Here is a 43,985-nt window from a genome sequence, read left to right as displayed (position 1 = left end):
CCGCCACCATGCTGGGCCGGCGCCGTTACCTGCCCGACCTGCTCAGCGACAACCGGCAGCGCCGCGAGGGCGCCGAGCGGATGGCGCTGAACGCGCCCATCCAGGGCTCGGCCGCCGACATCATCAAGCTCGCCATGAAGGGGGTCGACGCCGCACTGCGCGCCGAGGGCGCCCGCAGCCGGATGCTGCTCCAGGTGCACGACGAGCTCGTGCTCGAGGTCGCCGAGGGCGAGCGGGCCGACGTCGAGGCGCTGGTCCGCCGCGAGATGGGCGCCGCCATCGCCCTCGACGTGCCGCTCGACGTCAGCGTCGGTGTCGGCCGCTCCTGGCACGACGCCGCGCACTGAGCCCGGCGGCTCGGCTCACGGGCGCTCGCACACGAGGATGGCGGTACCGGGCAGGAGGCGGCCGCGCAGCGGTGACCAGCCGCCCCAGGACTGCCGGTTGCGCGCGGGCCACTCCGGCTCGACGAGGTCGACGAGGGTCAAGCCGGCCGCCACGACCTGGCGCACCAGGTCGCCCAGCGTGCGGTGGTGCTCGACGTAGGTCGGGACCCCGGCGGCGCTCTCGACGTAGGGGGTGCGGTCGAAGTAGGACGTGGTGGCCGTGAGCCCCTCGGGGCCCGGGACGTCGGGGAAGGCCCACCGCACCGGGTGCGAGGTCGAGAACACGAAGCGACCGCCCGGGCGCAGCACCCGGGCCGCCTCGCGCAGCACCGCCTCGCTGTCGGCCACGAAGGGGACGACGCCGTAGGCCGTGAAGACGCGGTCGACCGAGGCGTCGGCCAGCGGCAGACGCGTCCCGTCGCACTGGAGCAGGGGGACCGGCGCCGTGCCGTCGGCCCGGCCGGCGTCGATGCGACGGGAGGTGGCGAGCATCCCGCCCGAGAGGTCGCTGGCGACGACCCGCGCGCCCCGGTGGCGTGCGAGCCAGCGCGAGCACTGGGCCGCACCGGCGCCGATCTCGACGACGGTTGTGGCCGGGCGTGACACCCAGGAGGTCCAGCTCGTCCTCGGTCCAGCCCTCGGGGCCCCACACGAAGCCCGCGTCGTCGAGGAACGAGCCGTGCTCGGCGTGGTAGTCCTCGGCCTCGGCGTCCCACCAGGCCCGGTTGGCGGCCACCGTCTCGCCGGCGCCCACCGGGCGGCGGCCGGCCTCCTGGGTCACCGTCGACCCCCGCTCGGCCGGCGGGCCTGGACCGTTTTGCCGGTGGTGTGCGGGCACGAGTAGGCTGTGCGAGCACCCGTGTGCCGTTCGCGACACCGGTGTGCGCCCGCTTCATCCACTCGAGTCCACCTGTCCACATCGGAGTTCCTACTACATGACTGCCAGCACGGTCGCCACGACCGCCCCTCAGATTGCCATCAACGACATCGGCTCTGAGGAAGACCTCCTCGCCGCGATCGACGCGACGATCAAGCACTTCAACGACGGCGACATCGTCGAGGGTCGCATCGTCAAGGTGGACCGCGACGAGGTCCTCCTCGACATCGGCTACAAGACCGAGGGTGTCATCCCCTCCCGCGAGCTGTCCATCAAGCACGACGTCGACCCCAACGACGTCGTCAAGGTCGGCGACGAGGTCGAGGCCCTGGTCCTCCAGAAGGAGGACAAGGAGGGTCGTCTGATCCTGTCCAAGAAGCGCGCCCAGTACGAGCGCGCCTGGGGCACGATCGAGAAGATCAAGGAGGAGGACGGCGTCGTCACCGGCACCGTCATCGAGGTCGTCAAGGGCGGCCTCATCCTCGACATCGGCCTGCGCGGGTTCCTCCCCGCCTCGCTCGTCGAGATGCGCCGGGTGCGCGACCTCCAGCCGTACGTCGGCAAGGAGATCGAGGCCAAGATCATCGAGCTCGACAAGAACCGCAACAACGTGGTCCTGTCGCGCCGTGCCTGGCTCGAGCAGACCCAGTCCGAGGTCCGCACGACGTTCCTCAAGGAGCTCGGCAAGGGCCAGGTCCGCACGGGTGTCGTGTCCTCCATCGTCAACTTCGGTGCGTTCGTCGACCTCGGCGGCGTCGACGGTCTCGTGCACGTCTCCGAGCTGTCCTGGAAGCACATCGACCACCCGTCCGAGGTCGTCGAGGTCGGCGACGAGGTCACCGTCGAGGTGCTCGACGTCGACATGGACCGCGAGCGCGTCTCGCTGTCGCTCAAGGCGACGCAGGAGGACCCCTGGCAGCACTTCGCCCGGACCCACGCGATCGGCCAGGTCGTCCCGGGCAAGGTCACCAAGCTCGTCCCGTTCGGTGCGTTCGTGCGCGTCGACGACGGCATCGAGGGCCTGGTGCACATCTCCGAGCTCGCCGAGCGTCACGTCGAGCTGCCCGAGCAGGTCGTCACCGTCGGCCAGGAGATCTTCGTCAAGGTCATCGACATCGACCTCGAGCGTCGCCGCATCTCGCTCAGCCTGAAGCAGGCCAACGAGGACGGCGCCGGCCAGGTCGAGTTCGACCCGACCCTGTACGGCATGGCCGCCGAGTACGACGAGAAGGGTGACTACAAGTACCCCGAGGGCTTCGACCCGGAGACCAACGAGTGGCTCGAGGGCTACGAGACCCAGCGCGAGGCCTGGGAGAAGCAGTACGCCGAGGCCCACGCCCGCTGGGAGGCCCACCGGGCCCAGGTCGAGGCGGCCGTCAAGGCCGACGCCGAGGCCGCCGGCGAGGCCGCGACCTCGTACTCGTCCGAGAGCACCGACGAGGCGCCCGCCGTGCGCCCGGCCGCTCCCGTCAACGAGGGCACCCTCGCCTCCGACGAGGCGCTCGCCGCGCTGCGCGAGAAGCTCACCGGCAACTGACGCCCGCGTCACCGCAGGGCCCCGGACCGTCACGGTCCGGGGCCCTGCGCGTTCCCGGAGCCGCGCAGGGGGCGTCCGGAGCCCGGGCCGAGCGTTGGCCCCCTCGACGAAAGTCGTTCACGCCGTGCACGCCGCCACGTAACTCTGCGGGCTAGGTTGTCGACGTGCAGTCGACGACCTCGGACCGAGACGTCGCGCCGGGGGAACGCTCAGGGCCACCTGAGCCGGTCGGGCCCCCGCCGCGGCGCTCCAGCGGGCGCGCCTGGGAGTGGAGCCTCGCCGGGCTCCTCCTGGCCCCCAACCTGGTCCTCCTCATCGTGTTCACCTACCGGCCGCTGCTCGACAACATCCGCCTCTCGTTCACCGACTGGAACATCTCGGCGCCGGTGGCCAACCCGGTGGGCTTCGCCAACTACGTCGAGTGGTTCGGGCGCGACGACACCCGCACGGTGCTGTCGAACACGCTGATCTTCACCGTCGCGACCGTCGGCATCTCGATGGGGCTGGGCCTGGCCCTGGCCATGCTGCTCGACCAGCGCCTGCGCGGCCGCAACGTCGTGCGCTCGGTGGTGTTCGCGCCGTTCGTCATCTCCGGCGCCGCGGTGGGCGTGGCCTTCCAGTTCGTCTTCGACCCCAGCTTCGGCCTGGTGCGCGACCTGCTGACCCGCGTCGGGGTCGCCGTGCCCGACTTCTACCAGCGCCCGGGATGGGCGCTGTTCATGGTGACCTTCACCTACATCTGGAAGACCCTCGGCTACAGCTTCGTCATCTACCTGGCGGCGCTGCAGGGCCGGCGGGCCGACCTCGACGAGGCGGCCGAGATCGACGGCGCCTCGCCCTGGACGCACTTCCGCAGGGTGCTGCTGCCCCAGCTGCGGCCGACGACGTTCTTCCTGTCCATCACGGTGCTGCTGAGCTCGGTGCAGGTGTTCGACATCATCAACGTGATGACCCGCGGCGGGCCGGTGGGCGACGGCACCATGACGCTCGTCTACCAGGTGTACCGCGAGACCTTCGTCAACCTGCGGGCCGGCTACGGCGCGACGGTGGCCACCGTCATGTTCCTCATCCTCCTGGTCGTCACGATCGTCCAGGTCCGCGTCATGGATCGGCCGCAGACATGAGCGCCACCACCACGCCCGTCGGCCGCGTCGACGAGGCACCCGAGCAGCCGTCGCGCCGTCGCCGGGGGCGCGGGGTCGCCCACGGCGCCGAGGCCGCCTCGCACCGCTCGCCCGCGATGACCGCCGCGGGCTACGTCGCGATGCTCCTCGTGGTCCTCGTCGTGGCCGTCCCGCTGTTCTGGATCGTGGTCACCTCGCTCAAGGAGCGCCAGGACATCTACGTCCAGCCCGCGCAGTGGCTGCCCGACCCGGGGACCACGAACAACTACCACGACGTCACCACGCGCATCCCGTTCCTGCGGTACATGCGCAACTCGGTGATCATCACGGTGGTGCTCTCGGTCTCGAAGATCGTGCTGGGCGTGCTGAGCGCCTACGCACTCTCGCTGCTGCGCTTCCCCGGCCGCGGCCTGGTGTTCCTCGTCGTCATCGCGGCCCTGATGGTGCCCAACCAGATCACGGTCATCAGCAACTACGCGCTGGTGGCCCAGCTCGGCTGGCGCAACACCTTCCAGGGGATCATCATCCCGCTGGCCGGCGTCGCCTTCGGCACCTTCCTGATGCGCAACCAGTTCCTCAGCCTGCCGAGCGAGATCATCGAGGCCGCGCGCCTCGACGGCGCCGGGCCGCTGAAGCTCCTCTGGCGCGTGGTGCTGCCGATGTCGTGGCCGACCCTGGTGGCGTTCTCGCTCATCACCGTGGTCAACGAGTGGAACGAGTACCTCTGGCCGTTCCTGATGTCCGACGACGAGCGCACCGCCCCGCTGCCGGTCGGGCTGACCCTGCTGCAGAACAACGACGGCGTCACGAACTGGGGGCCGGTGATGGCCGGCACGGTGCTGGCCATGCTGCCGGTCCTGGTGCTCTTCCTGGTCCTGCAGCGGCAGATGATCAAGGGCCTCACCGCCGGCGCCGTGAAGAGCTGACCGACCGAAGACCACCGACCACCGACCACCGACCGAGCACACCCCCTCACGAACCCCCACCCGGGCGACACCCGCCCGGCGAACGGAAGCACGACATGAACCAGCTCACCCGTCGCGGACTCCTCGGACTGGCCGGCACGGCCGGCATCGCAGGCTCTCGCCTGCGCCGGAACGGTAGCAGCGCCAGCCCCGACAAGGCCAGTGGCGCCAGCAACACCATCGAGTTCTGGAGCAACCACCCCGCAGCAGGCACAGCCGGTCGATGCATGCATGATCATCGCCGGCCTTCCAGAAGGAGAACCCTGGCGTGGCCTGCGGGGGTGGTTGCTCCAGAACTCGATGGTGTTGCTGGCGCCACTGGCCTTGTCGGGGCTGGCGCTGCTACCGGTTCCGGCGCAGGCCGAGAGCCCTGCGATGCCGGCCGTGCCGGCCAGTCCGAGGAGTCCGCGACGGGTGAGCTGGTTCATGTCGTGCCTTCCGTGTCGCCCGGGCGGGTGTCGCCCGGGTGGGGGTTCGTGAGGGGGTGTGCTCGGTCGGTGGTCGGTGGTCGGTGGTCTTCGGTCGGTCAGCTCTTCACGGCGCCGGCGGTGAGGCCCTTGATCATCTGCCGCTGCAGGACCAGGAAGAGCACCAGGACCGGCAGCATGGCCAGCACCGTGCCGGCCATCACCGGCCCCCAGTTCGTGACGCCGTCGTTGTTCTGCAGCAGGGTCAGCCCGACCGGCAGCGGGGCGGTGCGCTCGTCGTCGGACATCAGGAACGGCCAGAGGTACTCGTTCCACTCGTTGACCACGGTGATGAGCGAGAACGCCACCAGGGTCGGCCACGACATCGGCAGCACCACGCGCCAGAGGAGCTTCAGCGGCCCGGCGCCGTCGAGGCGCGCGGCCTCGATGATCTCGCTCGGCAGGCTGAGGAACTGGTTGCGCATCAGGAAGGTGCCGAAGGCGACGCCGGCCAGCGGGATGATGATCCCCTGGAAGGTGTTGCGCCAGCCGAGCTGGGCCACCAGCGCGTAGTTGCTGATGACCGTGATCTGGTTGGGCACCATCAGGGCCGCGATGACGACGAGGAACACCAGGCCGCGGCCGGGGAAGCGCAGCAGCGAGAGTGCGTAGGCGCTCAGCACGCCCAGCACGATCTTCGAGACCGAGAGCACCACCGTGATGATCACCGAGTTGCGCATGTACCGCAGGAACGGGATGCGCGTGGTGACGTCGTGGTAGTTGTTCGTGGTCCCCGGGTCGGGCAGCCACTGCGCGGGCTGGACGTAGATGTCCTGGCGCTCCTTGAGCGAGGTGACCACGATCCAGAACAGCGGGACGGCCACGACGAGGACCACGAGGAGCATCGCGACGTAGCCCGCGGCGGTCATCGCGGGCGAGCGGTGCGAGGCGGCCTCGGCGCCGTGGGCGACCCCGCGCCCCCGGCGACGGCGCGACGGCTGCTCGGGTGCCTCGTCGACGCGGCCGACGGGCGTGGTGGTGGCGCTCATGTCTGCGGCCGATCCATGACGCGGACCTGGACGATCGTGACGACCAGGAGGATGAGGAACATGACGGTGGCCACCGTCGCGCCGTAGCCGGCCCGCAGGTTGACGAAGGTCTCGCGGTACACCTGGTAGACGAGCGTCATGGTGCCGTCGCCCACCGGCCCGCCGCGGGTCATCACGTTGATGATGTCGAACACCTGCACCGAGCTCAGCAGCACCGTGATGGACAGGAAGAACGTCGTCGGCCGCAGCTGGGGCAGCAGCACCCTGCGGAAGTGCGTCCAGGGCGAGGCGCCGTCGATCTCGGCCGCCTCGTCGAGGTCGGCCCGCCGGCCCTGCAGCGCCGCCAGGTAGATGACGAAGCTGTAGCCGAGGGTCTTCCAGATGTAGGTGAAGGTCACCATGAACAGCGCCCATCCCGGGCGCTGGTAGAAGTCGGGCACGGCGACCCCGACGCGGGTCAGCAGGTCGCGCACCAGGCCGAAGCTGGGGTCGAAGACGAACTGGAAGGCCACGCCCACCGCGGCGCCGGAGATGACGAACGGCGCGAACACCACCGAGCGCACGACGTTGCGGCCGCGCAGGCGCTGGTCGAGCAGCATGGCCAGGGCCAGGCCCAGCCCCATCGAGATGCCGACGGTCGCGACGGTGAAGATCAGCGTGTTCGACAGCACCGTGCGGGTGTCGTCGCGCCCGAACCACTCGACGTAGTTGGCGAAGCCCACCGGGTTGGCCACCGGCGCCGAGATGTTCCAGTCGGTGAACGAGAGGCGGATGTTGTCGAGCAGCGGCCGGTAGGTGAACACGATGAGGAGGACCAGGTTGGGGGCCAGGAGGAGCCCGGCGAGGCTCCACTCCCAGGCGCGCCCGCTGGAGCGCCGCGGCGGGGGCCCGACCGGCTCAGGTGGCCCTGAGCGTTCCCCCGGCGCGACGTCTCGGTCCGAGGTCGTCGACTGCACGTCGACAACCTAGCCCGCAGAGTTACGTGGCGGCGTGCACGGCGTGAACGACTTTCGTCGAGGGGGCCAACGCTCGGCCCGGGCTCCGGACGCCCCCTGCGCGGCTCCGGGAACGCGCAGGGCCCCGGACCGTGACGGTCCGGGGCCCTGCGGTGACGCGGGCGTCAGTTGCCGGTGAGCTTCTCGCGCAGCGCGGCGAGCGCCTCGTCGGAGGCGAGGGTGCCCTCGTTGACGGGAGCGGCCGGGCGCACGGCGGGCGCCTCGTCGGTGCTCTCGGACGAGTACGAGGTCGCGGCCTCGCCGGCGGCCTCGGCGTCGGCCTTGACGGCCGCCTCGACCTGGGCCCGGTGGGCCTCCCAGCGGGCGTGGGCCTCGGCGTACTGCTTCTCCCAGGCCTCGCGCTGGGTCTCGTAGCCCTCGAGCCACTCGTTGGTCTCCGGGTCGAAGCCCTCGGGGTACTTGTAGTCACCCTTCTCGTCGTACTCGGCGGCCATGCCGTACAGGGTCGGGTCGAACTCGACCTGGCCGGCGCCGTCCTCGTTGGCCTGCTTCAGGCTGAGCGAGATGCGGCGACGCTCGAGGTCGATGTCGATGACCTTGACGAAGATCTCCTGGCCGACGGTGACGACCTGCTCGGGCAGCTCGACGTGACGCTCGGCGAGCTCGGAGATGTGCACCAGGCCCTCGATGCCGTCGTCGACGCGCACGAACGCACCGAACGGGACGAGCTTGGTGACCTTGCCCGGGACGACCTGGCCGATCGCGTGGGTCCGGGCGAAGTGCTGCCAGGGGTCCTCCTGCGTCGCCTTGAGCGACAGCGAGACGCGCTCGCGGTCCATGTCGACGTCGAGCACCTCGACGGTGACCTCGTCGCCGACCTCGACGACCTCGGACGGGTGGTCGATGTGCTTCCAGGACAGCTCGGAGACGTGCACGAGACCGTCGACGCCGCCGAGGTCGACGAACGCACCGAAGTTGACGATGGAGGACACGACACCCGTGCGGACCTGGCCCTTGCCGAGCTCCTTGAGGAACGTCGTGCGGACCTCGGACTGGGTCTGCTCGAGCCAGGCACGGCGCGACAGGACCACGTTGTTGCGGTTCTTGTCGAGCTCGATGATCTTGGCCTCGATCTCCTTGCCGACGTACGGCTGGAGGTCGCGCACCCGGCGCATCTCGACGAGCGAGGCGGGGAGGAACCCGCGCAGGCCGATGTCGAGGATGAGGCCGCCCTTGACGACCTCGATGACGGTGCCGGTGACGACGCCGTCCTCCTCCTTGATCTTCTCGATCGTGCCCCAGGCGCGCTCGTACTGGGCGCGCTTCTTGGACAGGATCAGACGACCCTCCTTGTCCTCCTTCTGGAGGACCAGGGCCTCGACCTCGTCGCCGACCTTGACGACGTCGTTGGGGTCGACGTCGTGCTTGATGGACAGCTCGCGGGAGGGGATGACACCCTCGGTCTTGTAGCCGATGTCGAGGAGGACCTCGTCGCGGTCCACCTTGACGATGCGACCCTCGACGATGTCGCCGTCGTTGAAGTGCTTGATCGTCGCGTCGATCGCGGCGAGGAGGTCTTCCTCAGAGCCGATGTCGTTGATGGCAATCTGAGGGGCGGTCGTGGCGACCGTGCTGGCAGTCATGTAGTAGGAACTCCGATGTGGACAGGTGGACTCGAGTGGATGAAGCGGGCGCACACCGGTGTCGCGAACGGCACACGGGTGCTCGCACAGCCTACTCGTGCCCGCACACCACCGGCAAAACGGTCCAGGCCCGCCGGCCGAGCGGGGGTCGACGGTGACCCAGGAGGCCGGCCGCCGCCCGGTGGGCGCCGGCGAGACGGTGGCCGCCAACCGGGCCTGGTGGGACGCCGAGGCCGAGGACTACCACGCCGAGCACGGCTCGTTCCTCGACGACGCGGGCTTCGTGTGGGGCCCCGAGGGCTGGACCGAGGACGAGCTGGACCTCCTGGGTGTCACGCCCGGCCACACCGTCGTCGAGATCGGCGCCGGTGCGGCCCAGTGCTCGCGCTGGCTCGCACGCCACCGGGGCGCGCGGGTCGTCGCCAGCGACCTCTCGGGCGGGATGCTCGCCACCTCCCGTCGCATCGACGCCGGCCGGGCCGACGGCACGGCGCCGGTCCCCCTGCTCCAGTGCGACGGGACGCGTCTGCCGCTGGCCGACGCCTCGGTCGACCGCGTCTTCACGGCCTACGGCGTCGTCCCCTTCGTGGCCGACAGCGAGGCGGTGCTGCGCGAGGCGGCCCGGGTGCTGCGCCCGGGCGGTCGCTTCGTGTTCTCGACCTCGCACCCGGTGCGGTGGGCCTTCCCCGACGTCCCGGGCCCCGAGGGGCTCACGGCCACCACGTCCTACTTCGACCGCACCCCCTACGTCGAGAGCGCCGCCGGGGTCCCGACCTACGTCGAGCACCACCGCACGCTGGGCGACCTGGTGCGCCAGGTCGTGGCGGCCGGCTTGACCCTCGTCGACCTCGTCGAGCCGGAGTGGCCCGCGCGCAACCGGCAGTCCTGGGGCGGCTGGTCACCGCTGCGCGGCCGCCTCCTGCCCGGTACCGCCATCCTCGTGTGCGAGCGCCCGTGAGCCGAGCCGCCGGGCTCAGTGCGCGGCGTCGTGCCAGGAGCGGCCGACACCGACGCTGACGTCGAGCGGCACGTCGAGGGCGATGGCGGCGCCCATCTCGCGGCGGACCAGCGCCTCGACGTCGGCCCGCTCGCCCTCGGCGACCTCGAGCACGAGCTCGTCGTGCACCTGGAGCAGCATCCGGCTGCGGGCGCCCTCGGCGCGCAGTGCGGCGTCGACCCCCTTCATGGCGAGCTTGATGATGTCGGCGGCCGAGCCCTGGATGGGCGCGTTCAGCGCCATCCGCTCGGCGCCCTCGCGGCGCTGCCGGTTGTCGCTGAGCAGGTCGGGCAGGTAACGGCGCCGGCCCAGCATGGTGGCGGTGTAGCCGGTGGCCCGGGCTTCGACGACGATCTCGCGGAGGTAGTCGCGCACCCCGCCGAAGCGGGCGAAGTACTCGTCCATCAGGCCCTGGGCCTCGCCGGTACCGATGGTCAGCTGCTTGGACAGGCCGAAGGCCGACAGCCCGTAGGCCAGGCCGTAGCTCATCGCCTTGACCTTGCTGCGCATCTCGGGGGTGACGTCCTCGGGCGCGACGCCGAAGACCCGGGCACCGACGAACCGGTGCAGGTCCTCGCCGGTGCGGAAGGCCTCGATGAGCCCCTCGTCGCCGGAGAGGTGGGCCATGATCCGCATCTCGATCTGGCTGTAGTCGGCCGACATCAGCGACTCGTAGCCCTCGCCGACGACGAAGACCTCACGGATGCGGCGCCCCTCCTCGGTGCGGATGGGCACGTTCTGCAGGTTGGGGTCGGTGGACGACAGCCGCCCGGTGGCCGCGATGGTCTGCAGGTACGTGGTGTGGATGCGCCCGTCGTCGGCCACCGACTTGATCAGCCCCTCGACGGTGACCCGCAGCCGGCTGGTGTCGCGGTGGCGCAGCAGCGCCTCGAGGAAGGGGTGCTGGGTCTTCACGAACAGGTCGGCCAGGGCGTCGGCGTCGGTGGTGTAGCCGGTCTTGGTGCGCTTGGTCTTGGGCATCCCGAGCTGCTCGAAGAGCACCTCCTGCAGCTGCTTGGGGCTGCCGAGGTTGACGTCCTCGCGCCCGATGGCGTCGTAGGCGTCCTGCTGGGCCTGGCGCATCTTGGCGGCGAAGTCGGCCTCGAGCGCGGTGAGGGCGTCGCCGTCGACGGCGATGCCGGTGCGCTCCATCGTGGCCAGGATGTCGACCAGCGGGAGCTCCAGGTCGCGCAGGAGGTCCGAGCCGCCGGTCTCGTCGAGCTTGACGGCCAGCGCCTCGGACAGCTCGAGCACCGCCCGGGCCCGCACCATGGCGTCGCGGGCCGCGGTGTCGTCACCCTCCTCGACGTCGAAGGAGAGGGTGCCCTGGCGGCCCTGGTCGGCGGTGGCGGGGGCGTCGGCGCTGAGCTCGCGGCCCAGGTGGCGCACCACGAGGTCCTCGAGGTCGTAGGAGCGCTGGTCCGGCCGCACCAGGTAGGCCGCCAGCGCGGTGTCGCTGGTGACCCCGGCCAGGGTGAGCCCGCGGGTGGAGAGGGCCTGGAGCTGGGGTTTGGCGTCGTGCAGGACCTTGGGCGCGGACGGGTCGGCCAGCCACGAGGCCAGGGCGGCCTCCTGCTCGGGGGTGAGCGTGCCGAGGTCGAGGTGGGCGGTGGCGCCGTCGGTGCCCGCCAGCGAGATGGCGCCGGCGTCGCCTGCCCCGGCCCGGTACTCGCCGGCCACCACGACGCCGTGGGGGAGCGTGCGGCCCACCCCGCCGTCGCCGAAGCGCACCGTGAGGTCGTCGGCGGTGAAGACCTCGCCGTCGAGCTCGAAGCCGCCCTCGACCTCGTCGGCCTCGACCTCGAAGGTCTGGAAGAGCCGGTCGCGCAGCACCCGGAACTCGAGCCCGTCGAAGACCCGGTGCACCTCCTCGCGGTCCCACGAGGTGCGCTCGAGGTCGGCGACATCGAGGGGCAGCTCGAGGTCGTCGACCAGCCGGTTGAGCCGGCGGTTGCGCAGCACGTCGTCGAGGTGGGCCCGCAGGTTCTCGCCGGCCTTGCCCTTGATCTCGTCGACGTGGGCCACCACGCCCTGCAGGTCGCCGTACTGGGCGAGCCACTTCGCGGCGGTCTTGGGCCCCACTCCCGGGACGCCGGGCAGGTTGTCGCTGGACTCGCCCACGAGGGCCGCGAGGTCGCTGTAGCGGTCGGGGGGGACGAGGTACTTCTCCTCGACGGCGGCGGGGTCCATCCGCCACACCTCGGACACCCCGCGCACCGGGTAGACCAGGGTGACCTTGTCGGAGACGAGCTGGAAGGCGTCGCGGTCGCCGGTGCAGACGACGACCTCGCCCCCGGCCTCGACCGCCTGCCGCGTGAGGGTGGCGATGACGTCGTCGGCCTCGAAGCCCTCGACCCCGACGTGCCGGATGCGCAGGGCGTCGAGCACCTCGCGCAGGAGCGGCAGCTGGCCCGAGAACTCGGTGGGGGTCTTGGCGCGGCCGGCCTTGTACTCGGCGTACTGCTCGAGCCGGAAGGTCTGTCGCGAGACGTCGAAGGCGACGCCGACGTGGGTGGGGGCCTCGTCGCGCAGGACGTTGATGAGCATGGCCGTGAAGCCGTAGACGGCGTTGGTGTTCTGGCCGGTGCTGGTCGAGAAGTTCTCGACCGGGAGGGCGAAGAAGGCCCGGTAGGCCAGCGAGTGTCCGTCGAGGAGGAGGAGCTTCACGCATGGCAGCCTATCGACCATGACCGACACCCCCGCCGCCCCGGACCCCGCCTCCTCCCCCGCCGGCGAGCATGCCTCCGCCCTGGCCGCGATGACCGCGGCCAACCCCGACTCGCTGATGCAGCGGATGGGCATCGAGATCGTCGAGGCCGGCCCCGAGCGCCTGGTGGCGACGATGCCGGTGGCCGGCAACACCCAGCCGTACGGCCTGTTGCACGGGGGTGCCTCGGTGGTGCTCGCCGAGACCCTCGGCTCGGTCGGCGCCGCGCTGCACGCGGGCGAGGGCAAGGCCGTCGTCGGCCTCGACATCAACGCCACCCACCACCGGGCCGCGCGCTCGGGGCTGGTCACGGGCACCGCCACCGCGCTGAGCCTGGGGCGGACCCTCGCGAGCTACGAGGTCGTGGTCACCGACGACACCGGCAAGCGGGTCTGCACCTCGCGGATCACCTGCCTGATCCGCGACGCGGCGCCGGGCGCCTGAGTCGGAGCCCGCTCAGGCGGAGCGGGTCGGCACGAACGCGCGCTGGCGCAGGCTGCGGCGCCGCCGGGTGAGCTCGAGGCCGGTCTCGGCCGTCTCGGGGGCCAGCCGGCGCCGCAGCGGCCCGGTGCCGACGACGCGGCGGGTGACGCTGGAGGCGAAGCCGAGCCGGGCGAAGAAGCGGTTGGCCTCGCGGCTCGTGGTGGGGACGTTGGACACGATCTGCTCACAGCCGGCGCGCTCGGCCACCGACAGCACCACGGTGAGGAGCGACTTGGCCACCCCGTGCCGCCGGGCCTCGGGGCAGACGAAGAGCTGCTCGACCGCGACCTCGGGCGTGGGGCTCAGCCCGAACGGGTTGTCGGTGGTGATGGTGTAGCCCACCGGCGTGCCGTCGAGGGTCGCCACGAAGGCCTGGACCCCCGGGCGGCGCATGGCCTCGGCGAAGCGGCCGTCGGAGACCGCGCGGGCGCAGACGTCCGGGCTGCTCCCGGCGTCGACGCGGGCCTCGAGCCACAGGGCGATGAGCTGGGTCAGGTCCTCACCCACCGGCGCGACCTCGACGGATCGTCGTCCCACGCTGCCTCCTCGTCCGGGCGGGCCCCGTCGGGGCCCGCTTCCACCGAAGACTAGGCCCTCGGCCTCCCGCCTGGCGAGGGGGTGGGGCCCCCCAATTCCACAGCGGCCGAAGGGCGCCGGTCAGGCGTTCTCCATGCCTGCGACGACGGCGTCGGCGACCTCCTTCATCCCCATGCGCCGGTCCATCGCGGTCTTCTGGATCCACCGGAACGCCTCGGCCTCGGTGATCTTCAGCTTGGTCATCAGCACGCCCTTGGCGCGGTCGACGGCCTTGCGGGTCTCGAGCCGCTCGCCGAGGTCGGCGACCTCGCTCTCGAGGGTCTTCAGCTCGGCCCAGCGCGAGAGGGCGATGTCGAGCGCGGGCGTGACGTCGGAGGCGGTGAAGGGCTTGACGACGTACGCCATGACCCCGGCGTCGCGGGCCCGCTCGACGAGCTCCTTCTGGCTGAAGGCGGTGAGCATCACCACGGGGCAGATCCGCTCGGCGCCGATGACCTCGGCGGCGCTGATGCCGTCCATCACCGGCATCTTGACGTCCATGATCACGATGTCGGGCGCGAGGGAGCGCGCGAGCTCGACGGCCTGCTCCCCGTCGCCGGCCTGGCCGACGACGTCGTAGCCGGCCTCCCGGAGCATCTCGGCCAGGTCGAGGCGGATGATGGCCTCGTCCTCGGCGACCAGGACCCGCTTGGTGGTGGCTGCACTCTGCGTCATGTGCCGGGAGCGGGACTCGAACCCGCACGCCCTCGCGGGCAGAGCATTTTGAGTGCTCCGTGTCTGCCGTTCCACCACCCCGGCGGGGGCGCTGTCAGCATAGCCAGCCCGCCAGGGCCGGGTTCAGCCCTGTCCGCCGGCGTCGGCGTCGAGGTACGCCGGCGCGACGCGGTTCTTGGCGTCGCCGATACGGTGCACGCGCAGCGCGTTGGTGGACCCGGGGATGCCGGGCGGGGACCCGGCCACGATGATCACCAGGTCGCCCTCCTTGACCCGGCCGATCGAGAGCAGGAGCTCGTCGACCTGCATGGCCATGTCGTCGGTGTGGCGGACCTTGCCGACCAGGAAGGTCTCGACGCCCCAGGTGAGCGCGAGCTGGCTGCGGGTCGACTGGTTGGGCGTGAAGGCCAGCATCGGGATGCGCGGGCGGACGCGGGCCAGGCGCCGCGCGCTGTCGCCGCTCTCGGTGAAGGTGATGAGGAACTTCACCCCGAGCAGCTCGCCGATCTCGGCGGCGGCCGCGGTGACCGCGCCACCCTTGGAGTTGGGCCGGGTGCCGAGGGGGCGGATGCGGTGCAGCCCGTGGGTCTCGGTGTTCTCGATGATGCGCGCCATGGTGCGCACCGTGGCGAACGGGTTCTTGCCGACGCTGGTCTCGCCCGAGAGCATCAGGGCGTCGGCGCCGTCGAGCACGGCGTTGGCGGCGTCGGAGGCCTCCGCCCGGGTCGGGCGGCTGTTCTCGATCATCGACTCGAGCACCTGGGTGGCGACGATGACCGGCTTGGCGCGGCGGCGGGCGATCTCGCACGCGCGCTTCTGCACCAGCGGCACCTCCTCGAGCGGCATCTCGACGCCGAGGTCGCCGCGGGCCACCATCACGCCGTCGAAGGCGCGGATGATCTCGTCGAGGTTGTCGACGGCCTGGGGCTTCTCGATCTTGGCGATGACGGGCAGGCGACCGCCCTCCTCGTCCATGATCTCGTGGACGCGGATGATGTCGTCGGCCGAGCGCACGAACGACAGCGCGATCATGTCGGCCTTGGTGCGCAGGGCCCAGCGCAGGTCGTCCTCGTCCTTCTCGGACAGCGCGGGGACCGAGACGGCGACGCCCGGCAGGTTGATGCCCTTGTTGTTGCTCAGCGGGCCGCCTTCGAGCACCTGGCAGACGACGTCGGTGTCGGTGACCTCGGTGGCGATGAGGGCGATCTTGCCGTCGTCGATCAGGATGCGGTCACCCACGTGCACGTCGCCGGGCAGCCCCGAGTACGTGGTGCCGACCTCGTTGACGTCGCCCGGGACGTCACGGGTGGTGATGATGAACGTGGCACCGTTGACCAGCACCACGGGGCCGTCGGCGAAGCGCGCCGTGCGGATCTTGGGGCCCTGGAGGTCGACCAGCACCCCGACCGCGCGGCCCACGGCGTCACCCGCGGTGCGGACGTCGCGGTAGACCTGCTCGTGGTCGGCGTGGGTGCCGTGGGAGAGGTTCAGCCGGGCGACGTCCATGCCCGCTTTCACCAGCTCGCGGAGGTTCTCGGCCGAGGACGTGGCAGGGCCCAGGGTGCAGACGATCTTGGCGCGGCGCATGCTCGCCAGCCTATCGGTGGAAGCGGTTGCACCATGACGTGGGTCACATGCCGGGCCGACCCCACCTGCCCCACCCGCCCCAGCATTTCGGGGTCACCCCGAAATCGGCACGAGACCCCGGCTCGGAGCCGGGGTCTCGTGCTGGAAGCCTTGCGTCGAGGGTGGCGCGCGACCCGTCAGACCATCAGCGGGCGGTCGGTGGGGTTCACCGGACGGGGCAGGCGTGAGGGCTTGCGCATGAGCCAGGCGTCGACCTCGTGCGCCACCGACCGGCCCTCGGCGATGGCCCAGACGATGAGCGACTGCCCGCGCCCGGCGTCGCCGGCCACGAACACGCCCGGCACGCTCGACATGAAGTGCCCGTCCCGCGCGACGTTGGTGCGCTCGTCGCGGTCGGCACCGAGCTGCTCGAGCAGCCCCTCGGCCTGCGGCCCGACGAAGCCCATCGCCAGCAGCACCAGCTGGGCCGGGATCTCGCGCTCGGAGCCCTCGACCTTCTCGAAGCCCCGCTCGCCCATCCGGACCTCGTGCACGCGCAGCGCCCGCACCCGGCCCGCCTCGTCGCCCAGGATCTCGCTGGTGGTCGTGGCGTACACCCGGTCGCCGCCCTCCTCGTGGGCCGAGGCGACGCGGAAGAGCATCGGGTAGGTGGGCCACGGGTGCGCCCCGGACCGCTCGAGCCCCGGCTGCGGCATGATCTCGAGGCTCGTGACCGAGCGAGCACCCTGGCGGTGCGAGGTGCCGATGCAGTCGGCGCCGGTGTCGCCGCCGCCGATGACGATGACGTCCTTGCCGGTCGCGGTGACCTGGCCCTCGACGCTCTGCCCGAGCGCCACCCGGTTGGCCGGGGGCAGGAAGTCCATCGCCTGCACGACGCCGTCGAGCTCGCGCCCCGGCACCGGCAGGTCGCGCGGCACCGTGGAGCCGATGGCCACGACCACGGCGTCGAACCGCTTGCGCAGGTCGGCCCAGGTGATGTCGGTCCCGACGCTGACGCCGGTGCGGAACCGGGTGCCCTCGGACTTCATCTGGCCGATGCGGCGGTCGAGCACCGCCTTCTCCATCTTGAACTCGGGGATGCCGTAGCGCAGCAGGCCGCCCGGCTGGTCGGCCCGCTCGTAGACGGCCACGGTGTGCCCGGCGCGGGTCAGCTGCTGGGCGGTGGCCAGGCCCGCGGGGCCCGAGCCGACGACGGCCACGGTCTTGCCCGACAGCCGCTCCGGCGAGACCGGGGTGATGACGCCGTTCTCGAAGGCGCGGTCGACCAGGGTGACCTCGACCTGCTTGATCGTGACCGGCTGCTGGTTGATCCCCAGCACACAGGCCGACTCGCACGGCGCGGGGCACAGCCGACCGGTGAACTCGGGGAAGTTGTTCGTGGCGTGCAGCCGCTCGATGCCCTCGCGCCACTCACCGCGCCGGGCGAGGTCGTTCCACTCCGGGATGAGGTTGCCGAGCGGGCATCCGCTGTGGCAGAACGGGATGCCGCAGTCCATGCAGCGCGCGGCCTGGCGCTGGAGCTCGGGGACCGGCTGGTCCTCGTAGACCTCCTTCCAGTCGCGGATGCGCACCGGCACCGGCCGGCGCCGCGGCAGCTCACGCTCGCGCGTCTTGAGAAAGCCCTGGGGGTCAGCCACGGGAGGCCTCCATGATCCGCTCCCACACCTGGGCGCCGTCGGGGTCGAGGCCCTCCTTCTGCGCCGTGGCCCGCACGTCGAGGACGCGCTGGTACATGCGTGGGAGGACCAGGGTGAACGCCGACCGGGCACTGCCCCAGTCGGCCAGGAGGCGCGCGGCCACCGCCGAGTCGGTCCACCGGTGGTGGCGCTCGAGGAGGTCGTGCACCGCGTCCTCGTCGGCCGGGCGCAGGGGGCGCAGGTCGACGAGCTCGGGGTTGACCCGTGCCGGGTCGAGGTCGAGGACGTAGGCGAGGCCGCCGGACATCCCGGCCGCGACGTTGCGCCCGGTGGGCCCGAGGATCAGCGCCACTCCCCCGGTCATGTACTCGAGGCCGTGGTCGCCCACCCCCTCGACGACCGCGGTGGCCCCGGAGTTGCGGACGCAGAAGCGCTCGCCCACCCGGCCGCGGAGGAACAGCTCGCCCGAGGTGGCGCCGTAGCCGATGACGTTGCCGGCGATGACGTTGTCCTCGGCGACCAGCGCCGACCCCGGGGCGGGCCGGACGACGACGCGCCCGCCCGAGAGGCCCTTGCCGACGTAGTCGTTGGCGTCGCCCTCGAGCCGGAGGGTGATCCCGGCGGGCAGGAACGCGCCGAGGCTCTGCCCGGCCGACCCGGTGAGCGCGATGTCGATGGTGCCGTCGGGCAGCCCCTCGGAGTGCACCTTGGTGACCTCGTGGCCGAGCATCGTGCCGACGGTGCGGTTGACGTTGCGGATGGCGAAGCTCGCGGCCACGGGCTCGCCGTGGTCGATGGCGTCGCGCGCGGCGGCGATCAGCTGGTGGTCGAGCGCCTTCTCGAGGCCGTGGTCCTGGCCCACCCGGTGCCGGACGCCGGAGCCGTCGGGGCTGGTGACCTGGGTCAGGATCGGCGCGAGGTCGAGGCCCGAGGCCTTCCAGTGCTCGACGGCCTTGGCGACGTCGAGGTGCTGGATCTGGCCGACGGCCTCCTCGAGCGTGCGGAACCCGAGGGCCGCCAGGTGCTCGCGGACCTCCTCGGCGATGTACTCGAAGAAGGTCTCGACGAACTCGGGCGCCCCGGAGAAGCGCGCCCGCAGCTCGGGGTTCTGGGTGGCGATGCCGACCGGGCAGGTGTCGAGGTGGCAGACCCGCATCAGGATGCAGCCCGACACCACGAGCGGCGCGGTGGCGAAGCCGAACTCCTCGGCGCCCAGCAGCGCGGCGATGACGACGTCGCGGCCGGTCTTGAGCTGCCCGTCGACCTGCACCACGATGCGGTCGCGCAGCCCGTTGAGCACCAGCGTCTGCTGGGTCTCGGCCAGACCGAGCTCCCAGGGGCCGCCGGCGTGCTTGAGGCTGGTCAGCGGGCTGGCGCCGGTGCCGCCGTCGTTGCCCGAGATGAGCACGACGTCGGCGTGCGCCTTGCTGACCCCCGCGGCGACCGTGCCGACGCCCATCTCGGAGACGAGCTTGACGTGGATGCGCGCCTGCGGGTTGGCGTTCTTGAGGTCGTGGATGAGCTGCGCGAGGTCCTCGATCGAGTAGATGTCGTGGTGCGGCGGCGGGCTGATGAGCCCGACCCCGGGGGTGGAGTGCCGGGTCTTGGCCACCCAGGGGTAGACCTTGGGCCCGGGCAGCTGGCCGCCCTCACCGGGCTTGGCGCCCTGCGCCATCTTGATCTGGATGTCGTCGCTGTGGGTCAGGTAGAGCGAGGTCACGCCGAAGCGGCCCGAGGCCACCTGCTTGATGGCCGAGCGGCGCACCGGGTCGACGAGGCGGTCGGGGTCCTCCCCGCCCTCACCGGTGTTGGAGCGCGCCTTGAGGCGGTTCATCGCCACGGCCAGGGTCTCGTGCGCCTCCTGGCTGATCGAGCCGTAGCTCATCGCGCCCGTCGAGAAGCGCTGCACGATCGAGGCCACCGACTCGACCTCGTCGAGCGGCACGGGCTCGCGCGCCTCGACGCCCCCGAGGCGGAAGAGGCCACGCAGCGTCATCAGCCGGCCGGACTGCTCGTCGATGCGCTGGGTGTACTGCTTGAAGACGTCGTAGCGCCGCTGCCGGGTGGCGTGCTGGAGACGGAAGACGGTCTCGGGGTCGAACAGGTGCGGCTCGCCCTCGCGGCGCCACTGGTACTCGCCGCCCACGACGAGCTTGCGGTGCGCCTGGCGGATGCCGTCGGGCGGGTAGGCCATCTCGTGGCGCGCCGCGGTCTCGGCGGCCAGGACGCCCAGCCCGATGCCGCCGAGCTGGCTGACGGTGCCGGTGAAGAACTCGTCGACGAGCTCCTGGGAGAGGCCGATGGCCTCGAAGACCTGCGCGCCGCGGTAGGACGCGACGGTCGAGATGCCCATCTTCGACATCACCTTGAGCACGCCCTTGCCGAGCGCCTTGATGAGGTTGGCGACCGCCTTCTCCTCGGTGACCTCGGTGATGTCGCCGCGCCGGACCATGTCCTCGACGCTCTCCATGGCGAGGTAGGGGTTGATCGCGGCCGCGCCGTAGCCGATGAGCAGGGCGACGTGGTGGACCTCGCGCACGTCGCCGGCCTCGACGATGAGCCCGACCTGGGTGCGGGTCTTCTCGCGGATCAGGTGGTGGTGCACGGCCGAGGTGAGCAGCAGCGACGGGATGGGTGCGAGGTCGCCGTCGGAGTCGCGGTCCGAGAGCACGACGAAGCGCACCCCCGCGGCGATGGCCTCGGACACCTCGTCGAAGATCTCGTGCAGGCGCGCCCGCAGCGAGGCCTCGCCGCCGCTGACGTCGTAGGTGCCGCGGACGACGAGGGTCTCGAAGCCCGGCAGGTCGCCGTCGGCGTTGATGTGGACGATCTTGGCCAGCTCGTCGTTGTCGATGACCGGGAACGGCAGCACGACCTGGCGGGCGTGCGCCGCACCCGCGTCGAGCAGGTTGCCCTCGGGCCCGATGGTGCTGGCGAGCGAGGTGACGAGCTCCTCGCGGATGGCGTCGAGCGGGGGGTTGGTGACCTGGGCGAACAGCTGGGTGAAGTAGTCGAACACCAGGCGCGGCCGGTCGGAGAGCACCGCGATCGGGGTGTCGGTACCCATCGAGCCCAGCGCCTCGGCACCGCTGCGCGCCATCGGCGCCACCAGGATCTTCAGCTCCTCCTCGGTGTAGCCGAAGGTGCGCTGCCGGCGGGCCACCGAGGCGGCCGTGTGCACGATGTGCTCGCGCTCGGGGAGGTCGCCGAGCTCGAGGAGGCCGGCGTGCAGCCACTCCTCGTAGGGGTGCTCGCCCGCGAGGCCGGACTTGACCTCGTCGTCGCTGACGATGCGGCCCGCGGCCGTGTCGACGAGGAACATCCGCCCCGGCTGGAGCCGCCCGCGACGCACGACCCGCTCGGGCTCGAGGTCGAGGACCCCGGCCTCGGAGGCGAGCACGACCAGGCCGTCGTCGGTGACCCAGTAGCGCCCGGGACGCAGCCCGTTGCGGTCGAGCACGGCACCGACCAGGGTGCCGTCGGTGAACGCGACGCAGGCGGGGCCGTCCCAGGGCTCCATGAAGGTGGAGTGGAACTCGTAGAACGCCTTGCGGGCGGGGTCCATCGACTCGTGGTTCTCCCAGGCCTCCGGGATCATCATGAGGACGGCGTGCGGCAGCGAACGGCCGCCCAGGTGGATGAGCTCGAGCACCTCGTCGAACGACGCGGAGTCGGAGGCCTCGGGGCTGCAGATCGGCGAGAGGCGCGCCAGGTCGCCGGCGAGCACGTCGGACGCCAGCTGGCTCTCGCGGGCGTGCATCCAGTTGCGGTTCCCCTTGACCGTGTTGATCTCGCCGTTGTGGGCGATGAGCCGGTAGGGGTGGGCCAGCGGCCAGCTCGGGAAGGTGTTGGTCGAGAAGCGGGAGTGCACCAGCGCCAGCTCGGTGGCGAACCGCTCGTCGGACAGGTCGGGGAAGAACGGCTCGAGCTGGCCGGTGGTCAGCATCCCCTTGTAGACGATGGTGCGCGACGACAGCGACGGGAAGTAGACCTCGCCCTCCCGCTCGGCGCGCTTGCGCAGGGCGAACGCGAGGCGGTCGAGCGCCACCCCCTCGCGGCGGTCGTGGGAGGCGACGAACAGCTGGCGGAAGAACGGCATGGTCTCGCGGGCGGCGGCGCCGACCAGGTCGGGCACCACCGGGACGTCGCGCCAGGCCAGGACCTGGAGGCCCTCGGAGGCCGCGATCTCCTCGATGCGGGCCTCGGCGGCGCGACGGGCGGCCTCGTCGGCGGGCAGGTAGACCATCCCGGCCGCGTAGGACCCGGCGCCGGGCAGCTCGGTCCCGACGACGGCCCGGAAGAACGCGTCGGGGATCTGGGTGAGGATGCCGGCGCCGTCGCCGACCAGCGGGTCGGCGCCGGTGGCACCGCGGTGGTCGAGGTTGCGCAGGGCGTCGAGGGCGTGGACGACGATGTCGTGGCCGGCGGTGCCCCTCATGGTCGCGACCATGGCGACGCCGCACGCGTCGTGCTCGTGCTGGCGGCGGTACAGGCCCACGTCTGCGGGCTGGGCGGAGAAGCTGGCGACGGACACGTCGGATCACCGTCCTCGGGGGTCGTCGGCCCCGGAGGACCGGCACGGCAAGGTCAGGCGCGGACGACTATGGCCACGTCCGGGAATGGTATCCCCGGCCCCCGGCGTCTTGCCATTCGAGCCGTGCTATCCCACATCCTGGAACTCGGGCTCCTGGGCCGCCTCGGTCCGGCGGGCGCGCCGGCGGGTGTACCAGATGATCCACAGCCCCAGCAGGAAGACGACGATGCTGGTCCACACGTTGAGCCGCTGGCCCAGGATCATCTCGGCCTCGTCGGTGCGCAGCTTCTCGACGACGATGCGCCCCAGCGGGTAGCCGGCCACGTAGAACCCGAGCAGCTGCCCCGGCACCAGCCGGCGCCGGTGGTCGAGCAGGAGTAGGAAGACGCCGAGGACGACCAGGAAGGCCGACTCGTAGAGGAAGGTCGGCTGGAACACCCCCAGCAGCACCGGGTGGCCGGAGGCGTCGGTGACGGCCCGCCCGGCGCTCTGGTCCCACTGGTGGATCTCGAGGCCCCAGGGGCGCGTCGTGGGGCCGCCGTAGAGCTCGTTGTTGAACCAGTTGCCCCAGCGCCCGATGGCCTGGGCGAACACGACGCCGGGCGCCGCGGCATCCGTGAAGGCCAGGAACGAGACCCCCGAGCGCCGGCAGCCGATCCACGCGCCGACCGCCCCGAGCGCGACGGCCCCCCAGATGCCGAGGCCGCCGTTCCAGATCTTCAGGGCGTCGACCAGGTGCCCGCCCTCGCCGAAGTACGGACCCGGCGTGGTGACGACGTGGTAGAGCCGGCCGCCGATGATCCCGAGGATCACGGCGTAGGCCGCGACGTCGAGCACGACCTCGCGCTCGTAGCCGCGGTCGACGAGCCGGCGCCCGGTGAGCCAGACCGCGAGCGCGATGCCGATGAGGATGCACACCGCGTAGGCGCGGATGGTCAGCGGACCGAGGTGCAGGGCCGCGGTGGTGGGGCTGGGCAGGTAGGTGAGCACGTCGGTGGCCGGCCTCGGGGAGGTCAGCGGCTCACTTCGTCGCGTTCTGGACGGCCTGGGTGAAGAGCTCGGGGGTGCCCACCTGCTGCAGGTCGAGCTCCTTGCCGGCCAGCTTCAGGGTAGGGGTGCCCCGCACGCCGTCGGCGAAGCTCTTGGTCTCGACCGAGTTGACGTAGTCGACGTACTTGCCGGCGTCGTAGCACTGCTGCCAGGTCGTGAGGGCGGCGCCGGAGATGCCCGAGGCCTGCGCGAAGCCCTTCAGCTGGGCGTCGGTGAACCCGTCGCCCTCGCTGGGCTGGTGCGCGTAGGCCTGGTCGTGGAACGCCTGGAACTTCCCGGCGTCGGCGGCGCAGAAGGCGGCGTTGGCGGCCTTGGTCGACCAGTCGTTGCGCAGGTTGTCGTCGAGGAAGTTCTTCACGTGGTAGACGAGCTTGAGCTTGCCCGCCTCGGCGAGGCTCTCGACGGTGCTGCCGAGCTGGTCCTCGAAGGCCTTGCAGGCCGGGCACTGGAAGTCCTCGTAGAGGTCGAGGGTCGGCGCGCCCGCGGCCGGGGTGACGTCGGGGAAGGCCGGGTAGCCGGCACCGAGCGCCGTGACGCCCGGGGGCAGGGCGTTGCCACCGCCGGTGATGGCGTTCTTCTGGTTGGCCTGGGCCCAGACGACACCGGCCACGACCGCGATGATGGCGACCACGAGCACCACGGTGGCGACGACGATCTTGTTCGCTCCCCCACCGCCCCCGGACCTCTGGGCCGCCTGGATCTTCGCCTGTCGGGCGCTGGCCGGAGCCTTGCCCCGGGTCGTCGTGTTCTTGGCCATGGTGCGCGGTGGAGCCTTTCGTGTCAGGCGGCGGTCAGTGTCCGAAGAGGACGCGGTCGAGGGCGGCGAGCGTTCGCGGACGCCACCACAGCCACAGCCCCGCCGCGGCGAAGCCGGCGTCGCGGGCGATCTCCTGAGGGTACTTCGTCTCGCTGGCCCCGACCTGGCCGCCGCCGCCGAAGCAGCCGCAGTCGATGGTCAGGCCCCGGGCCCAGGCCTGCGAGATGCCGATGACGAACGCCACCATGAGCAGGGTCGACACGATGGCCACGGGGCGGGTGAACAGCCCCAGGACGAGCAGGATGCCGAGGACGATCTCGAGGAACGGCAGGGCCAGGCCCACGTAGCCCGCGAGGCCCATCGGCATGATCTCGTAGGCCTGGACGGCCCGCTGCGCGGTGAGGGGCCGGCCGACCTTGGCGATGCCGGCGACGATGAGGACGATGCCGAGGAAGAGCCGGGCCAGCAGCCCGACGACGTCGAGGACCCGCTCCCGGCGGTACCAGGGCTCGGTGTCGGCCCCGACCTCGTCGACGCTGGCGCTCATCGCTGACCTTCCCGCACACCCGCGGCGAGCTCCGCGGTCAACGTACGCAACGCCTCGAGCCGGTCGGCGAGTTCCCCTTCACCCCCGAGCGTGCGCACCAGGGCCGAGCCGACGATGACGCCGTCGGCGTAGGCCGCGATCTCGGCGGCCTGCGCGCGGGTCGAGACGCCCAGCCCGATGCACACCGGGAGGTCGGTGACCTGGCGGACGCGCTCGACGAGCCCGCGCGCGTCGGAGTCGACGCTGGTGCGGGCGCCGGTGACGCCCATGGTGGAGGCGGCGTAGACGAAGCCGCGGCACGCCGTGGTGACCGTGACGAGGCGCTCGGGGGTGCTGCTGGGCGCCACGAGGAACACCCGGTCGAGGCCGTGCCGGTCGCTGGCGTCGAGCCAGTCCTGGGCCTCGTCCGGCACGAGGTCGGGGGTGATCAGGCCGGAGCCGCCGCTGGCCGCGAGCTCGGCGGCGAAGCGCTCGACGCCGCGGTGCAGGACCAGGTTCCAGTAGGTCATGACGACCGCGGCCGCGCCGGCGTCGCGCACGGCCTCGACGGCGGTCAGGACGTCGTCGACGCGGGCGCCCCCGGCCAGGGCGACCGACATCGCCTCCTGGTTGACGGGGCCGTCGATGACGGGGTCGCTGTAGGGGATGCCGACCTCGACGACGTCGCAGCCGGCCTCGACGAGCACGCGCATGGCGGCGACCGAGCCCTCGACGGTGGGGTAGCCCACCGGCAGGTAGCCGATCAGGGCGGCCCGCCCCTCGGCGCGACAGCGCGCCAGGACCTCGCCGACCCCGGTGGTCGTCGCGGTCACTGGGTGCCCTCCTCGACCAGCCCGAACCAGGCGGCCGCGGTGTGCATGTCCTTGTCGCCACGCCCCGAGAGGTTGACGAGCACCAGCCCGTCGGGCCCCAGCTCGCGGCCGACCTGCATGGCGCCGACCAGGGCGTGCGCCGACTCCAGGGCCGGGATGATGCCCTCGGTGCGCGCCAGCAGCGAGAACGCCTCCATGACCTGGTCGTCGGTGGCGTAGCGGTACTCGGCGCGGCCGGAGTCGCGCAGGTGGGCGTGCTCGGGCCCGACGCTGGGGTAGTCGAGCCCGGCGCTGATCGAGTGCGACTCGACGGTCTGGCCGTCACGGTCCTGCATCAGGTAGCTCATGGCGCCGTGCAGTACCCCGGGCGTGGACGAGGAGCCGGCGAACCGGGCCGCGTGGCGACCCGACTCGACGCCCTCCCCCCCGGCCTCGACGCCGACGAGGCGGACGCCCTCGTCGCCGACGAAACGGTGGAAGATGCCCATCGCGTTGGAGCCGCCGCCGACGCACGCGACCACCGCGTCGGGCAGGCGCCCGGTGAGCTCGAGGACCTGGGCGCGCGCCTCCTCGCCGATGATCTTGTGGAAGTCGCGCACCATCTCGGGGAACGGGTGCGGGCCGGTGACGGTGCCGATCGCGTAGTGCGTGGTCGACACGTTCGTGACCCAGTCGCGCAGCGCCTCGTTGATGGCGTCCTTGAGCGTGGCGCTGCCGTGCTCGACCGCCACGACCTCGGCCCCGAGGATCTTCATCCGGGCGACGTTGAGGGCCTGACGCTCGGTGTCGACCTTCCCCATGTAGATGCGGCACTCCAGGCCCATGAGGGCGGCCGCGGTGGCCGTGGCGACCCCGTGCTGGCCGGCGCCGGTCTCGGCGATGATCCGCGTCTTGCCCATGCGCTTGGTGATGAGCGCCTGCGCCAGCACGTTGTTGATCTTGTGCGAGCCGGTGTGGTTGAGGTCCTCGCGCTTGAGCAGGACCCGGGCGCCGCCGCAGTGCGCCGCGAACCGCGGGACTTCGGTGAGGATGCTCGGCCGCCCGGTGTAGGTGGCGTGCAGGCGGGCCAGCTCGTCCTGGAACTCGGGGTCGACGGCCGCCTTCTGGCGCGCCTCGTCGAGCTGCTCGAGGGCGGGGATGAGGGCCTCGGGGACGTAGCGGCCCCCGAACGCGCCGAAGCGGCCGGGGCGCTCGACCTCGACCGGGACCAGGTCGTCGGTGCCGGCGGAGTCGGTGGTGTGGGTGGTCATGAGGCTCCTCCTGGGGCGCCGGCGGCGACGATGGCCGCGGCCGCCCCGCGTGGGTCGCCGGTCCGCACCAGGGCCTCGCCCACCAGCACGGCGTCGGCACCCTGGGCGGCGTAGGCGGCGGCGTCACCGGGACCCCCGACGCCGGACTCGGCGACACTGACGACGCCGGCCGGGAGCAGGGGTCGCAGCCGGGAGAAGGTGTCGGGGTACACCTCGAGGGTCTTGAGGTCGCGGGCGTTGACCCCGACCACGGTGGCCCCGGCGTCGAGCGCGCGCTGGGTCTCGTCCTCGTCGTGGACCTCGACCAGGGCCGTCATCCCGAGCTCGCGGACCCGGCCCAGCAGGGCGGCCAGGGTGGCATCGTCGAGCGCGGCCACGATGAGCAGGACGAGGTCGGCGCCGTGGGCCCGGGCCTCCCACACCTGGTAGTCGGTGACGACGAAGTCCTTGCGCAGGACCGGGACGCCGACGGCGGCCCGCACGGCGTCGAGGTCCGCCAGGGTGCCGCCGAAGCGCCGCTGCTCGGTGAGGACCGAGATGGCGCTGGCCCCGCCCTCGACGTAGGACGCCGCGAGGACGGCGGGGTCGGGGATGTCGGCGAGCGCGCCCTTGCTGGGGCTGGAGCGCTTGACCTCGGCGATCAGCGACAGGCCGGGACGGCGCAGGACCGCCTCGGCGTCCAAGGGCGGCGCGGCGGCCAGCACGGCCTGCTCGAGAGCGGCCGCCGGGACGGCGCGCCGGCGCTCGGCGAGGTCGGCACGGACCCCGGCGACGATGCCGTCGAGGACGGTGGTCACGGACGCACGCGAGGTCACCGGAGCGAGGGTTCGCGCTCGACGTCGCGCCCCGCCGTGCCGTAGCCGGCCATCGACAGCACCTTGCCGGCGATGGCACCGACGAGGGCCAGCACCGCACCCCCGACGAACAGCCACGGGTTGGGGAACACCACCGCGATCGACATGACCGCCGCCGCGACGATGATGATGATGACCGCGGTCCAGGCGGCCACGCTGTGGCCGTGGTCCTCGTGCTCGTCCATGGTGTCCACCTTAGGTGTCGTGCAAGGGTGGCGGCCGTCGCCGCCGGGTCTCGACCGTCGATTGTGTCAGGTTCGGGGAGCGTCGCCGGTGCGGGGGTCCTCCGCCGGGGCCGTGGGGTCGCGCCCGGCCGACAGGGCGTCCCAGGCGCTGCTGACCCGCTCGCCCCGGGAGCCCGCCACGTGCCCGGCCCCCGACCCGTCGGGCGCCTCGTAGCGCGTCGACGGCCCGGACCAGCGGGGCCGGCCGACCAGGGCCAGCCCCAGGGCGGCGGCGGCCACCAGGAGGCCGGCGACCGCGACCCAGGGCCACGCCGTGGTCGAGGCGACGGCGTCGACGGTGCCGGTACGCCCCACGCGGCTGGCGGCCACCGGCCCCAGCGCGGCGGAGGGGTCGACGACGACCCGCACGACGAGGACCGCGGCCAGCACGACACATCCGGCCCAGAGCACCAGGCCGACCAGGCGGCCGACGCGGCCCGCGGCGACGACGGCCACCGCGGCCGCGGCCACGGCCAGCGCCACCGCCGAGAGCCCGGGCGCGACGTCCGCCCCGGACGCGACGACGCGGCTGCCGCCGAGGACGGCGTCGTCGACCGTGCCCGACAGCCAGGGCCGCAGGCCTGCGAGGAGGAGCACCCCGGCCCCGAGGAGGGCCAGCAACGCGACGGGGCCACGCCCGGTGAGGCGCCTCACGACACGGTCCGCATCGCCCCGGCGGTGGCGACGGCCCGCAGCGCGGCGGTGGCCTTGGCCACGCACTCCTCGTGCTCGCGGACGGGCACGGAGTCGGCCACGATGCCCGCGCCGGCCTGGACGTGAGCGGTGCCGTCGCGGATCACGGCGGTGCGGATGGCGATGGCCATGTCGAGGTCGCCGTGGAAGTCGAGGTAGCCCACCACGCCGCCGTAGATGCCGCGCCGCGACTGCTCGTAGCGCTCGATGAGGGCCAGGGCGCGGGGCTTGGGCGCCCCCGACAGGGTGCCGGCCGGGAACGTCGAGACCAGCACGTCGTAGGCGGAGGTGTCGGGCCGGGTGTCGCCGACGACGGTCGACTCGATGTGCATGACGTGGCTGTAGCGGCGCACGTCCATGAACTCCACGACGTCGACGGTGCCCGGGCGGCACACCCGCTGGAGGTCGTTGCGGCCGAGGTCGACCAGCATCACGTGCTCGGAGCGCTCCTTGGGGTCGGCCAGCAGCTCGTCCTGGAGGCGCACGTCGTCCTCGGGGGTCTTGCCCCGGGGCCGCGACCCCGCGATGGGATGGGTGATGGCCCGCTCCCCCGTGACCCGCACCAGCGCCTCGGGGCTGCTGCCGACGACGGCGTAGGAGGAGCCGTCCGGGTGCGGCAGCCGGAAGAGGTACATGTACGGGCTGGGGTTGGTCGCGCGCAGCGCCCGGTAGACGTCGACCGGGTCGGCCGGGCAGGCGAGCGAGAAGCGCTGCGAGAGCACGACCTGGAAGACCTCGCCGGCGCGGATGTCCTCCTGGGCCCGCTCGACGACCTCCTGGTAGCGCGCCGGGGTGGTGTCCGAGACGACGTGCCGCATGGCCTCGGCCACGGCCCCGGTGTCGACGACGGCCACCGTGCTGGGGGCGGGGGCCGCGAGCGCGGCGGTCATCGCGTCGAGGCGGGCCACCGCGTCGGCCCACGCGTCCTCGACCCGCTCGTCGGTGTCGTCGTAGTTGACGGCATTGGCCACCAGCAGGATGGAGCCGTCGGCGTGGTCGAGCACCGCGAGGTCGGTGGCGAGCATCATCGCGAGCTCGGGCAGCCCCAGCGCGTCGGGCAGCTCCGTGGGGACCTTCTCCCAGCGGCGCACGGCGTCGTACGCGATGGCCCCGACCATCCCGCCGGTCAGCGGCGGCAGGCCGGCGATGGGCGGGGTGGCCAGCGCCTCCATGGTGGCGCGCAGCGCCTCGGTGGCCAGACCCTCCGTGGGCACCCCCACGGGCGGGTCGCCGATCCAGTGGGCGCGCCCGTCCTTCTCGGTGAGGGTGGCGCGGCTGGCCGCCCCGACGATCGACCAGCGCGACCACATCCCGCCGTGCTCGGCCGACTCGAGGAGGAAGGTGCCGGGGCGGTCGCCCGCGAGCTTGCGGTAGACGCCCACCGGGGTCTCGCCGTCGCCGAGGAGGCGGCGCACCACGGGGATGACCCGGCGGTCGCGGGCGAGCACCCCGAAGGTGTCGAGCCCCGGCCAGGTCTGGCCGTACGACAGGTCCGGGCTCTCGGCGGCGGCGGCGCCGTTCACGCCCCGGCTCCGACGACGGCGCCGAGGTCGCCGGCCTCGAAGCAGGTGCGGTCCCCGGTGTGGCACGCGGCACCGACCTGCTCCACGCGGACGAGGAGGGCGTCGCCGTCGCAGTCGAGCGCGACCGAGCGCACGAACTGGGCGTGCCCGGAGGTGTCGCCCTTGCGCCAGTACTCCTGGCGGCTGCGCGACCAGAAGGTGACCCGGCCCTCGGTGAGGGTGCGGCGCAGCGCCTCGTCGTCCATCCAGCCCAGCATGAGGACCTCGCCGGTGTCGTGCTGCTGGACGACCGCGGCGACGAGGCCGGCAGCGTCACGGGTCAGGCGCGCGGCGACCGCGGGGTCGAGGACGGCGTCGGAGGTGGGCACGCCCTCATTCTGCCGTGGCGCCGACGGCACTCACGTCGTGGCCCGCGCGGGGAGCGGCCGACAGCCTGCGGTCGAGCGCCACGTAGGCCGCCCCGACCGCGACGACCAGCACCGTGATGCCGACGCACGCGGCGACGACCGCCCCCCAGCCGTTCCCGGACGGGTCGAGGAACGGGTAGGGGTACCAGCCCGAGAGGCCGCCGACGACCAGGGTGTAGGCGAGCCACAGCAGCGGCCAGACCAGCACCTCGGGGGCCGAGCGCCACGACGAGCGCGGGCGTGGCCCGACCGCGGCCCAGACCGCGATGGCCAGCACCGGCACCACCATGTGCAGCAGCTTGTCGGCCACGTAGTTCAGGCCTTCGAGGTGCAGCAGCGGGCGGAGCAGCACGAAGTGCACCAGCCCGGTGACGGTGATGCCGACCAGGGCGGCCAGGCGCACCGGGCGCCACCAGCGGCCGTCCCGCAGCGGGTCGTGCCAGAGCTGCCAGGCGGTGACGGCCACCAGCAGGTTGCTCTGGATCGTGAAGTACGAGACCAGACGGCCCAGCCGGGTCGCCAGCGGGGGGACCGCCGTCTCGGCCAGTACGGACGCGCCGCTGACCACCAGGACGGTCTGCAGCACCAGGGCCAGCGTGGCCACGAGCGCGACGACGAGGTGCGCGGTGCGCGCACGGGTGGGCGTCATCCCGCGGATTCTAGGTCCGGGGGTCAGCGGACCGGCAGACCTTCGACACGCAGCGCGGCCTTGACCTCGCCGATGGTGAGGTCGCCGAAGTGGAAGACGCTGGCGGCCAGCACGGCGTCGGCCCCGGCCGCGACCGCGGGGGCGAAGTGCTCGACGGTGCCGGCTCCGCCGCTGGCGATGACCGGGACGGCGACCGCGGCCCGCACGAGCCGGATCAGCTCGAGGTCGAAGCCGTCGCGGGTGCCGTCGGCATCCATCGAGTTGAGCAGGATCTCGCCCGCGCCGAGGGCCTCGGCCCGTGCGCACCACTCGACGGCGTCGAGGCCGGTGCCGGTGCGGCCGCCGTGGGTGGTCACCTCGAAGCCGCCCGTGGGCGTGCCGTCGGCGGCGCGGCGCCGGCGGACGTCGGCGGAGAGCACCAGCACCTGGGCGCCGAAGCGGTCGGCGGTCTCGGCGATGAGGGCGGGGCGGGCGATGGCGGCGGTGTTGACGCCCACCTTGTCGGCGCCCGCCCGCAGCAGCCGGTCGACGTCGTCGACGGTGCGCACGCCGCCGCCGACGGTCAGCGGGATGAAGACCTCCTCGGCCGTGCGGGCCACGACGTCGTACATCGTGGCGCGGTCGCCGCTGCTCGCCGTGACGTCGAGGAAGGTGAGCTCGTCGGCGCCCTGCTCGCCGTAGCGCCGGGCCAGCTCGACGGGGTCGCCGGCGTCGCGCAGGCCCTGGAAGTTGACGCCCTTGACGACCCGGCCGGCGTCGACGTCAAGGCACGGGATGACACGGACGGCGACCGACACCGGCCCAGCGTAGCCGCGGACTAGGGTCACCCCTCGTGTGGTTCCAGGTGACCGGGCCGGCGGACCCGGAGCACGTCGCGGCCGTGGTCGCGGCGCTCGGGCGGGCCCGGGTGCGGGACGGGAGCGCCGTGGTCGCCGTCGACGGCCCGAGCGGGTCGGGCAAGACCACGCTCGCGAACGCCGTCGCCGACGCCCTCGGCTGCCCGGTGGTGCATCTCGACGAGCTCTACCCCGGGTGGGACGGCCTCGCGGCGGTGGTGCCCCTGCTGGTCGACCAGGTGCTGCTGCCCCTCTCCCGGGGCGAGGACGCCCGGTACCGGGTGTGGGACTGGGCGCACGACCGGTGGGGCGGCGAGCGCACGGTGGCGGCGGCCCCGGTCGTGGTCGTCGAGGGGTGCGGCGCGAGCGTGGGCGCGGCGGGCGGGCTGGCCGCCGTGCGGGTGTGGGTCGAGGCCTCGACCGACGAACGTCGGCGCCGCGGCCTCGCCCGCGACGGCGAGACCTACCGGCCGCACTGGGAGCGCTGGGCCGCCCAGGAGCGCGACCTGTTCGGCGCCGACGGCACCCGGGAGCGGGCCGACCTGGTGCTCGTCACCGACGGCGCGCGCTGAGGGTGGCCGGACACGTCCTTCCCGGATGGCAGGATGCCCCGGTGAGCACGACCGCGGCCCGGACGCTGCCTTCCTGGACGGTCGTGACCGGCATCGTCCTGGTGGCGGCCAACCTCCGCACCCTGATGGCGAGCCTGCCCCCGCTGGCCGAGGCGGTGCGCTCCGACCTCGGCCTCTCGAACGCCTGGATGGGGGTGCTGACCACCCTGCCGGTGCTGTGCATGGGGCTGCTGGCGCCGTTGGCCAACCAGGTCGGGCGCCGGCTCGGCCCGGCGACCGCCGTGGGGTGCGGCGTGGGGCTGGTGCTCGTCGGGCTGGCGGTGCGCGGCGCGGGCGGCGGCCTGGTGTGGGCGCTGTACGCGGGCACCTTCGTGGCCGGCGCGGGCATCGCGCTCGCGGGCACCCTGCTGCCGGGCATCGTCAAGGCGGTGTTCCCGGCGCACCGCGCGGGCTTCGGCACCGGCGTGACGATGATGGCGATGATGGGCTTCGCCGGCGTGGCCTCGGCCACCTCGGTGCCGCTGGCCGGGGTGCTGGGCGGCTGGTCGGGGTCGCTGCTCTCGTGGGTCGTCCTCGCGGCCGTCGCGCTGCTGGCCTGGGTGCCGGTCACGGTGTCGGCCCGCCGGCGGAGCGCGGCCACTCCCGACACCGACACCGGCTCGCACGCGCTGCCCTGGCGGAGCACGACCGCGTGGCTGCTCGCCGGGTACCTCGCGTGCCAGTCGTGGCAGTTCTACTCGTCGCTGGCCTGGGTGGCGCCGACCTACGAGGCCTCCGGCTGGACCGCCCGCGACGCCGGGCTGCTGATGTCGGTGTTCACCGGCGCGCAGCTGGTGTCCGGGCTCGTGGCGCCGACCCTGCTCGACCGGGTGCGCGACCCGCGGGTGCTGCTGGTCGGGGCCAGTGTCCTGGGCGGGCTCGGCGAGATCGGGGTCTGGCTGGCGCCGAACGCCGCGCCGTGGGCGTGGGCCCTGCTGCTCGGCGCCGGTCAGGGGGCGTGCTTCGCTCTGGGCCTGGGGCTGCTGGTGCGCTACTCGACCACCGCGCGTGACAGCGCGCGGCTCACCGCCATGGCGTTCCTGGTCAGCTACACGGTGGCGTCGGCGGGCCCGGCCACGATGGGCGCGGTGCGCGACGCCACCGGCTCGTACACGGCCCTGTGGGCGGTGCTGGCTGCGGTCGCGCTGCCGCAGCTGCTCGCGATCGCCCGGCTGCGGCCGGACGCCGCGCGGGTCGGCGCCTCCCCCGTCTCCGGCTGACGTACCGCGGCGCTCAGTAGCCGGCCGCGGCGTCCTGGCGGTCGCGGACCAGGGTCGCGAGCCGACGGGCCTCGGCGCGGCCGAACTCGGCGTCGACGCGCTGGATGGCCATCACGGCCAGGTCGTCGCCGTCGTCCAGCTCGAGGGTGACCCAGGGGTCGCCGTCGGGGAAGCGCACCTGCACGACCTCGCTCCAGGCCACGGTGCGGCGTTGCACGAGGTTGTGCACCGCGAGCCCGTCGGGGCCGGGCACCGCGCGGATGACGGAGTAGCGACCGATGAACGCGCCCACCATGAGCCCGAAGACGACGAGGGCCGCCTGGTCGAACGGGTTCCAGTGCCCCGTGAGGCCCATCCCGACGGCCACGGCGACGCAGACCACCACGAAGGTGACGGCCACGACCTGCGGCACCACCCGCCCGCGCCGGGGCCGGAACGGCGCGTCGGCGGCCGTCCCCGGGCCGCCGGGGGCGTCGCTCACAACCGGCACGCGGTGATGTCGGTGACCAGGATGGCGCGGGCGCCGAGCTCGTAGAGCTCGTCCATGACGGCGTTGGTGACGGCCCGCGGGACCATGGCCCGCACCGCGCACCAGTCGCGGTTCTGCAGCGACGAGACCGTGGGGCTCTCGAGGCCGGGAGTGATCGCGCAGGCGCGGTCGACCAGGTCGGCCGGCACGTCGTAGTCGAGCATCACGTAGTGGCGGGCGGTGACGACGCCGAGCAGGCGGCGCCGCAGCACCTCGACCGCGAAGGCGTCGTCGGACCCTTCTCGCCGCACCAGCACCGCCTCGCTGCGCAGGATGGGGTCGCCGAACACCTCGAGACCCTGGCTGCGCAGGGTGGCGCCGGTCTCGACCACGTCGGCGATGACGTCGGCGACCCCGAGGGTGATGGCGGTCTCGACGGCGCCGTCGAGGCGCACCACCTCGGCGCTGACACCGTGGTCGGCCAGGTGCTTCTCGACCAGGCCCTGGTAGCTCGTGGCCACCCGGCAGCCCGCGATGTCCTCGATGCGGGTGGCGGTCCCGGGGCGCGCGGCGTAGCGGAAGGTCGAGGCGCCGAACCCGAGATCCATCACCTCGACCGCGGCCGAGCCCGAGTCGAGCAGGAGGTCGCGCCCGGTGATGCCGCAGTCGACGGTGCCGGAGCCGACGTAGACCGCGATGTCGCGCGGGCGCAGGTAGAAGAGCTCGACGTCACCCGCCTCGTCGCGCACGACGAGCTCCTTGGTGTCGCGGCGGGTCCGGTACCCGGCCTCGCGCAGCATGGCGGCCGCGGGGTCGGACAGCGATCCCTTGTTGGGGACGGCGATGCGCAGCATGTCAGGGGTCCTCGGGGTTCGGGCCGCTCAGAGGTGGCGGTAGACGTCGTCAGGGGTGAGGTCGGAGGCGATCATCAGCACCTGCAGGTGGTAGAGCAGCTGGCTGACCTCCTCGGCCGTGCGCTCGCGCCCTTCGTGCTCGGCCGCCATCCACACCTCGGCGGCCTCCTCGACGATCTTCTTGCCGATGGCGTGCACGCCGGCGTCGAGCTCGCGGACGGTGCCGGAGCCCTCGGGGCGGGTGCGCGCCTTCTCGGCGAGCTCGGCGTACAGCGCGTCGAACGTCTTCACGATGGTCAAGGGTACGGCGCCCGGCGGGCGGGCCGGACCGCGGTCAGAAGGGCGGACCGCTCGGCGGTGGGAGCACTGGTGGTCTCGGGGAGTGGACCGGCGTGTAGAGCAGGTCGGGGTGGGTCGGGGTGGGTCGGTGGTGTTCGATGCGGCAGCGGATGCGGGGTCTTGCTGGTGGTGGGCCCGGGTTGTGTTCGAGGTGGTACTCGAGGGTGCTGTGGGGTGCGTCGGGGGTGACGAGGCGGGGGTTGTAGGTGAGGGTGGCGGGGTCGGTGCCGGTGTCGGGTAGGACGGCGGGGTGGAGGTGGTCGATGGGGTGGGTGGTGCGGGCCCGGCCGGTGGGGTCGGTCCAGGTGAGGGTGGCGTCGGGGTGGAGGAGGGCGCGCCAGCCGGGGCGTTGTTTGATGCGGTGGTGTCGGCGGCAGAGGCAGACCAGGTTGGCTGCTGATGTCGGGCCGGTGGGCCAGGGGGTGACGTGGTCGAGGTCGCAGAAGCGGGCGGCGACGTGGCAGCCGGGGAAGCGGCAGTGCCCGTCGCGGGCGCGGACCAGCGAGGCCAGGGCCCTCCCGGGGCGGTAGGCGTCGGTGGTGAGCTCGCCGGCGAGGTCGAGCAGGGCACCGGTGAGCGGGTCACACGGGGCGAGGCCCACGCGGGGTTCGCCCCGCGGTCGCGGTGCGGCCCGGCCGGCGCTGGTGGAGGTAGGGCCGGTGGAGCTCGGGTGGGCGCTGGCACGGTCGAGCCACGCGCGAGAGACCAACATCGGCTCGCCGGGGCGGAGGCCGGTGACCTCGAGCAGATCGCCCGGCGCTGCCTGGCTCGCCCCAGCCTCGCTCGCGGGCGTAGGACCTGTGGGCGCATCGGCCGCGATGGTGTGGACGACCTGGACGTCGATGGTCGCGTTCCCCGCCACCAGGTCGGTCAGGGCCTGGGCGCGGGCCCGGTCGACCCGGTCACACACGCCGTCGGTGACGTACTGCTGCGCGAGGGCGTCGATCGCGGCCCAGGCCTGGGCTGCTTCTTCGGAGGGGAAGGTGCCGTGCCAGGTGTCGACCCCGGGTTCGCCGACCCACCGTTCGAGGCGGCATTCGGACCGGGCGCGGACGGCGCGTTGGCGAAGCAGGTCGGGCGAGATCCGGGCCAGCATCCGACGGACCCGGCGCCGCAACCGCGGCCCGTCCTCGCTGCCGAAGTACTCGTCCAGGCCGCCGACCACCGACGCGGCGACCTCGGCCGGGGCCTCCTCGAGCTCGGTCGCCACCACCGACGCCCGGTACGCATCCAACCGCCCGGCACCCATCGCGGTGTGCAACCCACCCAGCCCGGTCTCGGTCGCGGTGCCTTCCGGACCGTCCGCGGCGAGACGGACCGCCGCCCGCACCCGCCGCTCGGCGTGCACGGCGGTCACGGCCAGCACCCCGGACACGATCGCCGAAGCGTCCAACGCCACGTGGCCGAGCGCCCGGTGGGTGTCGATGACCTCCCCGTCGTCCAGGACCTCCGGCTCGATCGCCGCCAGCCGCACGATCGCGGCATCCTGCGCCGCGGTCGCGGTGTCGATCACGGCCTGCAGCTCGCCGAGAGCCTGGGCCCACTCCTCCTGCGACCCGCGCAGCTCGCTCGGGCACAGAGCGTCCGTCAACATCTGACGCGCTGAACGTGCGGCACTCAGAACGTCCTGCGGACCGGTCGTCACTGCCATCGAAACCCCCTCCCCTGTACCCACGATCTTACTCGATCACGGTGACACGAACAAGCGTTCGAGGGCACCAATTCACAATCGGGGCAACGTTTTTCCCGCCATGAGCGCGACTGGAGGGGCGGATGTGACGACCACAGGAGAATGCGCCCGCCCGCGGGAAGGAGGGACCGCGGAGGCCGCCATCCAGGCCGTCTGGAACAGGACCACGGACGAGCCGTCACCAGCCGGACAGCCCGGACCCGAGCAAGCGAACGGGCGGGCCGGCCTCGCCGACCCGCCCGTTCGCGGTGCGCCCCAAGGTGCGCTGAACCCCCCTCAGACGGAGGCCGGTTCGGCGCGTCGACCGCCCCGCTCGAGGTCGGCCTCACGGGTGAGCCTCACCCACTGGGTGAACCCGTAGATCACGAACATCCCGTAGAAGATGTACATCACCGAGGTCGGCACGTAGCCCGTCGCGAAACCGAGCGGCACCCCGACCAAATCGACGCCGATCCAGGCCAGCCAGAACTCGTTCCAGCCGCGCGCCATCGAGTACGTGGCCACGATCGAGCCGACGAAGATCCAGGCGTCGCACCAGTAGAACCACCACTGCGGGGTGTAGTACGGGTTGGGCGAGAGGTTCCACAGCGCCACGAACAGCTGGTGCACCACGACGGTGCCCAGGAGCCAGCCGGCACCGACGACCAGACGCTCGCGGCTCGTCATCCAGCGCGGGATGACGGCCGGGGCGCCGGTGCCACCGGAGGCCTTGCGGTGCTGGGACCAGCGGACCCAGCCGTAGATGCTGACGATGATGAAGAAGACCTGCCGCCCGGACTGGCCGAACAGGGGGATGCGCTGGTCGGCGCCGAACGCAGCGCCGATGTAGACGAAGAACAGCATGATGTTGGCGACGATGCCCACCGGCCAGGCCCACACGGCGCGCTTCATGCCGTACCAGGCCGATGCGACGCCGATGAGGACGCCGATCAGCTCGAGCCAGTGCAGCGTGTACGGGCCGATGGCGATGCCGGCGTCGATCGCCTGCTGGAAGAGGTTCTGCGACGGGTCGGTCGCGGTGACGAGGGCGTTCATGGGGGCGGGGGGCTCCGTTCTGCGGGGTGGGAGGTGGTGCTATTCGGGGTGGGAGGTGGTGCTGTGCGGGGTGGGGGATGCGGGTCGGCTCGAGGACGCTCGATGCGGGCTGGCAGGTTACTCGGCGGGTGCAGGGGCGAGGGCGCGCAGCGTGACGGCCGTGGCGACGGCGGCGGTGGCCGCCTCGTGCCCCTTGTCCTCGCTGCTGCCCGGCAGGCCGGCCCGGTCGAGCGCCTGCTCGGTCGTGTCGCAGGTGAGCACGCCGAAGCCGACCGGTACGCCGGTGCCGACGGCGACCTGGGTCAGGCCGGCCGTGACGCCCTGGCAGACGTACTCGAAGTGGGGGGTGCCCCCGCGGACGACGACACCGAGCGCGACGAGGGCGTCATGATGGGGCGCCAGTCGCGCGCACGCCACGCTGAGCTCGACCGTGCCCGGCACCCGGACCACCGTGGGCGACGTGACGCCGGCGCCCTCGAGGCCGCGCAGGGCCCCGGCGAGGAGGCCGTCCATCACCTCCTGGTGCCACGAGGCCGCCACGACGGCGACCCGCAGCCCGTGCCCGTCGACGCTGACGACGGGGGCTCCGTCTCCGCTCATGCTCGGCGTACTCCTTCGGTGAGTGGTGACACGCGCCGGGTCCTGGCTGCGGCGACCTGCGGCCGGCCGCTCACGCCGTCGTCCCGGTGTCGGTGCTGTCGACGACGAGGTCGTGGCCGAGCCGGTCGCGCTTGGTACGAAGGTAGGTGCGGTTGTCGGGACCGGGGGCGATGCGCAGCCGCTCGACGCTCGTGACCTCGATGCCGTGCCCGCGCAGGGCCGCGACCTTGGCGGGGTTGTTGGTCAGCAGCCGCACCGACTCGATGCCCAGGTCGACGAGTACGGCTGCGCCGGCGGCGTACTCGCGTGCGTCGACGGGCAGCCCGAGCTCGAGTTGCGCGTCGACGGTGTCGAGCCCCTGGTCCTGGAGCTCGTACGCGCGCAGCTTGGCACCGAGACCCACCCCGCGCCCCTCGTGGCCGCGCAGGTACACGACGACCCCGCCCTCGGCAGCCACCCGCTCGAGGGCCCGCTCGAGCTGCGGCCCGCAGTCGCAGCGCTGCGAGCCCAGGACGTCGCCGGTCAGGCACTCCGAATGCAGCCGGACCAGCGGCGCGGCGCCCGGGACACCCCGGGGGCTCACGAGCGCGAGGTGCTCGACCCCCGTGACGACGTCGCGGTAGGCGACGGTGCGGAAGGTGCCGTGCCGCGTCGGCAGCACCGTGTCGGCGACGCGCTCGACCCGGTCGTGGCGCTGGCGCCAGGCGACGAGGTCGGCGATGGTCAGGACGGGCAGGTCGTGCTCGATGCCGAGCGCCAGCACCTCGGGGGTGCGCAGCATCGTGCCGTCGTCGGCCACCAGCTCGCCGATGGCGCCGACAGGCGCCAGGCCCGCGAGCCGGCACAGGTCGACGGCCGCCTCGGTGTGGCCGGCGCGGGTGAGCACGCCGCCGTCGCGCGCCCGCAGCGGCACGACGTGCCCGGGGCGGACGAGGTCGTCGGGCCCGGTCGCCGGGTCGGCCAGGGTGCGGATGGTGTGGGCGCGGTCGGCGGCCGAGATGCCCGTGGTGACCCCGGCGGCCGCGTCGACCGTGACCGTGTACGCGGTGCGGCGCGGGTCGCGGTTGTCGAGCACCATCAACGGCAGCGCCAGCCGGTCGGCGACCTCGGCCGTGACCGGCGCGCAGAGGTAGCCGGAGCTGTGCCGGATGGTCCACGCCAGCCACGCGTCGGTGAGGGTCTGCGCGGCCAGCACGACATCGCCCTCGTTCTCGCGGTCCGCGTCGTCGAGGACCAGCACCGGCCGCCCGGCGCGCAGCGCATCGAGCGCCTGCTCGACGGTGGCGAGGCTCATGACGTGGCCTCCGCCGCGAAGCGGGCGGCCAGCAGCCGCTCGACGTACTTCGCCAGGACGTCGACCTCGAGGTTGACCGGGTCGCCGACGCCCTTGGTGCCGAGTGTCGTGAGCCCGAGCGTGGTCGGGATGAGCGACACCGTGAACGAGGACTCCCCCACGTCGACCACGGTCAGGCTGACGCCGTCGACCGTGATGGACCCCTTCTCGACGACGTAGGGCGCGAGCCCGCGCGGCAGCGAGACCTCGACGACCTCCCACTGCTCACCGGGCGTCCGCGCGATGAGGGTGCCGGTGCCGTCGACGTGGCCCTGCACGACGTGACCCCCGAAGCGACCGGACGCGGGCATGGCGCGCTCGAGGTTCACCGGAGCGCCGGCCTCGAGCGCGCCGAGGCTCGACCGGGCGAGGGTCTCGGCCATCACGTCGACCGAGAACTCCCCGTCGCCGTGCGTGACGACCGTGAGGCAGACCCCGTTGACCGCGATCGAGGCCCCGTGCTCGGCGTCGCTCGTCACGAGCGGTCCACGGATGGTCAGCCGCGCGGAGTCGGTGGCGGTCTCGAGCGCGACGACGGTGCCGAGCTCCTCGACGATGCCGGTGAACATGGCGGTCAGCTCCTTGCCAGGGGTCGGGTGGTGATCCGGACGTCGGCCCCGATGACGGTGACGTCGGTGGGGCGCAGGCGCACGGCATCGGTGATGGTCGTGACGCCGAGGTCGGCCGTGACCGACGGGCCGGCGCCGAGGAGGGCGGGCGCGAGGTAGGTGACGAGCTCGTCGACCATCCCGGCCCTGAGGAACGCGGCGGTCAGGGTGGGCCCGCCCTCGAGCAGCACCCGGTGGACGCCGCCCGCGTGCAGGGCCGCCAGCACCTCGGCCGGGTCGTGGGTCGCGAGCGCCAGGGTCTCGGCCGCACCGTCACGCAGCCGGGCGGTGGCCGGGAGGGGGCGGCGCCCGACGACGACGCGCAGCGGCTGGCGCGCGGCCGCGGTGCCGTCGTCGCCGCGCACGGTGAGCTGCGGGTCGTCGGTGAGCGCGGTGCCGGTGCCCACGACGACCGCGCCGCAGCGGGCGCGCAGCGCGTGCACGTCCTCGCGGGCAGCCTCGCCGGTGATCCACCGGCTCGAGCCGTCGGCGGCGGCGACGCGCCCGTCGAGGGTCGACGCGGTCTTGGCGACGACCCACGGGCGGCCGGTGCGGCGGGCGTGCAGCCACGAGGCGTTGAGCTCCTCGGCCTGCTCGGCCAGCGGGCCGCGCTCGACGGCGACCCCGGCGGCGGCCAGGGTGGCCCCTCCCCCGGCGGCGTCCGGGTCGGGGTCGGCCACCGCGAACACAACGCGCGCGATCCCGGCGTCGAGCAGGGTCCGGGTGCAGGGGCCGGTGCGGCCGGTGTGGTCGCACGGCTCGAGGGTGACGTGGGCGGTTCCGCCCCGGGCCCGGTCACCGGCCTGCGCGAGAGCGTCGACCTCGGCGTGCGCGCTACCGGCACCACGGTGGTGGCCGACGCCGACCACGGCGCCCGCGGCGTCGGTGACGACGCAGCCCACGCGGGGGTTGGGGTCGGCCTCGGGGCCGAGGCGGGCAGCATCGAGTGCCCGCTGCATCAGCGCGGTGCTCTCGTCCATCTCTCGCCCTCGTGCCTCGAACCGGTCAGCGGTCGGGCTCCGGGCGGATGGTCGACGCCGACGGCAGCGGCGCGCGCGTGCGCGCCGACCATCACGACCACCGACGAGACCTGGTGGTCCCGTCGGCACGTGCGCCTACCATCCGGACTTTCACCGTCGGTCCTGGAGTTCCACCAGGTCAACCGGCCGCTGGCTGCGGTCGGGTCGCGGACTGTCACCGCCGGCTCGGAGTTACACCGACCCCGGAGCACGTGTGCCCAGTATGCACCCGCGGAGCCCGGCGAGGGGCTCAGCCCTCGACGACCAGGCCCATCGCCCGCAGGATGCCGGCGGCCGCACCGGCGTCCACGCGCATCCCGCGCACCCGGTTCTCGACCGGGTCGAGGTCGTAGCCCTCGGCACCCACCAGGACGGCCTCGCGCAGGTCGGTCCCGGCGAAGGCGGCGCCGCCGAAGTCGCAGCCGCCGAGGTCGGCGCGGCGCAGGTCGGCCCCGGCGAGGTCGACCTCGCGCAGCGAGCAGTCGGCGAAGCGGGCACCCGCCGCGGCCACGTCGCGGAACGAGCCGAGGTCGAGGCGGCAACGCTCGAAGTCCCACGGCCGGGTCGACAGCGGCGCGACCGCCGCCCGGCCCCACACCACCCCGAGTGCCTTGCAGTCGACGAACCGGCAGTCGGTGAAGCGCGTGCCGATGAGATCGGCCATCGACAGGTTGCACCCCGTGAGGGTGCAGTCGGTGAGGATGCAGTCGCGCAGCACCGCCTTCTCGAGGACGCACCCGTCGAGCCGGCACCCTTCGAGCTCGACACCCTCGAGGACCTCCCCCGGGGCGAGCCCCTCGGTGAGGTCGAGGTCGGCCGCGTAGCCGTCACTCGCGACGAGCCGCTCCAGGAGCGAGGGCACGGTCAGTGCCGGTGCCGCAGGGCCAGGGCCCGCAGGTCCGCGATGGCGTCCGGGACCGAGTCCTTGCCGTAGACCGCCGACCCGGCGACGAAGACGTCGGCTCCCGCCTCGGCACACTGCTCGATGGTGTCGGCGGCGACCCCGCCGTCGACCTGCACCCAGATCTCGCCGCCGTGCCGCCGGACGGCCTCGCGGACCTGGCGCACCTTGGGCATCTGGTCGGCCATGAACGACTGGCCGCCGAAGCCGGGCTCGACCGTCATGACCAGGACCATGTCGACCTCGGGCAGCAGCTCCTCGTAGGGCGCGAAGTCGGTGCCGGGCTTGACGGCGAACGCTGCCCGCGCCCCGGCCGCCCGGATGGCGCGGGCGGTGGCCACGGGGTCGGCGGCGGCCTCGACGTGGAAGGTGACCGACCCCGCGCCGGCCTCGGCGTAGCCGGGCGCCCAGCGGTCGGGGTCGTCGATCATCAGGTGGCAGTCGAGGGGGACGGGCGAGACCTTCAGCAGCGCCTCGACCACCGGCAGCCCCAGGGTCAGGTTGGGGACGAAGTGGTTGTCCATGACGTCGACGTGGGCCCAGTCGGCCGTGGCGATGGCCTCGAGCTCGGACTGGAGGTTCGCGAAGTCGGAGGCCAGGATCGAGGGCGAGATCTGCACGGGCGCCACCCTAGCGAGATGCGTGCGCGGTCAGGACGGACGCTTGCGCAGCAGGGCCAGGAACATCGCGTCGGTGCCGTGCACGTGCGGCCAGAGCTGCACGTACGGGCCGTCGCCCAGCTCGGGCAGCTGCTCGCCCGCGGCGTCGCGCAGGTACGGACGCGCGTCGACCACCTCGACGTCGTCGCGCTTCTTGAGGACGTCGGAGACCACGAACCGGGTCTCGGCCACGTGCGGGCTGCAGGTGGAGTACGCGACGACCCCGCCGGGCGCCACGGCGTCGAGGGCCGAGGCGAGCAGCGCGCGCTGCAGCGGGCCGAGGGTCGCGAGGTCGGCGGGCTGCCGGCGCCAGCGCGCCTCGGGGCGGCGGCGCAGCGCCCCCAGCCCGGTGCACGGGGCGTCGACCAGCACCCTCCCGTAGCGGCCCGGCTCGTCGTCGCCGATCTCGCGGCCGTCGGCGGTGCGGACCTCGACCGAGCGTCCAGCGGCCTCGGCACGCGCGGTGAGGCGGGTCAGGGTCGAGCGCACCAGGGCGGCCCGATGGGGGGTGACCTCGACCGCGGTCAGGTCGGCGCCGGCCTCCAGCGCGAGGGCCGCGAGCACCCCTGCCTTGCCCCCGGGCCCGGCGCACATGTCGAGCCAGCGGGCGGGGACCTCGGGCCCCACCTCGACGGCCGCGAGCGCCAGCGCCACGTGCTGCGAGCCCTCGTCCTGCACGGCCGCGCGGCCGTCGCGGACGGCGGCGATGCGCCCGGGGTCACCGCTGCGCAGCCGCACACCGACGGCCGAGGCCGGGCTCGGCTCGGCGTCGGCGTCGGCCGCGAGCTCGTCGACCCCGACCAGCCCGGGGCGGGCCACCAGGTGCACCTGCGGGGGGACGTTGTCGGCGGCCAGCAGGGCCGAGAGCTCGGCGTCGACGGTGTCGGCGGTGGCACGGGCGTGAC

Annotated in this window: 42 protein-coding genes, 1 tRNA gene and 1 riboswitch (1 of these 44 cut by a window edge); of the genes, 8 read left to right on the top strand and 35 right to left on the bottom strand. The window is 73.0% G+C overall.

Annotation, left to right across the window (positions count from 1 at the left end):
• Positions 1-347 (top strand): DNA polymerase (locus tag ATL31_RS16245; protein ID WP_245862573.1); only part of this gene is annotated, 347 nt, incomplete at its 5' end.
• A 15-nt stretch (positions 348-362) separates the two neighbouring features.
• Here ATL31_RS16245 and ATL31_RS16240 read toward each other — a convergent pair.
• A complete protein-coding gene (locus ATL31_RS16240; protein WP_425440334.1) occupies positions 363-992 on the bottom strand; it encodes a class I SAM-dependent methyltransferase in 630 nt (209 codons plus the stop codon).
• A gap of 329 nt (positions 993-1,321) precedes the next feature.
• Here ATL31_RS16240 and rpsA (ATL31_RS16235) point away from each other — a divergent pair, with 329 nt between their 5' ends.
• The 3 genes from rpsA (ATL31_RS16235) (at position 1,322) to ATL31_RS16225 (ending at position 4,850) form a co-directional block, all read left to right on the top strand.
• Positions 1,322-2,800, top strand: a complete 1,479-nt coding sequence (gene rpsA, locus ATL31_RS16235; RefSeq protein ID WP_101393965.1) for a 30S ribosomal protein S1 — start codon at positions 1,322-1,324, stop codon at positions 2,798-2,800.
• Positions 2,801-2,964: 164 nt separating this feature from the next.
• Positions 2,965-3,924 (top strand): carbohydrate ABC transporter permease, encoded by a 960-nt coding sequence (locus tag ATL31_RS16230; protein ID WP_101393966.1) that lies wholly within the window; start codon positions 2,965-2,967, stop codon positions 3,922-3,924.
• The gene (locus tag ATL31_RS16225) at positions 3,921-4,850 is read left to right on the top strand and encodes a carbohydrate ABC transporter permease (protein WP_211283933.1); all 930 of its coding nucleotides are present in this window, start codon (positions 3,921-3,923) and stop codon (positions 4,848-4,850) included. The genes ATL31_RS16230 and ATL31_RS16225 overlap by 4 nt, the downstream gene beginning before the upstream one ends.
• Positions 4,851-5,415: 565 nt before the next feature.
• On the opposite strand, the gene ATL31_RS16220 is transcribed toward ATL31_RS16225, so the two are convergent.
• The 3 genes from ATL31_RS16220 to rpsA (ATL31_RS16210) form a co-directional block, all read right to left on the bottom strand.
• The gene (locus tag ATL31_RS16220; protein WP_211283933.1) at positions 5,416-6,345 is read right to left on the bottom strand and encodes a carbohydrate ABC transporter permease; all 930 of its coding nucleotides are present in this window, start codon (positions 6,343-6,345) and stop codon (positions 5,416-5,418) included.
• A complete protein-coding gene (locus ATL31_RS16215) occupies positions 6,342-7,301 on the bottom strand; it encodes a carbohydrate ABC transporter permease (RefSeq protein ID WP_101393966.1) in 960 nt (319 codons plus the stop codon). The genes ATL31_RS16220 and ATL31_RS16215 overlap by 4 nt, the downstream gene beginning before the upstream one ends.
• 164 nt (positions 7,302-7,465) lie before the next feature.
• Positions 7,466-8,944, bottom strand: a complete 1,479-nt coding sequence (gene rpsA, locus ATL31_RS16210) for a 30S ribosomal protein S1 (protein WP_101393965.1) — start codon at positions 8,942-8,944, stop codon at positions 7,466-7,468.
• 154 nt (positions 8,945-9,098) lie between these two features.
• On the opposite strand from rpsA (ATL31_RS16210), the gene ATL31_RS16205 reads away from it, so the two are divergent.
• Positions 9,099-9,902: a class I SAM-dependent methyltransferase gene (locus ATL31_RS16205; protein WP_211283932.1), complete on the top strand. Its 804-nt coding sequence runs from the start codon at positions 9,099-9,101 to the stop codon at positions 9,900-9,902.
• Positions 9,903-9,917: 15 nt separating this feature from the next.
• On the opposite strand, the gene polA is transcribed toward ATL31_RS16205, so the two are convergent.
• Positions 9,918-12,629, bottom strand: a complete 2,712-nt coding sequence (gene polA / locus ATL31_RS16200) for a DNA polymerase I (protein WP_101397045.1) — start codon at positions 12,627-12,629, stop codon at positions 9,918-9,920.
• 70 nt (positions 12,630-12,699) lie between these two features.
• On the opposite strand from polA, the gene ATL31_RS16195 reads away from it, so the two are divergent.
• Positions 12,700-13,092 (top strand): PaaI family thioesterase, encoded by a 393-nt coding sequence (locus tag ATL31_RS16195; RefSeq protein WP_245862797.1) that lies wholly within the window; start codon positions 12,700-12,702, stop codon positions 13,090-13,092.
• Positions 13,093-13,104: 12 nt separating this feature from the next.
• Here ATL31_RS16195 and ATL31_RS16190 read toward each other — a convergent pair whose 3' ends face one another.
• From ATL31_RS16190 to hisF, 18 genes are all read right to left on the bottom strand, one after another.
• On the bottom strand, positions 13,105-13,668 hold the full coding sequence (locus ATL31_RS16190) for a GNAT family N-acetyltransferase (RefSeq protein ID WP_143598415.1): 564 nt from the start codon (positions 13,666-13,668) through the stop codon (positions 13,105-13,107).
• A gap of 120 nt (positions 13,669-13,788) precedes the next feature.
• Positions 13,789-14,382 (bottom strand): ANTAR domain-containing response regulator, encoded by a 594-nt coding sequence (locus tag ATL31_RS16185; RefSeq protein WP_101397039.1) that lies wholly within the window; start codon positions 14,380-14,382, stop codon positions 13,789-13,791.
• 1 nt (position 14,383) lies between these two features.
• A tRNA-Leu gene (locus ATL31_RS16180) sits at positions 14,384-14,466 on the bottom strand.
• A gap of 39 nt (positions 14,467-14,505) precedes the next feature.
• Entirely contained in the window at positions 14,506-15,969 is a 1,464-nt protein-coding gene (gene pyk, locus ATL31_RS16175; RefSeq protein WP_101397036.1) for a pyruvate kinase, read from the bottom strand.
• A 176-nt stretch (positions 15,970-16,145) separates the two neighbouring features.
• A complete protein-coding gene (locus ATL31_RS16170) occupies positions 16,146-17,606 on the bottom strand; it encodes a glutamate synthase subunit beta (protein ID WP_101397034.1) in 1,461 nt (486 codons plus the stop codon).
• Positions 17,599-22,140: a glutamate synthase large subunit gene (gene gltB, locus ATL31_RS16165; RefSeq protein WP_101397032.1), complete on the bottom strand. Its 4,542-nt coding sequence runs from the start codon at positions 22,138-22,140 to the stop codon at positions 17,599-17,601. The genes ATL31_RS16170 and gltB overlap by 8 nt, the downstream gene beginning before the upstream one ends.
• Positions 22,141-22,266: 126 nt before the next feature.
• Positions 22,267-23,130 (bottom strand): prolipoprotein diacylglyceryl transferase, encoded by an 864-nt coding sequence (lgt, locus tag ATL31_RS16160; RefSeq protein ID WP_101397030.1) that lies wholly within the window; start codon positions 23,128-23,130, stop codon positions 22,267-22,269.
• Positions 23,131-23,161: 31 nt separating this feature from the next.
• Complete coding sequence (locus tag ATL31_RS16155; RefSeq protein WP_101397028.1) at positions 23,162-23,947, bottom strand: DsbA family protein; 786 nt, start codon at positions 23,945-23,947, stop codon at positions 23,162-23,164.
• A gap of 34 nt (positions 23,948-23,981) precedes the next feature.
• The gene (locus ATL31_RS16150) at positions 23,982-24,494 is read right to left on the bottom strand and encodes a MauE/DoxX family redox-associated membrane protein (protein ID WP_101397026.1); all 513 of its coding nucleotides are present in this window, start codon (positions 24,492-24,494) and stop codon (positions 23,982-23,984) included.
• Positions 24,491-25,306 (bottom strand): tryptophan synthase subunit alpha, encoded by an 816-nt coding sequence (gene trpA / locus ATL31_RS16145; protein WP_211284050.1) that lies wholly within the window; start codon positions 25,304-25,306, stop codon positions 24,491-24,493. The genes ATL31_RS16150 and trpA overlap by 4 nt, the downstream gene beginning before the upstream one ends.
• Positions 25,303-26,556 carry a tryptophan synthase subunit beta gene (trpB, locus tag ATL31_RS16140; RefSeq protein WP_101397022.1) on the bottom strand — a complete coding sequence of 418 codons (1,254 nt, stop codon included), beginning with the start codon at positions 26,554-26,556 and terminating at the stop codon, positions 25,303-25,305. Before trpB ends, trpA begins: the two co-directional genes overlap by 4 nt.
• Positions 26,553-27,353, bottom strand: coding sequence for an indole-3-glycerol phosphate synthase TrpC (gene trpC, locus ATL31_RS16135; RefSeq protein WP_101397766.1), 801 nt, complete (start codon positions 27,351-27,353; stop codon positions 26,553-26,555). Before trpC ends, trpB begins: the two co-directional genes overlap by 4 nt.
• A 14-nt stretch (positions 27,354-27,367) precedes the next feature.
• The gene (locus tag ATL31_RS16130) at positions 27,368-27,595 is read right to left on the bottom strand and encodes an HGxxPAAW family protein (protein ID WP_101397764.1); all 228 of its coding nucleotides are present in this window, start codon (positions 27,593-27,595) and stop codon (positions 27,368-27,370) included.
• A gap of 66 nt (positions 27,596-27,661) precedes the next feature.
• Positions 27,662-28,288 carry a Trp biosynthesis-associated membrane protein gene (locus tag ATL31_RS16125; protein ID WP_158239862.1) on the bottom strand — a complete coding sequence of 209 codons (627 nt, stop codon included), beginning with the start codon at positions 28,286-28,288 and terminating at the stop codon, positions 27,662-27,664.
• Positions 28,285-29,850 (bottom strand): anthranilate synthase component I, encoded by a 1,566-nt coding sequence (locus ATL31_RS16120; RefSeq protein WP_101397018.1) that lies wholly within the window; start codon positions 29,848-29,850, stop codon positions 28,285-28,287. Before ATL31_RS16120 ends, ATL31_RS16125 begins: the two co-directional genes overlap by 4 nt.
• On the bottom strand, positions 29,847-30,218 hold the full coding sequence (gene hisI / locus ATL31_RS16115; protein WP_101397016.1) for a phosphoribosyl-AMP cyclohydrolase: 372 nt from the start codon (positions 30,216-30,218) through the stop codon (positions 29,847-29,849). The genes ATL31_RS16120 and hisI overlap by 4 nt, the downstream gene beginning before the upstream one ends.
• A gap of 4 nt (positions 30,219-30,222) precedes the next feature.
• The gene (locus tag ATL31_RS16110; protein WP_101397014.1) at positions 30,223-30,906 is read right to left on the bottom strand and encodes a Pr6Pr family membrane protein; all 684 of its coding nucleotides are present in this window, start codon (positions 30,904-30,906) and stop codon (positions 30,223-30,225) included.
• A gap of 23 nt (positions 30,907-30,929) precedes the next feature.
• The gene (gene hisF / locus ATL31_RS16105; RefSeq protein WP_101397012.1) at positions 30,930-31,703 is read right to left on the bottom strand and encodes an imidazole glycerol phosphate synthase subunit HisF; all 774 of its coding nucleotides are present in this window, start codon (positions 31,701-31,703) and stop codon (positions 30,930-30,932) included.
• Between the two features lie 35 nt (positions 31,704-31,738).
• Here hisF and ATL31_RS16100 point away from each other — a divergent pair, with 35 nt between their 5' ends.
• Complete coding sequence (locus ATL31_RS16100) at positions 31,739-32,314, top strand: AAA family ATPase (protein WP_101397010.1); 576 nt, start codon at positions 31,739-31,741, stop codon at positions 32,312-32,314.
• A gap of 41 nt (positions 32,315-32,355) precedes the next feature.
• Positions 32,356-33,573: an MFS transporter gene (locus tag ATL31_RS16095; RefSeq protein ID WP_245862569.1), complete on the top strand. Its 1,218-nt coding sequence runs from the start codon at positions 32,356-32,358 to the stop codon at positions 33,571-33,573.
• A 13-nt stretch (positions 33,574-33,586) separates the two neighbouring features.
• Here the strand turns inward: ATL31_RS16095 and ATL31_RS16090 are convergent, their stop codons facing one another.
• From ATL31_RS16090 to ATL31_RS16035, 12 genes are all read right to left on the bottom strand, one after another.
• On the bottom strand, positions 33,587-34,054 hold the full coding sequence (locus ATL31_RS16090; RefSeq protein ID WP_101397008.1) for a PH domain-containing protein: 468 nt from the start codon (positions 34,052-34,054) through the stop codon (positions 33,587-33,589).
• A complete protein-coding gene (gene hisG / locus ATL31_RS16085; protein ID WP_101397006.1) occupies positions 34,051-34,896 on the bottom strand; it encodes an ATP phosphoribosyltransferase in 846 nt (281 codons plus the stop codon). Before hisG ends, ATL31_RS16090 begins: the two co-directional genes overlap by 4 nt.
• A gap of 27 nt (positions 34,897-34,923) precedes the next feature.
• Complete coding sequence (locus tag ATL31_RS16080; protein WP_101397004.1) at positions 34,924-35,187, bottom strand: phosphoribosyl-ATP diphosphatase; 264 nt, start codon at positions 35,185-35,187, stop codon at positions 34,924-34,926.
• Between the two features lie 43 nt (positions 35,188-35,230).
• Positions 35,231-36,829: an HNH endonuclease signature motif containing protein gene (locus tag ATL31_RS16075; RefSeq protein WP_101397002.1), complete on the bottom strand. Its 1,599-nt coding sequence runs from the start codon at positions 36,827-36,829 to the stop codon at positions 35,231-35,233.
• Between the two features lie 372 nt (positions 36,830-37,201).
• On the bottom strand, positions 37,202-37,960 hold the full coding sequence (gene pnuC / locus ATL31_RS16070) for a nicotinamide riboside transporter PnuC (protein ID WP_101397000.1): 759 nt from the start codon (positions 37,958-37,960) through the stop codon (positions 37,202-37,204).
• A 117-nt stretch (positions 37,961-38,077) separates the two neighbouring features.
• Positions 38,078-38,560 (bottom strand): 6,7-dimethyl-8-ribityllumazine synthase, encoded by a 483-nt coding sequence (gene ribH, locus ATL31_RS16065; RefSeq protein WP_101396998.1) that lies wholly within the window; start codon positions 38,558-38,560, stop codon positions 38,078-38,080.
• A gap of 70 nt (positions 38,561-38,630) precedes the next feature.
• The gene (locus ATL31_RS16060) at positions 38,631-39,854 is read right to left on the bottom strand and encodes a bifunctional 3,4-dihydroxy-2-butanone-4-phosphate synthase/GTP cyclohydrolase II (RefSeq protein WP_101396996.1); all 1,224 of its coding nucleotides are present in this window, start codon (positions 39,852-39,854) and stop codon (positions 38,631-38,633) included.
• Entirely contained in the window at positions 39,851-40,462 is a 612-nt protein-coding gene (locus ATL31_RS16055) for a riboflavin synthase (RefSeq protein ID WP_101396994.1), read from the bottom strand. Before ATL31_RS16055 ends, ATL31_RS16060 begins: the two co-directional genes overlap by 4 nt.
• Before the next feature lie 5 nt (positions 40,463-40,467).
• Positions 40,468-41,481: a bifunctional diaminohydroxyphosphoribosylaminopyrimidine deaminase/5-amino-6-(5-phosphoribosylamino)uracil reductase RibD gene (ribD, locus tag ATL31_RS16050; protein WP_101396992.1), complete on the bottom strand. Its 1,014-nt coding sequence runs from the start codon at positions 41,479-41,481 to the stop codon at positions 40,468-40,470.
• A 126-nt stretch (positions 41,482-41,607) separates the two neighbouring features.
• A riboswitch (FMN riboswitch) is annotated at positions 41,608-41,735 on the bottom strand.
• A gap of 35 nt (positions 41,736-41,770) precedes the next feature.
• Entirely contained in the window at positions 41,771-42,382 is a 612-nt protein-coding gene (locus ATL31_RS16045; RefSeq protein WP_158239861.1) for a pentapeptide repeat-containing protein, read from the bottom strand.
• A 2-nt stretch (positions 42,383-42,384) separates the two neighbouring features.
• The gene (gene rpe / locus ATL31_RS16040; RefSeq protein WP_101396988.1) at positions 42,385-43,041 is read right to left on the bottom strand and encodes a ribulose-phosphate 3-epimerase; all 657 of its coding nucleotides are present in this window, start codon (positions 43,039-43,041) and stop codon (positions 42,385-42,387) included.
• A 30-nt stretch (positions 43,042-43,071) separates the two neighbouring features.
• Positions 43,072-43,985 carry the 3' portion of an RsmB/NOP family class I SAM-dependent RNA methyltransferase gene (locus tag ATL31_RS16035; protein WP_101396986.1) on the bottom strand. The gene runs 574 nt beyond the window's last position, so only the last 914 of its 1,488 coding nucleotides appear in the window; its start codon lies off the right edge, out of view — the gene reads right to left on this strand; its stop codon occupies positions 43,072-43,074.

The sequence above is a fragment of the Phycicoccus duodecadis genome, assembly GCF_002846495.1.
GTDB classification, from domain to species: domain Bacteria; phylum Actinomycetota; class Actinomycetes; order Actinomycetales; family Dermatophilaceae; genus Phycicoccus; species Phycicoccus duodecadis.
Note: the sequence above shows the minus strand (reverse complement) of the source record. Positions and strands in the feature narration are given on the sequence as shown.

What these genes read in the sequence shown, in the direction of transcription:
- rpsA (WP_101393965.1), top strand. Translation starts at nt 1,322, where the DNA reads ATGACTGCCAGCACGGTCGCCACGACCGCCCCTCAGATTGCCATCAAC.
- ATL31_RS16225 (WP_211283933.1), top strand. Translation starts at nt 3,921, where the DNA reads ATGAGCGCCACCACCACGCCCGTCGGCCGCGTCGACGAGGCACCCGAG.
- ATL31_RS16220 (WP_211283933.1), bottom strand. Translation starts at nt 6,345, where the DNA reads ATGAGCGCCACCACCACGCCCGTCGGCCGCGTCGACGAGGCACCCGAG.
- rpsA (WP_101393965.1), bottom strand. Translation starts at nt 8,944, where the DNA reads ATGACTGCCAGCACGGTCGCCACGACCGCCCCTCAGATTGCCATCAAC.
- polA (WP_101397045.1), bottom strand. Translation starts at nt 12,629, where the DNA reads ATGGTCGATAGGCTGCCATGCGTGAAGCTCCTCCTCCTCGACGGACAC.
- ATL31_RS16195 (WP_245862797.1), top strand. Translation starts at nt 12,700, where the DNA reads ATGACCGCGGCCAACCCCGACTCGCTGATGCAGCGGATGGGCATCGAG.
- ATL31_RS16185 (WP_101397039.1), bottom strand. Translation starts at nt 14,382, where the DNA reads ATGACGCAGAGTGCAGCCACCACCAAGCGGGTCCTGGTCGCCGAGGAC.
- pyk (WP_101397036.1), bottom strand. Translation starts at nt 15,969, where the DNA reads ATGCGCCGCGCCAAGATCGTCTGCACCCTGGGCCCTGCCACGTCCTCG.
- ATL31_RS16155 (WP_101397028.1), bottom strand. Translation starts at nt 23,947, where the DNA reads ATGGCCAAGAACACGACGACCCGGGGCAAGGCTCCGGCCAGCGCCCGA.
- ATL31_RS16150 (WP_101397026.1), bottom strand. Translation starts at nt 24,494, where the DNA reads ATGAGCGCCAGCGTCGACGAGGTCGGGGCCGACACCGAGCCCTGGTAC.
- trpB (WP_101397022.1), bottom strand. Translation starts at nt 26,556, where the DNA reads ATGACCACCCACACCACCGACTCCGCCGGCACCGACGACCTGGTCCCG.
- ATL31_RS16130 (WP_101397764.1), bottom strand. Translation starts at nt 27,595, where the DNA reads ATGGACGAGCACGAGGACCACGGCCACAGCGTGGCCGCCTGGACCGCG.
- ATL31_RS16110 (WP_101397014.1), bottom strand. Translation starts at nt 30,906, where the DNA reads ATGACGCCCACCCGTGCGCGCACCGCGCACCTCGTCGTCGCGCTCGTG.
- hisG (WP_101397006.1), bottom strand. Translation starts at nt 34,896, where the DNA reads ATGCTGCGCATCGCCGTCCCCAACAAGGGATCGCTGTCCGACCCCGCG.
- ATL31_RS16075 (WP_101397002.1), bottom strand. Translation starts at nt 36,829, where the DNA reads ATGTTGACGGACGCTCTGTGCCCGAGCGAGCTGCGCGGGTCGCAGGAG.
- pnuC (WP_101397000.1), bottom strand. Translation starts at nt 37,960, where the DNA reads ATGAACGCCCTCGTCACCGCGACCGACCCGTCGCAGAACCTCTTCCAG.
- ribH (WP_101396998.1), bottom strand. Translation starts at nt 38,560, where the DNA reads ATGAGCGGAGACGGAGCCCCCGTCGTCAGCGTCGACGGGCACGGGCTG.
- ATL31_RS16060 (WP_101396996.1), bottom strand. Translation starts at nt 39,854, where the DNA reads ATGAGCCTCGCCACCGTCGAGCAGGCGCTCGATGCGCTGCGCGCCGGG.
- ATL31_RS16055 (WP_101396994.1), bottom strand. Translation starts at nt 40,462, where the DNA reads ATGTTCACCGGCATCGTCGAGGAGCTCGGCACCGTCGTCGCGCTCGAG.
- ribD (WP_101396992.1), bottom strand. Translation starts at nt 41,481, where the DNA reads ATGGACGAGAGCACCGCGCTGATGCAGCGGGCACTCGATGCTGCCCGC.